The sequence below is a fragment of the Marinomonas spartinae genome (genome assembly GCF_016461715.1).
In the GTDB taxonomy this organism is placed as follows: domain Bacteria; phylum Pseudomonadota; class Gammaproteobacteria; order Pseudomonadales; family Marinomonadaceae; genus Marinomonas; species Marinomonas spartinae_A.
Window position 1 is genome coordinate 115,343 of the sequence record NZ_JAEMUI010000006.1, and the last position, 57,671, is coordinate 173,013.

Consider the following 57,671-nt stretch of genomic DNA (forward strand, 5'->3'; position numbering starts at 1 on the left):
TGAGTTCGCTAACCGCAAGCCGAACGGCTTGGACAGTATTGTTGGAGAGCGTGGTATGCAATTATCCGGTGGGCAACGACAAAGTATTGCTATTGCCAGAGCGTTACTCTTTGATCCACCTATTCTTATTTTGGACGAGCCGACGGCCTCAATGGATAACACGACGGAGGCTCGTATGAAACGTCGATTAGTGGATACCATGAAAGATAAGACGTTAATACTCATTACCCATAAAGCCTCTATGCTCGATATGGTAGATCGAATTATTGTTATGGATAATGGTCGTCTGATAGCAGATGGACCTAAAGCACAAGTGCATGAAGCGTTAAGACAAGGCAGGCTGAAGGTTAGCTAACTATATGAAAGACAGCAAAAAAAACATAGCGCAAAGAGACCTTGAGTTTTTAAGTGATCGTAACTCCGCTTTGATGCTTAAAAGCCCACGGGGTGGTCGTATCATTTTGTGGGTGATCTTCACTTTTCTCGTCATTGCGGCGTTTTGGGCGGACCATACTACGTTAACGGAGAGAACGGTTGGGGTTGGCACGGTGATTCCCTCGCAGCAAGTTCAGCAAATTCAAAACTTAGAGGGCGGTATATTAAAGTCGATTAACACCCAAGTAGGGGCTACTGTGAAAAAAGGTCAAATACTAATGACCATTGACAACTCTGCTGCCTTGTCTTCCCTTCGTGAACAGGAAGCAGAATCAACGAACTTATATGCCAGTTCTGTTCGTTTACAAGCTGAAGTAGATGGTAAGAAACCTGTTTTTAGTCAGTCTTTTGCTGAAAAGTATCCAGATTTAGTCGCTCGTGAAATGGATTTGTATAATACTCAAATAGAGTCATTGCAAGCAAACAAACAAGTCTTCCAACAACAGGTCGATCAAAAACAACAAGAGATCATTGAGCAGCAGTCTAAGTTAGAAAACCTTAAGAAAAGCTACAAGTTATCATCTGAAGAGCTTACTTTGACGCGGCCTGCCTATAAGCAAGGTGCCGTCTCTCGAGTAGAGCTTTTACAATTAGAACGGGATGTGAATAAGATACAAGGGGATCTCGATGCCACGGAGCTTGCCATACCTAGGGCTTACTCTGCGCTTAAGGAAGCACAAAATAAACTTGTGGAAAGCGATGCAAAGTTTATGTCTGATGCACAAGAGCAACTTAATAAGGTGCAAAGTAAGTTAGATCAATTGAAACAAGCGAATTTCTCATTGCAGGATAGGGTGTCTAGGACTCAAGTACGTTCTCCTGTGAATGGTATTGTTAAACAGATTCAAATCAATACTATTGGTGGCGTTGTCAAGCCAGGGATGGATCTAATCGATATCGTACCCATTGATGATACCCTATTGATTGAGGCTAAGATAAAACCCAAAGATATTGGGTTTATTAAGCCAGGTCTGCCAGCGATGGTGAAATTGACCGCCTATGATTTTTCTATTTATGGGGGATTAAAAGCCCATGTAGAAACTATTAGTGCCGATACTATTGTGGATAAATCCGATAGAGAAGGACGAAGCTATTATTTAGTTAGAGTGCGAACGAACCATAATTACCTTGGTACCAAAAAAGACCCACTACCAATAATTCCTGGTATGCAAGCAACGGTCGATATCATTACAGGCAAAAAAACACTTTTGCAATACTTGTTTAAACCTATTTTAAAAGCAAAAGAGAATGCGCTGCATGAACGTTAATTACAAATTTCTTTTAAAAATGGCCGTTGTGTAACAAAAGTTAACGATTTTAATGGGTTAGATTCCGTAAGATTTGTTGTCAGTATTGCATAAAGAACGAGGAATACTTTGAAAATATTGTGTTTGAGTACTGATGAGGCTGTTTGGAATCATTGGAATACAATCGTTGATTCTAGTGTCACGTTGTGTCGTGAGCATGGCTTTAGTGAAATCGATAACGCTTTGGCCTCAGAAGAAACGTATAAGTATTGTTTTATTTATTTGGCTCATAACGACTTTTCAGCCAATGTGGAGAGCGTTGTTTCTTTACAGCGCAAGTATCCTAAGCAAATTATAATAGTCTTTCCTAATCAAGCGAGCCAGGCCGCTGCGCTACGACTTTTTTCTGTTGGGGTATTAGGGCAATGTTCACCCTATATCGGAAGAGAACAGTTGAAATTAGTCTTGTCTGTAGTTGACTCTGGAGAGATTTGGGGAGGGAAGACGTTTATCAATAGTCTCATTACTCAGTCGGCTTCGTTAAAAGGAGCGAGTGATGATAAGGAAGATTTATTGCAAAGCCGTGAGGACGAGAAAGATGTGCTTGTGGAGTTATCGGATAGAGAGCGTAATGTGGCGACACTTGTCTCAAATGGCCTGTCTAATAAGCAAATAGCAAATGAAATGGACATTACTGAAAGAACCGTTAAAGCGCATTTAACGACAATTTTTAAAAAAACTCACACGAAAGATCGCCTGTCCTTGGCGCTATTGGTGCAAAACGCTCCTAAACTTGTTCATTAGAGATGTGGTGTACGTTCCTTTCTCAAACCACTCCATTGTGTCATCAGATGTGACTTTTATGACTGTGTCTTTTTATCATTATAATACTGAAGAAGTTTCCGCGCTGATTGTCGCTGGTGGCAAAGCTCAGCGAATGTCGGGTAAAGAGAAGGGGTTACAGTGCTTTCGAGGTGTTCCCATGGTGGTTTCTGTCGCGATGGCGTTAAGAGAAATCACATCAGATGTTGCTGTTAACGCAAATCGATATCAAGAAGACTACGAGGCGCTTGGTTTTGAAGTCATAACAGATTTAGCGGATTATCAAGATTTAGGTCCTTTATCTGGTGTTATGGCGGGTTTACATAACGCAACGAGTCAATTCCTACTGCTTTCGCCTTGCGACAGCCCCTGTGTTACTTCAACGATTTTCCACGCTTTGCTCGAGGCTATTAAACGCCAGCCGAATCAAATCCATTATATTGCGACAGCAGCAGAACGACATCCATTGCATGCGGCTCTTCCCGTATTGACTGCTCGGAATGCTTTATCGGCTTTTCTTGCTCAAGATGTGAAAAAAAGTGTCATGGCATTTTATGAATTTCATGGTTGCCAACCTCTAAATTGGTGTGAAGAGGCGTCGGAGTTGATCAATGTTAACTATTCTGAGCAATTAGAGCAGGGTGGTAAATAAACTAAAATTAGCCTTTTTTGAAAGATTCAATATCTAGGTCGTACGATTGACCATCTTCTTTATGAACAAGCTTTACTAAAAGGTAATCATACTTAGGGGCGAACCAAAATGAGGATTTTTTTCCACTATCGAGGTTATCCGTTCGGGTGACTTTAATGGCTTTAATGCGTCCTAGTTTGGTATTGATGGTTTCCTCCTTGTCTCGTTTAAAGGTCCAAGTCTTAATGTGTCCTCCATCAGCGATTTTATAGCTAAATCGTTTTTTTCCTAGTTTTACATCTTCTCTAACTTGCAATTGGACGCTCAATTTGTCGACAGTATCGGGCTCGATGGACATGTACCATGGTATATTTTTAACATTGTTGCGCACTTTCATTGAGTGCCAATCAAAGTCCAGCACAGCATTACGCTTTTTACCAAGTAGGCTACTTTGATACTGATAATGAAGAGGGCGTATTTGGTGGTTCTTTACCTCAAAATGCACTCTTTCATCTAGGGAAGCAATGAGGCTGTCTGCAGTGAAAATAAAGTCCCACTGATTGTTAGGGGCTTTTTTAAGTGTTTGTTTTCCTTCTATTTTTAGCTTAATGCCTTTTGACCAAATGGTGCTATAGACAGCGGAGTAAGGCGTTAAAAAAGAGTCGGGGGAAGAGCTGGCTGCTTGGACAGGGAGTAACGATATAATCATTAAGGTTGCCAAAGTAAAAAGTGACTTCTTTAGATATATCATACTCGTCTGTCCTCACATCATTATGGTTTTTCCTGGTAATCAATGCCGCTCAAAGGCAGTTTTTGACCATCCAAAAAAGCATATTTGTCTTGGTGTGTCAGGCGTTCTTCGCTAAACCACTTCACTGCTAAAGGGTATATAATATGCTCAAGCTTATGAACTCTTTCAGCCAGTGTGTCAGCGGTATCCGACGGCTCTATTGGGGTCCTCGCTTGTACAACGACTGCTCCTGCATCCAGCTCTGCGCTAACAAAGTGTACCGACACGCCGTGTTCTGTCTCTTTGGCATCAATCGCTCGTTGATGCGTATTTAATCCTTTAAACTTAGGCAATAAAGAAGGATGAATATTAAGCATTCTTCCTTCGTAATGCCGAGTAAAGTCTTCTGTTAAAATTCGCATAAAGCCAGCCAATACCACGAGTTTGGGGCGGTATTGATCAATCACGAATTGTAATGCTATATCAAACTCTTCGCGGCTATTATAGCTTTTATGATCCAGCACATGCGTTGGGATGCCCGCTTTTTTAGCTCTTTCGAGCCCATAAGCGTCGGTTTTATTGCTGATCACGGCGCTGATGGTTACGTTTAGAGTCCCTTGCAAGCTTTGATCAATCAAAGCTTGCAAGTTGCTACCGCTGCCAGAAATTAAGACAACGATGGGGAAGCTCATGCCTGTGCCTCTAGATCAGAGATAAGCACGTCTTTTCCATCCTTACGTTCACAAATGTCACCGATGATCCAAGCGTTTTCGCCTTCTGCTTTTAGAATGGCTAAGGCTTCATCCGCTTTATCAGCATCAATAGACAGTACCATACCAACGCCACAGTTAAGAACACGGTACATTTCTTCTTGTTCAACATTTCCTTGTTCTTGTAACCAATTAAACACAGCGGGGCGTTTCCAGCTAGAAGCGTCAATGCGTGCTGCAGTATTGTCAGGAAGAACGCGTGGAATATTTTCGAGCAAACCGCCACCGGTAATGTGTGCAAGGGCATTAACATCGACGCTTTCCATTAGTTTAAGAATGGATTTAACGTAAATGCGAGTGGGCTGCATTAGTGCCTCTTTCAGTGCAACACCGTCGATTTCTTGATTGAGGTCGGCTTTGCTGACGTCGAGAATTTTTCGTATCAAAGAGTAGCCATTAGAATGAGGACCGGAGGAGCCTAGAGCAATCAGTTTATCGCCTACGGTCACTTTGCTGCCATCAATGATCTTTTCTTCTTCGACAACGCCGACACAAAAGCCTGCCAAGTCATAATCGCCATCGTGGTACATGCCTGGCATCTCTGCTGTTTCGCCGCCAACGAGTGCGCAGCCTGCTTGTATACAGCCTTCACCGATGCCGGTGACGACACTTGCTGCCACGTCAACATCTAGTTTACCTGTCGCGTAGTAGTCTAAGAAGAAAAGGGGTTCTGCGCCTGCGACGACAAGGTCGTTGACACACATGGCGACTAAATCGATGCCAATTGTGTCGTGCTGGTTGAGATCCATTGCTAGACGAAGCTTAGTACCGACGCCGTCAGTGCCCGAAACAAGAATAGGGTTTTTGTATTTGGTTGGAAGGCGAGTTAATGCGCCGAATCCACCTAACCCCCCCATCACTTCCGGACGGCGAGTTTTTTTGCTAACGCCCTTGATGCGCTCAACAAGTTGATTTCCAGCGTTGATATCAACGCCAGCGTCTTTATAACTAATCGATGTTTTATCCGATTTGGTCATTGCCTATGCCTTATCATGTTCGGGGAAAAGAGGCATTTTAGCATAGTGGCGTATTAGGGCTATGGTTCTTTGGCATTAAGGCAGTAGAATAAGCAAATAAACGAAGGAAGGGGCTATGAAAATCCGTATTTTTTTATTTTTTATCAGTATTTTTTATGTGTCGATGGCGTCGGCTGTTCCGGTTAAAGATTTATATCGTGCCAGCATTAAATTACCGGCCACCGAGTCTGAAGATCAAATGTTGAGCGATGCATTCTCTCAAGCGGTTGAGCAAGTATTGGTTAGAGTGTCGGGTGATAAAGCGGCAATCACAGGTGACTTATTGCAAGAGGCGCAAAAAGCGGCCCCAACATGGGTGGCGCAACACTCTGTAACGTCACTAAAGGACTTGCTGCCACTAAATGGTGATTTAGTGGCAGGTAAGCAGGTCAATGTCTTTTTCTACCATGAGTCAATAGATCAATTTTTGACTCAGCACAACTTGCCGGTTTGGGGAAATAACCGTCCGTCGGTGTTGGTTTGGGCGGTGGATGATAATAATGGGGTGCGTACTTTATCTGGTGCAAACTCCCCTTCGGAGTTGTTGAATGACTTGGCAGTATCATCGACAAACTACGGCGTGCCCATTTATGCACCTTTGATGGATTCTGTGGATGCTGCGGCTATCTCGCCATCGGATGTGTGGGGTTTTTTTGAAGATACCATCAAAACTGCCAGTCAACGCTATCAGACCGATGCTATTGCTGCATTGCGTGTGTCACAATATTCGGGGTCCTTGACAGGAAGTTTGTTGATGATAATCGGCAATGACACTCAGCAATTTTCACTTACTGGCACGAACTTACAGGATCTGGCGGATCAAGCCAGTGCCGATATGGCAAAGGCATTGTCTGAGCGTTACGCAGCCGTTCGAAACAGCGCCTCGGAAAGTCGCCTTGATTTGTCTGTTTCGGGTGTTACGAATTACGCTGCCATGCAGAAAATTCAGCAATATTTAGAGAGTGTGGGGGTGGTGAGAGATGTATATGTGGTGAAAGCGACCAGTAACTCTGTCGTATTCTCTGTTGCTATCAATGGCGATAAGCAAAAATTGATGGACAGTATTCAGTTAAGTAGTTTGCTGCAGGCCGATGTGCCGCCGTCCGTGACGGAGCCTCCAGTAACACAGGCTTCAGCGACACAGACGAATAGTGGTGGAGCTGAAATACCTTCAGCAAATACTGTCGAGACGACTCAGCAGTCTAGCGCTACTTCACAAACACCAGATCCTGTATCCTCTACCGATTCGAGTGCTCCGAATGTGAGTAACAATATTGAATATTTCAAATACAGTGGAGCTCAATAGTGTCTGACCAGCAAGATAAAATAGTCAAGCGTGATTTTTATGCCAGAGATGAGGCCGAGCAAGCGGATTTTTTATCTCAAACTTGGTGTAATGAGTGCATGGAGATGGACTTAGGAATGAAAAATCCCGTGGAATACACTAAGGGGAATGACGTTTGGATTGAAGGAGAGTGTGTGAAATGCGCCTCCAAGATCATCACTGAAATCGTTGAAGAAGACGAATAGTAGAATTTAAATTATCGATATTTCGTGATAAAAGTTTAGTAAAGAAAACGCGCCGAAAGGCGCGTTTTTAGTTGTATTTATTAGCGAACAGCTAAAGATTATTTGGTTGGATAGTCGCGTTGTGTTTTGCCAACATATAATTGACGTGGGCGACCAATTTTATATGGGCCACTGATCATTTCATTCCAGTGAGAAATCCAGCCAATGGTGCGAGACATCGCAAAAATAACCGTAAACATACTCGTTGGGATACCAATCGCTTTCATGATGATGCCAGAGTAGAAGTCAACGTTTGGATACAATTTACGCTCTATGAAATAAGGGTCTTCAAGGGCAATTTGCTCTAGGCGTTTTGCAATTTTTAGCAACGGATCATCAGATTGGCCGAGTTCTGTTAATACCTGATCACAAGTTTCACGCATTACTTTAGCGCGCGGATCGAAGTTTTTATAGACACGGTGTCCAAAGCCCATTAAACGGAATGGGTCGTCTTTGTCTTTGGCCTTGGCAATGTATTTATCTATTTGGTCTTCGTCGCCAATTTCTTCCAACATAGTAAGAACGGCTTCGTTTGCGCCACCATGAGCTGGCCCCCAAAGTGTTGCAATGCCAGCAGCAATACAGGCAAATGGGTTCGCTCCTGAAGAGCCAGCAAGGCGGACGGTTGAAGTTGAAGCGTTCTGTTCATGATCGGCATGCAGAACAAAAATGGTGTCCATTGCTTTCGCAAAAACAGGGTTGACTTTATATTCTTCGCAAGGTGTTGCAAACATCATATAAAGAAAGTTCTCTGCATAGGACAGATCGTTACGAGGGTACATAACGGGCTGATCTTTCGAGTACTTGTAACAAGTTGCCGCCAGCGTTGGCATCTTAGAAATGAGGCGGAATGCGGCGATCTCACGATGTCGTGGATTAGTGATGTCCATGTGGTCTTGGTAAAAAGCGGACAGGGCGCCAACTAATCCACACATAATGGCCATCGGGTGGGCATCGTTTCTAAATCCTTCGATGAATTTATGCATAGACTGGTTAACCATTGTATGAGCGCTAACCGTATCGACAAATTCTTTTTTCTCTTCTGCCGTTGGAAGTTCTCCGTAAAGCAAAAGATAGCAGGTTTCTAAGTAGTCTGAGTGCTCAGCAAGCTGAGCAATGGGGTAACCTCGGTGTAGCAATATGCCAGCTTCACCATCAATGTATGTGATTGCAGACTCGCATGAGCCTGTGGACATAAAACCAGGGTCGTAAGTGAAAACACCGTTTGCACCTAAGCCACGTACGTCAATAACATCTGTGCCAAGGGTGCCTGAAATAACAGGAAGTTCGATGGTTTTATCGATCCCGTCTACGGTAAGTCGTGCTTTTTTATCGGCCATTTATGCTCTCCTTCGAATTCTGGTCCGGGGCTAAGAAGTCAAAAAAGACCCTCCTGACCCAGAAGGTGGGGAAAAAATACTGTCTCAGCACTATAAAAGTCAATCTTCTACACTTGCAAAGAGTTTACAATATTGTAATTTTGTTTGTAATTATCTGACAATAAAAGCCATTCTCATAAAGTTTTTTTATCCTTATTTCGTTTTAAGTCTTTGAAAAATAAACAATATTTCAGTCTAAAAACCAGTCTTTTGGCTGTAATTAAGCACCATTATTGTTATTGCTTATGGGTACATTCAGCTTGTGAATGGTGACCATTGAAAACCCTTGCTCTAGTCTATTTGTCTTCCCATTTTTCGCTAGTCTATAATTGCGTTCCCGATGATTTCATTGATTTGTCGGCGTATGCCATTCAAGAGTAGTTGCTTGAACAGAAAATGTCGTTTGCAAATCGATGCAATTTTCGATTAGGCCTATGGTGTGACAACGTAATGTAAGCATTGCGTTTGGTTCACAGATAGAAATTGGGTCGTGATGGACCATTCACTTATATAAGATGGTGTAAATAGTCGTGAATAAAAAAAGACCAGTCAACCTTGATATTTCAACAATATCAATGCCGGTAACAGCAATCGTATCTATTATTCATCGTGTGACGGGAATTATCCTCTTTATAGGTTTGATTTTCTTGTTATATGCGTTTGATGTTTCCTTAGAGTCTCAACAAGGATTTGATCAGGTTGTGAATATGCTTCAGACAAACTTCCTTGCTAAGTTCGTTATCTGGGGTGTTGTATCAGCGTTGATGTATCACTTCGTCGCAGGTATTAAACACCTGTTTATGGATTTGGGACACTTTGAAGAATTAGAAAGTGGACGTAATGCAGCTGTTGCAAACATTGTCATTGCAGTGGTTCTTATTGTGTTAGCTGGGGTGTGGATATGGTAACTCAAATTACAAGCTTTGGTCGCTCTGGTCTGTATGACTGGATGATGCAGCGTATTTCCGCTGTGGTATTAGCTCTCTATACCATTTTTATTATCGGTTATCTTTTATTACATCCTCATCTTACGTTTGAACAGTGGAGTGCGCTTTACAGTTCAACTTGGATGCGCGTTTTCAGTTTGATGACATTGTTGTCTATTGGTGTGCATTCTTGGATTGGTCTGTGGTCAATTTCTACAGATTATATTAAGCCAACTGGTATTCGTTTCTTCTTTCAAGCTCTATGCGGTTTATTGATGTTTGTTTACATCGTGTGGGGCATTCAGGTTCTTTGGGGGCTATAAGTAATGGCTAATATTCGTACGATTTCTTTTGATGCCATCGTTATTGGCGGTGGTGGCGCTGGTATGCGTGCCGCACTTCAGTTAACTGAATCTGGTTTGAACACTGCCTGTATAACAAAAGTATTTCCAACTCGTTCTCATACGGTATCTGCTCAAGGTGGTATTACCTGTGCGATCGCCAGTGAGGATCCAAATGACGATTGGCGTTGGCACATGTATGACACCGTAAAAGGGTCAGATTACATTGGCGATCAAGAGGCAGTCGAGTACATGTGTTCTGTTGGCCCGCAAGCTGTTTTTGAGCTTGAGCACATGGGGCTACCATTTTCTCGTAAAGAGAATGGCCGTATTTATCAGCGTCCTTTCGGTGGTCAATCTAAGGGCCCAAACGATACCACTCAAGCGGCTCGTACTTGTGCTGCAGCGGACCGTACAGGTCATGCGCTATTGCATACTTTATATCAGGGTAATCTTAAAGGCGGTACCACCTTCTTTAACGAATGGTATGCAATTGACTTGGTGAAAAATAAAGAAGATGCGGTGGTCGGTGTTGTTGCGATTTGTATCGAAACTGGCGAGACCGTCTATCTGAAAGCGAAAGCAACGGTAATTGCTACTGGTGGTGCTGGTCGTATTTTCCAATCGACTACAAATGCTCACATTAATACGGGTGATGGGGTTGCGATGGCACTACGTGCTGGTTTCCCTGCTCAAGATATGGAAATGTGGCAATTCCACCCAACTGGTATTTATGGTGCAGGTACACTCGTTACTGAAGGTTGTCGTGGTGAAGGTGGTTACCTAATTAATAAAGATGGCGAGCGTTTCATGGAGCGTTATGCGCCTAACGCGAAAGACCTTGCTGGTCGTGACGTTGTGGCGCGTGCAATGATTCTTGAAATTCTTGGTGGTCGTGGTTGCGGTCCAGATAAAGATCACGTTCTTCTAAAATTGGATCACTTGGGTGAAGAGACACTTAATAAGCGTCTACCAGGTATTCTTGAACTTTCTCGTACCTTTGCCCACGTTGACCCAGTGAAAGAGCCGATCCCTGTTATCCCAACTTGTCACTATATGATGGGTGGGATTCCAACGAATGTTAGCGGTCAGGCATTGAAACAAAATGAAGCGGGTGAAGACGTTATCATTCATGGTTTGTATGCATGTGGTGAAGCGGCTTGTGTGTCAGTACACGGTGCTAACCGCTTGGGTGGTAACTCTCTACTTGACCTTGTTGTGTTTGGTCGTGCTGTTGGTTTGCATGTTAAAAAATCTTTGGATGACGGGTTTGAGTCGCTCAATGCGGATGAAACAGACATCGAAAGAGCGATGGTTCGTCTAGAGCGGTTGAACAATACAAAAGGTGGCGAAAGTGTTGCTGCGGTTCGTGCTGAGCTGCAAAAAGTGATGCAATTATACTTTGGTGTATTCCGTGATGGCGAATCCATGCAAAAAGGCTTGAAAGAGCTTGAAGCAATTCGTAAGCGCGTTGAAAATCTAAATCTTGAAGATAAGAGTCAGGCATTCAATACCGCACGTATTGAGGCGCTGGAGCTTGAGAACCTGCTGGAAATTGCTGAAGCAACGGCAATCCCAGCGGAGTTCCGTAAAGAGAGTCGTGGTGCCCATGCTCGTAATGACTTTACTGAACGCGATGACGAGAATTGGCTCAAGCACTCATTGTTCCATCCTGGAAGCAAAACCGTTACCAAGCGTGATGTGAACTTTGCACCAAAAACAATGGAACCTTTCCCGCCTAAGATTCGCAAATACTAAGGAGTAACTCAGAATGTTAGTTAGTATTTATCGTTACAATCCTGAAGTGGACGACGCTCCATATATGAAGGATTACCAAATTGATTTGCCTGCGGGTAAAGATTTGATGGTGCTGGACGTATTGAACTTATTAAAAGCGCAAGACCCAAGCATCTCTTACCGTCGCTCTTGCCGTGAAGGTGTATGTGGTTCAGATGGCATGAATATCTCAGGTAAAAATGGCCTAGCATGTATTACACCTGTCTCCCAAGCGGTGAAAAATGGCAAGTTAGTGTTGCGACCACTGCCAGGATTGCCAGTTGTGCGTGACCTTGTTGTGGATATGGGGCAGTTTTATAAGCAGTATGAGAAAATTCGTCCTTATCTTCTCAATGATACGCCAGTGCCTGCTATTGAACGTCTGCAGAGCCCTGAAGAGCGTGAAAAGCTAGATGGCTTGTACGAGTGTATTCTGTGTGCATGTTGTTCAACCGCTTGTCCATCTTTCTGGTGGAATCCAGATAAATTTATTGGGCCTTCTGGTTTGTTGCAAGCATACCGTTTCTTAGCAGACAGTCGTGATACAGCAACCCAAGAGCGTCTAAGTGATTTAGATGATCCATTTAGCGTATTTCGTTGCCATGGCATCATGAATTGTGTGAATGTTTGTCCGAAAGGTTTGAATCCTACGAAAGCAATCGGTAACATTCGCACCATGCTTCTGCAAAGAGCAACCTGATCGATCTTAGCTTGCTCTTAACTAGTTCTAAGTGGCTAAGGGCAAGCTAAAGTCTAGGCGGCATGAGTGGTGTTGTTCAATGCCGCCTTTTTTGCATGTTTCAATATAGAGAATGCAATCAAAACGCTTTAGAATTTGTTGCGTGCTAGCATAACAGTGCTTTTAACATGGTGCTGATTAGGTTGCGCTTAATTGATTGGATGAGGAGAGGTTCTCTCTACATGAGTTTAACGCATAAGTGCACGAAGCAATTGTGGTGGCAAGTTAACAATAAATCGAGGCTTTATGGCCTTAACGGGCCTGTTGGAGTTATCGATTGCATGATAAATTCATACCGGGACCCCGGTAGCTGGCTCGAACATAAGGGTGATCGAGAATGCACGAAAGTTTAATGGAGTTGCTATGGAGCACTTCTCAATTTTCAGGTGGAAACTTGGAATATGTTGAGGGGTTGTTTGAAAGCTACCTAGTCGATCCGAACTCTGTGTCGGAAGAATGGCGGAAATGTTTTGATCAACTACCTCGCGTGAGTGAGGCTCAATCAACAGATCTACCGCACTCAGTAATTCAACAACAATTTTTAGAAATTGGCAAAAATAAATTTCGCACAATGCCTGTATCAACGGGTGTTGCTGCAAGTTCAGAACATGAACAAAAGCAAATCAATGTTTTGCAATTGATTAATGCTTACCGTGTTCGAGGTCATCAGCACGCATCGTTAGACCCACTTGGGCTTCAAAAGCGTGAAAAAGTCGCAGACCTTGATATTAGTTATCATCAGCTGACTGGTGCTGACTTTGATACTCAATTTAAAACGGGCTCTTTGTTTTTTAACAAGGAATCTATGAAGTTAAGCGAGATCATCGCCGAGCTTGAAAAAACCTATTGCAGTACCATTGGTTACGAGTTCATGCACATTGTTGATACTCAAGAAAAAGCTTGGCTACAACAGCGTGTGGAATCCGTTCGATCCCGTCCAGAATTTTCCCCAGAAACTCGCCAGAATTTGTTAGAGCGACTAACCGCCGCAGAAGGTCTTGAAAAATACTTAGCGAGTCGTTACCCAGGGGCGAAGCGTTTTGGTTTAGAGGGCGGTGAAAGCTTAATTCCAATGGTAAACGAGCTGATCCAGCGCTCTGGCTCATTAGGAGCAAAAGAAGTTGTGATTGGTATGGCCCACCGTGGTCGTCTAAACGTCTTGGTGAATACATTAGGGAAAAGCCCTAAAGATCTGTTTGACGAATTCGAAGGTAAAAAACTTGTTAATACCTCTGGTGATGTTAAATACCACCAAGGTTTTTCTTCTAATGTGATGACCTCAGGTGGTGAGGTGCACATTGCGTTGTCGTTTAACCCATCACACTTAGAGATTGTTTCTCCCGTAGTGGAAGGTTCTGTTCGCGCACGTCAGGATCGCCGTAAAGATACAATCGGTAAAACCGTTGTACCTATTTCGATTCATGGTGATGCTGCATTTGCGGGACAAGGCGTGGTGATGGAGACATTCCAGATGTCTCAAACACGCGGTTATCGCACTGGTGGTACAGTTCACGTTGTTATTAACAACCAAGTTGGTTTTACCACTAACCGTCAAGATGACTCCCGTTCAACTGAGTATGCAACCGATGTAGCTAAAATGATTCAGGCGCCTATTTTCCATGTGAATGGAGATGATCCTGAGGCTGTGTTGTTTGTTACTCAATTGGCATTAGATTACCGTTATGAGTTTGGCCGTGATGTTGTGATCGACATGGTATGTTACCGTCGTCGTGGGCACAATGAAACGGATGAGCCTTCAGGTACTCAACCATTGATGTACAGTGTTATCAACAAATTAAAAACAACTCGTACATTATATGCAGAGCGCTTGGTTGCTGAGAATGTACTGACTGAAGCGCAAGCCGAAGCAATGGTTGGCGAAAACCGCCAAGATTTAGATGATGGCCGCCATGTTGCTAAGAGTCTAGTGCTTGAGCCTAAATCCGATTTGTTTGTTGACTGGAAACCTTACATTGGCGTCGAATGGACGGATGCGGGTGACACAACTTATCCGCTTGCTAAATTGCAAGAAGTGGCGAAAAAATTAACGGCTATTCCTGATGGGGTGGTGGTTCAGCGTCAAGTTCAAAAGATTTATCAAGACCGCGATAAAATGACAGCGGGGGCATTGCCTCTTAACTGGGGGTATGCTGAGACATTAGCATTTGGCACTTTGTTAGAGCAAGGCTATCCTATTCGCATAACAGGTCAAGACTCTGGGCGTGGTACGTTCTCTCATCGCCATGCGGTGATTCATAGCCAAAAAGATGGCAGCACATACATTCCGCTAAAACATCTTTCTGATGATCAGCCGACTTTGGATCTTTACGATTCTTTCTTGTCTGAAGAAGCGGTATTGGCATTCGAATATGGCTACTCAACAACCTCGCCAAAAGGCTTGGTTATTTGGGAAGCGCAATTTGGTGACTTCGCAAACGGTGCCCAAGTGGTAATTGACCAGTTCATTACCAGTGGTGAGCACAAATGGGGCCGCTTGTGCGGTTTGACCATGTTGTTGCCACATGGTTACGAAGGTCAGGGTCCTGAGCACTCCTCAGCACGTCTTGAACGCTTCATGCAATTGTGTGCGGAGTACAACATCCAAGTATGTGTTCCAACAACGCCATCACAGATTTTCCATATCCTTCGCCGTCAAGCCATTCGTCCTATGCGTCGTCCGCTTGTCATTATGTCTCCTAAGAGTTTGCTTCGTCACAAGCAGGCAATCTCAACATTAGAAGAGTTGGCTGAGGGTAGCTTCAAAACGGTATTGCCAGAAACATCACAAACCATTGAAGCAGATAAGGTAAAACGTATCGTGTTGTGTAGTGGTAAAGTTTACTACGACTTGATTAATCGTCGTGATGAGCTTGAAAAAGATGATGTTGCCGTGATTCGTCTAGAGCAATTGTATCCGTTCCCATACGATGATCTTGAGTCGGTGTTGGGGCAATACAAAAATGTTGAGAGTTTGGTTTGGTGTCAAGAAGAGCCTAAAAACCAAGGGGCTTGGCATTCTAACCGTCACCGTATGAATCGAGTATTGGAAAAGCTGTATCCAAAACTGTCAATTCGTTTTGCTGGTCGCATGTCGTCCGCAGCGCCTGCCGCTGGTTATATGTCTGTCCATGTTGAAGAACAAGAAGCGCTAGTCAACGATGCCTTAGTTGGTTAGCACCATAGCCTGTCAGAGAGATAAGGGTATAAGATGAGTATTGAAATTAAAGCACCTGTTTTCCCAGAGTCCGTAGCAGACGGTACAGTCGCTACTTGGTACAAAAAGCCAGGCGAAGCCTGTGCCCGTGATGAGCACATTGTCGACATCGAAACGGACAAAGTAGTACTAGAAGTCGTTGCGCCAGCTGATGGTGTACTAAAAGAAGTCCATAAAAATGAAGGCGACACGGTTCTAAGTGCCGAAGTCCTTGCTACCTTTGAATCTGGTGCTGCGGCTTCTGCAGCGCCTGCTGAGAAGAAAGAAGCAGCACCTGCTGCCGCTTCTAGTTCTAACAATGCATCAGAAAGTGTGGATGTTAAAGCGCCAACTTTTCCAGAGTCTGTTGCTGAAGGCACCGTTGCGACTTGGCATAAAAAAGTAGGTGAGGCATGTTCTCGTGATGAACTTATTGTCGACATTGAAACAGACAAAGTGGTTCTTGAAGTAGTTGCTCCTGCTGACGGCGTTATTGGTGAAATACTTAAAGCAGAAGGTGAGACCGTACAAAGTGCAGAAGTGCTTGCTAAGTTCCAAGTTGGTGCTTCAGCTTCATCTTCTTCTGCTCAAGAAGCGGCAGCGCCTGCTGCGGCAGAAGCAGAAAGTGATGAAGACGGTGTAGCGGGCCCTGCTGCCCGTAAAGCATTAGCAGAAGCGGGTTTAACTGCGTCTCAGGTGAAAGGTACTGGTAAAGGTGGTCGCATCACAAAAGAAGATGTTGATGCAGCGGTGAAAGCAAAACCTGCTTCAGCGCCAGCGGCTGCACCAGCGGCGAAAGCAGCACCAGCGGCTATGCCTGCGTTGGGTGCGGATGGCCGTATTGAAAAACGCGTCCCAATGACACGTTTACGTGCCACAATCGCCAAGCGCCTTGTTGAAGCTCAACAAACAGCGGCGATGTTGACAACGTATAACGAAGTGGACATGGGTCCTGTTATGGAGATCCGTAAGAAGTACAAAGATTTGTTCATGAAGACTCACAACGGCACTAAGCTTGGTTTCATGTCCTTCTTTGTTAAAGCGGCGACAGAAGCGCTTAAACGCTTCCCTGCTGTGAACGCCTCTATCGACGGAAATGACATGGTCTACCATGGTTACCAAGACATCGGCGTGGCGGTATCGACTGACCGTGGTTTGATGGTTCCAGTGCTTCGTAACACGGAAGCGATGGGTCTTGCTGATATCGAATCTAGCATCATGGACTTCGCTGTTCGTGGTCGTGATGGTAAATTGGGTATGGACGACATGCAAGGCGGTACCTTTACTATCACTAACGGTGGTACGTTCGGTTCCTTGATGTCAACACCAATCATCAACCCACCACAAACGGCTATCTTGGGTATGCATAAAATTCAAGAGCGCCCAATGGCGGTAAATGGTCAGGTTGTCATTAAGCCAATGATGTACCTAGCGCTTTCTTATGACCACCGTATGATTGATGGTAAAGAAGCTGTACAGTTCTTGGTGACAATCAAAGAACTTCTAGAAGACCCAGCACGTCTTCTACTAGAAATCTAAGTATTCGTAGCAAAACTGATGTTATGAATTGACTTTGTTGTGGTCTTAAAAGGACCACAACAGTTCGACAAGATAAATGGAAACGCATATGTCTACTAAATTTGATGTTATTGTAATCGGTGGTGGCCCAGGTGGTTATGTCGCTGCCATTCGTGCAGCTCAATTGGGTCTTAAGACTGCTTGTATCGAAAAGTGGTTGGACAAAGAAAATAAGCCTCGCCTAGGTGGTACTTGTTTGAACGTGGGTTGTATCCCATCGAAAGCGCTTCTAGACTCCTCTCACAAATACCATGAAGCGAAAGAATCTTACGGCGTTCACGGTATTACTGTTGGCGAGATGGCTATGGATGTCAATGCCATGGTCGATCGCAAAGACAAAATCGTTAACCAATTGACCAGTGGTATTACGGGTCTTTTCAAAGCGAACGGTGTGACTAGCTTCGAAGGTTTTGGTAAGTTGCTGGCTAACAAGAAAGTGGAATTCACCGCGCACGATGGTTCTGTGCAAACGTTGGAAGCTGAAAACGTAATCTTGGCGACGGGTTCTGTGCCAGTAAATATTCCACCAGCACCACGTACTGGCGACATCATCGTTGATAACGAAGGTGCGTTGGAGTTCCGTTCTGTGCCTAAACGTCTTGGCGTAATCGGCGCTGGTGTAATTGGTCTTGAGTTGGGTTCTGTTTGGGCTCGCTTGGGTTCTGAAGTGGTGGTGCTTGAAGCACAAGATTCATTCCTAAGCCTATGTGACCAAGATCTTTCTAAAGAAGCGGCTAAAATCTTCAAGAAACAAGATCTAGACATCCGCACTGGTGCTCGTGTAACGGGTAGTCAAGTGAATGGTGAAGAAGTAGAAGTGACTTACCTTGATGCAAAAGGTGAAGAACAAAAAGAGACGTTTGACAAGTTGATCGTTGCGGTTGGCCGTAAGCCTTTCACAGATGGCTGTTTAGCGGGCGATGCTGGTGTTGATTTGGACGAGCGTGGCTTTGTATTTGTAGATGAGCAGTGCCGTACGTCTGTTCCTGGCGTTTTTGCTATTGGTGACATCGTACGTGGTCCAATGTTGGCTCACAAAGCGTCTGAAGAGGGCGTCATGGTGGCGGATATTATTGCTGGCCATAAGGCACAAATGAACTACGACTGCATCCCATCCGTTATTTACACTCATCCAGAACTTGCTTGGGTCGGTAAAAACGAGCAAGAGCTTAAAGCGGAAGGCGTTAAATACAAAGTAGGTAAATTCCCATTTGCGGCATCTGGTCGTGCGATGGCAGCAAACGATACTGACGGTTTTGTAAAAATCATCGCCGATGAAGAAACAGATCGTATCTTGGGTTGCCACATCATCGGTGGTCACGCTGCTGATTTGATTGCACAGGCAGTAATCGCAATGGAATTCGGCTCTACTGCAGAAGACATCGCATTAACTGTCTTTGCTCACCCAACAGTGAGTGAAGCAGTACATGAAGCTGCATTAGCCGTTGACGGTCATGCAATTCACATTGCTAACCGTAAAAAGCGTTAATACGTAATTCGATTTGCCGGCCTTGAGCCGGCAATTTCTGTCCTAACGGGCGGAGCTTATCTCAATCATTTATATGAGCGGAAGAATCAAATGAACCTACATGAATATCAGGCTAAACAGCTTTTTGCTGAATATGGCCTGCCAGTATCTACAGGGTACGCAGTAGACACGCCTGAAGAGGCCGTGGAAGCAGCGAAAAAAATTGGTGGTGACAAGTGGGTTGTAAAAGCTCAAGTTCACGCAGGTGGCCGTGGTAAAGCTGGTGGCGTAAAACTTGTTGATTCTTATGATGAAGTAAAAGCATTTGCAGCAAACTGGTTAGGTAAAAATCTTGTTACTTACCAAACTGACGAAAAAGGTCAGCCTGTTGCTAAGATCCTAGTTGAATCTTGCACTGACATCGCAAACGAATTGTACCTAGGGGCTGTTGTTGACCGTTCAACTCGTAGAGTGGTTTTCATGGCGTCTACCGAAGGTGGCGTTGAAATCGAGAAAGTGGCGGAAGAAACCCCAGAGCTAATCCACAAAGCGATCATCGATCCTCTAGTGGGTGCACAGCCTTACCAAGCACGCGAAATCGCGTTCAAAATGGGTCTAAATGCCGCTCAAATCAAGCAGTTCACTAAGATCTTCCTTGGTTTGTCACAAATGTTCCATGACTATGATTTCGCACTGCTAGAAATCAACCCTCTTGTTATTACTGACGAAGGTAACCTTCACTGTCTAGATGGTAAAATCAACATCGACAGCAACGCGGTATACCGTCAGAAAAAAATGCAAGAGTTCCACGATCCATCTCAAGAAGATGAGCGTGAAGCGCATGCGGCACAGTGGGAACTTAACTACGTTGCATTAGACGGAAACGTAGGTTGCATGGTAAACGGTGCTGGTCTAGCAATGGGTACTATGGACATTGTTAACTTACACGGCGGTAAACCTGCTAACTTCCTAGACGTAGGTGGCGGTGCAACGAAAGAGCGTGTTGCTGAAGCATTCAAAATCATCCTTTCTGACAGCAATGTTAAAGCGGTATTGGTTAACATCTTCGGTGGTATCGTACGTTGTGACATGATTGCTGAAGGTATCATCGGTGCAGTAGAACAAGTAGGTGTTAACGTGCCTGTTGTTGTACGTCTTGAAGGTACTAACGCAGAAAAAGGCCGTGAAGTTCTAGCGAACTCTGGTCTAGACATCATTGCTGCGAAAAGTCTTAAAGACGCAGCTGAACAAGTTGTTAAAGCTGCGGAGGGCAAATAATAATGTCTGTTCTAATTAACAAAGATACTAAAGTAATCTGTCAGGGTTTCACTGGCGGCCAAGGTACATTCCACTCTGAGCAAGCGATTGCTTACGGAACGAAAATGGTTGGTGGTGTTACTCCAGGTAAAGGTGGTCAAACTCACCTAGGTCTACCTGTATTCAACACAGTAAAAGAAGCGGTAGAAGAAACAGGCGCAGAAGCATCTGTTATCTATGTTCCAGCGCCTTTCTGTAAAGACTCTATCCTTGAAGCAGCAAATGCTGGTATCAAGTTGATCGTTTGTATCACTGAAGGTGTACCAACGCTTGATATGCTTGACTGCAAAGTGAAGTGTGACGAGCTTGGTGTTCGCCTAATCGGCCCTAACTGCCCAGGTGTTATCACACCAGGTGAATGTAAGATCGGTATCATGCCTGGCCACATCCACTTGCCAGGTAAAGTTGGTATCGTGTCTCGTTCTGGTACATTGACTTATGAAGCGGTTAAGCAAACAACAGATGCTGGCTTCGGTCAATCTACTTGTGTTGGTATCGGTGGCGATCCAATCCCTGGTTCTAACTTCATCGACATTCTAGAAATGTTCCAAAACGATCCTCAAACTGAAGCGATCGTTATGATCGGTGAGATCGGTGGTACAGCAGAAGAAGAAGCGGCAGCTTACATCAAAGCAAACGTAACAAAACCTGTTGTGTCTTACATTGCTGGTGTAACAGCACCTGCTGGTAAGCGTATGGGTCACGCTGGTGCGATCATTTCTGGCGGTAAAGGTACAGCTGATGAGAAATTCGCAGCTCTACAAGATGCAGGCGTTAAGACTGTTCGCTCTCTAGCAGACATCGGTGCTGCACTTAAAGAAATTACTGGCTGGTAAGTCGATAATTTCACTATAAATCTTTATAGTAAAATCCCTGCCTAGGCAGGGATTTTTTTTGCTTATTTTTCTCTAACGGTGATGTGATGGTTCAAGAAAAGAGTGAGGCAATATGCCCAATATGTGCTAGGGCGAATGCCTGCAACGCGCAGGATAATTGTTGGTGTTTTCATGATATTGTTCCCGATTCCTTGCTGGCTCTTTTAGCAACACATCATATTGACCGACGCTGTGTCTGTCAGACTTGTATTGATTGCTTTAAATCCGATCCTGAGCACTTTGAGCAAACCTATTTTACACGCTAAGCACGGCTATGAATAACCTCAAAACAGAGTAGTTTTGCTCACTTTCTTTTTTCCTGTGGCTCTATATGCTTAGCCAATATATCGGCCAAACTCAGAGGGTCTATAGCGGCTTTATCCGCTGATTGTGTAGAGTGTTTTAACTTGAGACCTTTGCACGATGTCACGAGCGACGCCAAAACGCGGCAAAAACAGACGAGAAAGCGGAGTTTATAGCTATAAATGAGCATTTTGAGCCTGTTTTTAACAAAGTATTGGCAAGCGCAGTAGTCGTGCAAAAGTCTCAACTTGTTATTTTGCTGTGTAAATAACGGCACTGACTGGAATGCGCTAGGCAGTGCCGGGTTTGCGTTATGCTTTTAGGTCTGGGTGAGTATGACTTACGTGATGTTTCGCTTGGACCGGCCTTACCATTAGATTGGCGAAAAATGCAATGACTAGTAAGCCAGCCATGACATACATGGTTGTGTTGTACAGGCTAGAGGTTGGGTCAATAGTACCAATCGGGGCTATTTCCATTAACTTGGCAACCGTGACCGTTTTGGCCGTCACTAACTCATTTAATTGACTGATAGGCGCGTTAAACTTGGTTTGAAACGCGGCGGGGTCGATCTTGCTGGCTAAATTTTTGATGGCATTTTCGACGGATAAGTTTCTTAAATACGTAATAACAAACGGCCCAAGAACGCCCGCAGTTGACCAAGCGGTTAATAAACGCCCATGTATACCGCCAACGTGAAGAGTGCCAAAAATATCGGCCAAATACGCAGGGATAGTCGCAAAGCCACCACCATACATTGTAAAAATAATCATGGTCGCCGCATAAAATAAAATGAGCCAAGTGACGGATGGATCGGCGCTGACGGCAGAGGCGGCATAAGGAATGGAAAGGTACAAAAGTGTACCGATGACAAAAAAGCAATGAAACGTGTTTTTGCGGCCAATAAAGTCGGAGGTCGATGCCCAGAAAAAGCGGCCGCACATATTAAACACTGAAATCATTAGAACATAAGTGCCAGCAAAGCTGGCGGTAGCAATCGTGGGTAAGGTTGTCCCAAAAATTTCTGTCATCATGGTTTTTGCGATACCAATGACACCAATTCCTGCGGTAACGTTAAAACATAATACAATCCATAAAAGCCAGAATTGAGGTGTTTTTAACGACTGATCAATATGGACGCTATTGGTCGTGATCATGTTGCTAATGGCATTGTCTTTAACGGGTGGAACCCATCCTTCCGGTTTCCAGTTTTTCGCAGGAATACGATACGCGAAAGAAGCCAGTATCATTATAATAAAATAAACAATGCCAAGGGTAAGAAACACACTAGAGGCGCCAGTATTTCCTGTGCCAACCACATACACACCGGCATCGCCAGGCATAGGAAGTTTAGCGGCTTCCGCAGCCGTTGCGACCACTACTTCTACCTTACCACTTGCCAATTCAGCAAAACGCTTACCGCCTTCTGTGATTAAATAAACGGCCGATTCAGTACCAAGATAGGTCGGTGCAGTGGCAAACTTTGCCAATAAATAAGTGATTAGTGGCGCGCCAATGATAGCACCACCACCAAACCCCATGATTGCCATACCAGTTGCCATACCTCTTTTATCAGGGAACCAGCGTAACAGGGTTGATACAGGAGATACGTAGCCAAGTCCTAAGCCGCAGCCGCCTAATACGCCATACCCCAAATAGAGAAGCCATAATTGATGGGTGGAAATGCCGATACTGCCAATAATAAAGCCACCGCCCCAAAGAAAGGCAGCAGTGACGCCAACACAACGAGGCCCAACCTCTTCAAGCCACTTTCCTGCGATGGCGGCAGCAAGCCCCAAAAACACAATAGCTACTGAAAAAATCCAAACGACACTGCTTAAACTCCAGTCTTCTGCAGCACTGGTCACAACGCCAAACTCTTTGGTTAGCGCTGGGTTGAAAATGCTCCAAGCGTAAACAGAACCAATGCATAAATGAATGGCAATAGAGGCGGGAGGGACAAGCCAACGATTAAAACCGGGGGAGGCAACAATTTTATCTTTCATTAAAAAAGAGAATAAATGCTGAGCAGAATTTGCTTGTTTCATTTTCATATCCCTTGTTGTTGTAATTTTTGTAAATTTATTGTTATTTTTTTGTCAGTTTTTATAGCTTTGAATTGCATCATAGCGGAAAAAAGAGATTTATCCATTAGATTTTTTTATTGATCTTTTTATTGGTTGGGGGTATTTAGTTCTTTGTTGGCTAAAGAAAGGGCTTTTTATTTTTCGTCTTTCACTATGTTTGTCATGAAGCTATTCTAGATCGAAAGCTTTGTGAAACTAAAACGGCATGGTTTGCCTGTTCATGCATTCAGGGATAGAGTATTTCTACTAACAGTAATACGAGGATAAGTAATGGTAAGCTCAAATAATAAAACGATTACTCGAACGATGACGCGTGGTGTCGTGGCGGCACTACTGGTGACTCAGCTAACGGCATGTGGAACGATTTTATACCCTGATCGTCGCGGTCAAGAGTCTGGAAGGATTGATGTGGGCGTGGCAGTATTGGATGCGCTTGGGTTACTGTTTTTCTTTGTACCTGGTGTGGTTGCTTTTGGTGTTGACTTTGCGACGGGGGCTATCTACTTACCGGGGGGTAAAGTTGCTTCGCTAACACCTGATGAACTCAACAAAATAAAAGAAGGGCAAGACAAAGTGAATGTAGGTGCTTTGCAAACTATTCTAGCTCAACGAGGTGATATTGACCTTCCTAAAGCGGCCTCTAAAGATCACTTAGGTGTCGTGGCAATGTCTTCTAAACAGGCTTTACTGAATGCGATCAATTCGCCTAGCCAAGCGGTTGCTATGGCATCTCACTCTGCTACTTCCGTCGCCTATCAATAGGCTATTTCACTTAATTACTTCGTATTCGACTCATCATCCTATTTGGAGGACGACAGTGTGCTACTGTTAATTTTCCAAATAGGGTGATGAGCCATGAGGTGCCTTCATCACCTGAGTTTGATTCGATATTAAATACGATTGTCTTATTGTATTTAATTAGGGATGGTTTTTAGTTGATCGATTTGCTCTTCGAGGGGTATATCAGAAGGAAAGTGTAATAGAGTCGCTTTACTCGTTTGAATTTCGTGAATGACCTCAGGTGCGAGTTTGGGCTTCTGACCGTCAATTTGAATAACCCATTTTACGCTATGTTTTTTAATCAGAGCGCATAAATCGCTTGGGTAATAAATGGTAATACCATGCATTTGAGTTTTATTAACCCATGGCTCCTCATCAATTAAGGCAACGATTTTTAAGTGAGTATGGGTATTTTGCAAGGCCTGCGCTAGGGCGTAGCTTGGATAGTCGATGCCAACTAAAATAATATTAGTAATCGGCCTTTTGACGCCAAGTAGGTGAGTAAACCAACGCTTCATTCGTCCCATTGCGCTGTTCTCCAAGATGAAATGTTACGGTCTGAACGAAGTATTCTATGCTTTTCGAGCAATGGGTCGCAGCAATCGATGAACTAGATGCCTCGTTACGCTAACGACCCGGTACCCATTAATTTGATGGGGTTTATCAAGATGTAGAGGTTTTTGTATAGCGCTGTTTAGGGCGACCACCCGTTTTATAGTCGAGTGTCATAGTCACTTGTCCGCATTCTTCTAAATATTCAAGGTAGCGTCGTGTAGTAATACGGCTCAAATTGATCGCATTGCCTACTTCTTCTGCGGTAAAGTCGTTTTCTCCTAATGTCTCTAAATGCTCGTTTAATACTTCGAGTGTTTTTTCATCAATACCTTTTGGGGTTTTTCGTCGATTCGCGAGTGATACGGGCTTACGAAACAGGGCATCGATACCTTCTTGATCAATTTTTCCGGATCTGGCTAATTGCTTTCTTAAATCAAGGTAGTCTGTTAAGGCTTGTAATACCCGAGACATGCGTAGGGGCTTTACCAGATAATCCATGACGCCTAATTGGATGGCTTTCTCTATGGTCGAGGTTTCACGCTCTGCGGTTGTCATGATGAAGGTGCCGTCAAAGTTATGACTTTTTAATTGACGAATTAAGTCAATGCCATCTCCATCGGGTAGCGTAATGTCCACCATAATCAATTCTGGGGAAAAGGCGTCTGCTTTTAAAAGGGCTTCCGCTACACTTTCGCATACCGCAACGACTTGAAACTCGTTATGCTGGTTTATGGTATTTTCGAGCACATAGCTGGCTCGGATATCGTCTTCGACGACCATGACAGGAATCATATTCATCTCGTTAGTGCCTGTTTATCTAAATACACGCTAAAGACGGTCGTGTGGGCTTCACTACGTTCCCAATCCAAGCTGCCTTGATATTGATCGACAATTTTTTTCACTAGGTATAAGCCAATACCATGTTGTTCTGAGCTGTGTTTACTGCTGATGCCAAAATCCAAAATACGATTTTCTAAATCGTCTGGAATGCCCGCACCGCTGTCTTCTAATTCAATCATAATATGTGCACTGCGGTCACTGATATAGAGACTAATTTCTGGAGGGGTCTGATCGCGATTGGACCAGGCAGCCAGTAGAGCATTATCAATTAAATTACCAAGTAATGTTACTAAATTCTCCGAGACCTGGGCAGGGTAGCCTCCTAAGTAACTGTCAGCATCGATATGAAACTCTACTTTAGAATCAAGCGCTTTGTTCTGCTTGGCAAGGATTAATCCAGCTACGGCACTGTTTTCAATGGAGTGAATCACTTGTCTGAGAATCTTCTGATACCCGTCGCTTTCTTGTTGCAAATATTCGACGGCATCGTGATAGCGCTCGCTTTGCAACATGCCTGACAAAACATTTAACCGATTAGAATACTCATGGGTTTTAGCACGCAATAAATCTGCGTAGTTTTTTGTGGTAATCAGCTCTTGCTCAAGGGATTTTTCTTCATAGTTAGGGAAAAACACAATCACGTAGCCATATTGGCCTTTTTTGTGATGCATAGGATAAAGGTTAGCGTAAAACGCCACTTTGCCAATATGGAAGTCACGTTTTGATAACTGGCCATTGGCTTCCAGTGCAAAATGTGACAAGGCCTGAGAGTGATTGCTAAGTTGATCCCCGATGACCTGATAGCGACTGGGGATATTTCTGTCGAGCCATTCAACGGCGGTATTATTGATTGTGGTGATCTTTTGGTGAGTGTCGATGGCGATAATGCCATCGCGAATACTATCGAGCAGTAACTCTTGTTCTTTAAACTTCTGGACAATTTCCTCTGGCTCAAGGCTTAAAAAAGTCCGTTTTAGTTTGAGGATAAAAAAACCGGCAATAACGATGCCTAGTAAATAGACAAAACCAACGAGAAGGGCCGCTTCTTGCAAGTGTCGATAGATTAGATCCCCTGTTGGCTTCGACAAATAACCAATGCTCACAGCCCCAATGATCTTGCCATCCACGCGAATAGGGGTGAAATTTCGAATGGCCATGCCTAAAGAGCCTCGGGAGACATCCGTATAATCACGCCCTTTATCCAGTGCTTCGTAAACATCATTACCTACGAATTTTTTACCAATGCGTGTGGGAATAGGGTGGCTCAAACGAATGGCGTGTTTATTTACTACAACAATAAAAGAGGCGTCTGTACTGGAACGTAAGGTCTCAATATAGTGTTCAAGTGAGGTCGGTATACCTGAATTGCTTTGCTGAACGGCTTTAATGACCTTTTCATCGTGGGCTACGACTCTAGCCAGCTCTATGCCACGCTGACTAATACCTTCTAGATAAGTTTGTTTTAAGGAGTAACCAAATACCACCCCCACAGCAACCACAATAATGGTAATGGTCGATAATGTGATTAGGGCAAGATAGGACTTTAAGGTCATTCGCGAATCAGGGTAAATAAAAGAAGAAACGCTAGTATACAACATGTACAAATAATGGGTAAGGAGGGAAGGGAGAAGTGAAGTAAAAGAGAGAAGCCGTTATGGGCTTCTCTCTAGAGATGGCTTATTTAATAAGACTTAAGAGAACATCTGGATCACGATCGAAGCCAGAATCAGCATAAATGCACCACCAATTCGTGATGAGATCTGAGCGAAAGGCATTAGGTTCATACGTTTACACGCAGCCAATACCGCAACATCGCCTGTTCCACCCATGTTTGCCATACAAAGACCACCAGTAATGGCAGACTCGATAGGGTAAAAGCCCATCAAACGACCCATTAGACCAGCACCAATCATCGCACCAACCACAGTGGCTAATACAAGAATGAAGTACATGGGTGTTAAGGCATCAAGGATCAGATTAATATTGGTATAAACCACACCGATTCCCACTAGGAGTGCAGGGGTTAAATTGCCAACAACAAATTTAAACCAAGATTGTGCCGCTTGTTCCAGTTCGACAGGCATTAGGTTCAATACTTTAATAATGGCAACAGAAATGATCATCAATGCATACAAAGGCATATCAATGAAACTGTGCAGTAAAGAGCCTAAGAAAAACATACTAATCGCTAATAGAGCGCCTGTTGCTAGCGTTTGGATGGTAGTAGGCGCTTCTTTTTCTGATGCTTCAGGTTCTAGATTGATTTCGCCACGAATTAACTCGCCATTACCAGTCCAGCTAGGGATGATAGCTCCCAGTTTATTTAGCAAACCACCCATAATAATGGCAATAGCATTACCGATCAGTAGAGCAGGCACCATAGTAGACATCAGTGTTGTAGAGTCGACCCCCGTTGTTGAGTGAAGAATCTGAACCAGTGGTACGGCACCCGCGCCCATACCGCCGCCCATAATAGGCAGACCAATGTACATGAATCCATGGTAGAAACCTTTACCAACCAGCATAGATAATGTGCCTGCTAGTAAACAAGCGACCGCTGCTGAGGCCAAAATAACCGGAATGTAACGCAGAGCAGCTTTTTTCAAGGTCTCTGTTTTCATGCCGAAAATGGAGCCAGTGACCAAACTTGCCACGTAAAATCCTAAGAAACCACCGCTCTTCATAAAAGTCGTCATGGTATCGATAGAGTTTTGTGGGAATAGGCCACTGTTGTGGAAAAGGTAAGAAGAACCAAAAATGACAACGATAGCTCCGCCACCGAAATATTGGTTGATAATGGGGGTCCTGTCCCCAATATAGTTTAGAATAAAGCCGACTACAGCCATAATGCCCATCGCACCAATGATACCGGAAGGCATTTTACCTAAGTAAGTGGTGATAAGGATAACGGCGCCGACTAGGGCAAACACGATTTTTTGCGCACGAATACTTGATTGTGCCGTCGTAGCATCGGTTAAGATCATGGAGGACTCTCTTTATTTTTCTGTTTGTTTTATTGTGCAGCGAAGTCTACCAATCTTCTGGCTCGGCGGAAGATCTGGGGCTTTTTATGAAAGTAAAAAGCGGTTTTGTAAGTTTAGTAATGGGTTTTATATGCATTTTTAGTCAATTTTGAGGAAGTATATAGAGTCAATCGTAATATTATTTATGGTCGATAAACGAATGGGGCGATTTGTTTTGTCCATTACTAAGACACTAAGGAAGCCCAAATGAAATGCCCATCTTGCAATACTGCTAGCAAAAACAAAGCCTTTAAAAATATTCAAAAAGGTGGAAAAAGAATTGAAGTGCAATGTCCACATTGCGATCAATGGTTGACAATTGACCCCGCAACAATGAAATTCAAATTTGCGGGTTATGCATTAATACTCATCCCAAGTCTCTTGAATTTTTTTATTGATGATGTGCATTACCGATTAATTTTGTCAGTGATTGCATTGCTGGGGGCTTGTCTTGCTGTATTTGGTGTTGTCCGTACCAAATTGATTCCTATTGAACCGAGTCATGACAGCAAATAAAGCGCCTTAACGACTGGGGGCGTAAATGAAAAAAAAGCTTGAGGTAAAGGTTACTATGGAAGCAAAACAAATTGTTCTAGCCTATTGGCAGGCCATGAGAAGCAACGATTTCTTTGCCGCTAGCCAATATTTAGCGGAAAATTTTCGTTGTGAATGGCCGCAGAGCAATGAGGTCATTTTAGGGCGAGAAAACTTTGCCAATATCAATAGCTACTATCCTGCTAACGGGATATGGACCTTTCAACTAAACAGCATCGTCGTTGAAGAGCGCCAAGTTGTTACCGACGTGACCGTCTCAGATGGTACTCGAACTGATAGAGTCATTACCTTCCATACTGTCGACATAGAAACTGGGCTTATTGCCAAACAAACCGAATTTTGGCCGGAAAACTATCCCGCACCAGATTGGCGAGCAAAGTGGGTGGAAAAACTAACCGACAGGGTATGATAATGACGACCCCGTGAATAAGGAATATGTTTTGTGTACAAGGTCTTTGTATTTGGAACCTTAAAAGAAGGGTTTCCGAACTTTAAAACAAATAAAGGCATTCGTTACCGAGGCGACTTTGCAACCAAAGAACGTTACCCGCTCTATTTAGTTGGTGAACGCTTTTCACCTTGGCTTGTTTTACAGCCTGGCGAAGGCTCCCCCATCAAAGGGCAAGTTTTTGAGGTGGCGGAAGAGGTCTTAACTGAAATGGATACGTTGGAAAGAATTACCTTTCCAGATGGGTATCGGAAAGTCTGTATTCCTGTGATTTGCCAAGAGTCAGGTGAGGAGATAAGCGTCTGGGCCTATGGCAAACTACCAGCAATGCTGCAAGGAGCTCAGATCATGGCAGAGTTATCTGGTGAGTATTGTCTTGAACATGCGGCGTTATATCGTAGTCGACAGGATGAATGATTTGATTAAGTGGTATTTCTAGGGGGAATTCAATGTGGCGGATGTTGCGTTAATCTATTTTTCTAAAACGGACATAACGGCAACGCTAATGTCAGCGGCGCAAAGAGCAATTGAATTGGCAGGGTTGAGTACATTCTCATACTGCATTCAGGGGACTGACATTATCGAAGGCCGATTTATTAAGGCGTCTGTTCTAGATGAGCTGTCTTTATGCCGCGCCGTTATCTTTGGTTCTCCAACCTATATGGGAAATGCATCCGCTCAATTCAAAGCCTTTGCTGATGCAACGAGTGTTTTTTGGACGAATCAGAGCTTATCCGGAAAACTGGCCGCAGGCATTACCTCTGGAACTGGGCTAAATGGTGATCAAACGAATACTTTGCAATATTTTTCTACGCTTTCTAGCCAGCACGGTATGCTTTGGGTCGGTTTAGATGCTTCTTATGGCGAAACAATGGATGTGAACCGACTTGGTTGCCAACTGGGCGTCGTTGCTCAATCCACAAATGGCACCGTCCACCCCCAAGATTTATTATCGGCAGAATTTCTTGCTCATAGAATGGCGAATCTAACAAAGCGTTTTGTCTAACGTGTAGTCCCTTCACTATCCAGCCAAAAGGAGCTCAGTATGATAAAAACAGAATTCCCATCTCTTGTCCCTTAAAAAGAGGGTGCCTCAAAAGGTAATGAGCATAGTAGTTTTGCGACAGCCTCTTAAAAAGGGGAAGGGACTTAGCTAATTTGATTAGATGAGGGAAGCTTAGAGTGATAATTATTCATACTTGAGTTTATTGATTTCGTTTTTTTTCAGGAATAATTAGTTGAGGACATTATGAATATAAGAAAGTCACTTGGGCATGAAGTTGAGATTTTAAAAGAAACCCTGTATGACACTTTTGCAAAAAATATCGAAAAGAATGAAGCTCTCACCCATATTGAAGCCAATGAAAAAGCTAAGAATCAATTGGATTCTCTATTCGAAAATGAAGCTGATAATGCTTTTTTTTCAGGGCTGTGTGGCGATGTATTGTGTGGTTATTTATGGTTGATAAAGAAAAATGAGACCTTATTTATTGCCTATATTTTTGTAGGTGAAAAATTTAGGCGTAAGGGATACGCCAGTAAATTATTAAAATGGTCGGAAGAATACGCAAAAGATAACGGCTTTAAAAAGATCGGGTTGCATGTGTTTGAAAATAACACAGCGGCATATAACTTATACAAGTCAAACGGATATAAAACGACCAATATAGCAATGCAAAAGCTGATTACATAGTCGCCTCTGAATAAGACGGTTTTAAAAGTGAAGCGCCATCACTTAGATAATAAGGGAGTTTGAGAGCTGGTCAAAAGTTTGCTAGCAACATATCTTTCAGTGTCCGTGGCTTATATTGGCTGATTCTCTTATCTAAACTAAGTATGTTGGTTATTGTTGAGATCTAAAATGAATTTAACTACGGTAAAACGCAAAGGCTAAGACACCTCAAAATCGTTGATTTTTCGTTTACCAAAATCACGAAACCCTTTTATTGTTAAGGGTGATAGGGTCAGTATCAGATAGATTACTCCGATAGCCATAAACGTGTTGGAAAGCCCACTGAAGCTGACTAATGTGCCGCCAAGTAATCCACCAAATGGTAACAGGGCAAAACAGGCGGCCTGAAAAATAGACATCACCCGACCTGTCATAGCTTTCGGGGTTCTCTCGAATAGCACGGCAAATAAGATCGGGTTGATAAAGCCCGCAGCCAATCCGGCGATTGATAACGTCATAAAAACCATTGGCAGCGGGGCACTAAGAGCAAATACCAAAAAACGGGGAAATCCCGTGAGTAAAAAAGCGATAACGTACACGGGTAACCTAGGCATACGACTCCCTATAAAGCTAGCGATAATGGAGCCCAGTACTGATGAGCCGGAAAAAGCAGCCAGTACTATTCCTAACATTTCAGTGCCGTAGGCGTTTGTTTTAGCCCACACTGGCATCATCACCACGAAAAAGGCTTGGTCCAGCAAGTTGGTAGCAGCCACCATGAGGACAATGCTGACCAGAACCACATCTTTACGCAAAAAATGCCAGCCTTCCAATAACTCTTTAACATAAGAAGTAATTTTTCCCTCTGTTTGAATGTGTTTGGCGGGAGAAATCAAAGGAATGCCAATGGCGATAATTAGGGCGCTAAAGGTGAAGCCAATGGCATTAATAGCAAGAGCCTGACTTGGTCCCATTAAGGCAATTAACGCTCCTGCTCCAGCGGTACCAATGGTTGATGCGAGTCGTTGAATGGCTCCCGCCATACCAGTAAGTCGTTCGAGAGGCATTTTTGTCAGTTCGGCAATATCTGGAACTAGCGAGCTTTTGGCTGCATCGGCTGGTCCGCGAAGCAATCCCATTAGAAACACCACAGGAAACAGTATTGGCATACTGAGCTTATCCATCCAATGGAGCAGGGGGATCAATGCTATGATCATGACAGAGAAAGTGTCGCAGAAAACGGCAATTTTTTTTGCCCCGATCCGGTCAATCAAAGGCCCCCCCAGCACTTTGGCAATGACATAAGGAATCATTTCCGTCATGGCGACTAGCCCCGTTAGCACCGGGCTGCCTGTGATGGTTAACACCAACCAAGGAATAGCCATCGACGAGAGCATGGTACCGGAAATTGAAAAAGCCTCGGCTATCAGCAGAGCATAGAAACTGATTTGTTTTCTCATAACGCCTCGTCCTCGTTGCGATAAGGAAGATGGCCGGGATAGGGGAAGGTATGCACCATCATGGAAAATGGCAGCCAATTTTTTGCCGCATCTTCATAAGGCTTTGGCGCATTTTCTAGCGCCTCCAGCAGGAGGCCATCGAGCTTTTTAATCAACTGTTCTGCCCTAGGCGTTCTGCCTGCAAAGAAGCGGCCGCCGGATCATTCATGCGTAGTATCCCTAAAATATTCAGCCGCACAGGATGGGCCAGAGCTTTAAGCGCGATGGTATCCGGTACAATCCGAAAGTGCGTTTTTCATTTGTTAATTCAGGTTTGATAGGCGGCATGGCTGTAGCCTGATTGAGCGACGCTTTGCAGGACTATAAGATTGCAAGCATTTGTTTGCAAATAAATGTGTGCAGATTTTTCGGTGTGATTTAATTTTTTATATAAAAGGTGGGGCGTTTTGAGGTAGATCAAAAACAGCTCGGCCCTTAGAGCGATGGGCTTACCCAAAGCCGCCATCCCCTCTGTCGTAAATCGTCATGGTGTGGACGTTTCCAAGCATAATTCTGTAAATCACAGCCCGTATCATCGTGGCTGTCATCAGTAGGTTTTTGTCTATATAGGGAACTGACCAAATGCAGCATTATTCAGGCTTTGCGTTGCTGAAGCATAGTTTCAGTCATCATGAAAATTGGCAACGAGTTTGGCGCAACCCAACCCCGAAAAAGAAATACGATGTGATCATCGTTGGCGGTGGCGGTCATGGTTTGGCGACGGCCTATTACCTTGCTAAACAGTTTGGTGTGACCAACGTCGCGGTGATCGAGAAGGGGTTCTTGGGGGGCGGTAATACGGCTCGTAATACCACCATTGTGCGTTCCAACTACTTGTGGGATGAGGCAGCACATTTATACGAGCACGCGATGAAGCTCTGGGAAGGCTTGTCTCAGGATTTGAACTACAACGTCATGTTTTCTCAACGTGGTTGTTTGAATCTGGGTCATACTTTGCAGGATATGCGTGATATTGAACGACGTGTGAACGCCAACCGCTTAAACGGTATCGATGGAGAGGTGTTGGATGCTAAACAGGTCAAAGAAATTGTCCCTGCACTAGATTGCTCTGAGAACGCTCGCTACCCAGTGCTTGGCGCGTCTTGGCAGCCACGAGCTGGGATTGCACGTCACGATGCTGTCGCATGGGGCTTTGCCCGTGGGGCCGATGCTCATGGTGTGGATTTGATCCAGCAAACCGAAGTGGAAGATTTGATCATTGAAGACGATACAGTCGTCGGGGTGAGAACCAAACGCTATGGCGATATTAAAGCCGATCGTGTGGGGTGTGTGGTCGCAGGGAATTCTAGTGTGTTAGCGAAGATGGCAGGCTTTGAATTGCCGTTGGAGTCGCATCCATTACAAGCCTTAGTGTCTGAGCCGATCAAACCAATTCTCGATACCGTGGTCATGTCTAACCAAGTACATGGTTACGCATCGCAATCCGATAAAGGGGATTTGGTAATTGGCGCGGGGATCGATGGTTATAACGGTTACGGCCAGCGAGGATCTTACAGCACCATTGAGCATACGATCCAAGCGATTGTCGAAATGTTCCCAATATTCAGCCGAGTGCGCATGAACCGTCAGTGGGGCGGTATCGTTGATACGACGCCGGATGCTTGTCCTATTATCAGTGAAACGCCCGTCAAAAATCTGTTTTTTAACTGTGGCTGGGGAACGGGTGGTTTTAAAGCCACGCCAGGGTCAGGCAATGTGTTTGCTGCGTCGTTGGCGAAGGGCGAAATGCACCCATTAGCGAAGCCGTTTTCTATGTTTCGTTTTCACGATGGGTCCTTGGTTGACGAACACGGCGCAGCTGGTGTGGCTCACTAGCGCTAGATTTTACGTTTTTATTCTAGTAGGACATTCTGGCAAAGAAAGGTTGGCTGGAAAGGAGAAAGTTCCATGTTGCATATTTATTGTCCTCATTGTGGCGAAAGTCGCGATGAAGAAGAATTTCACCCTGTAGGTCAAGCCCATATAGAACGGCCTAAAGACCCGGATGCGTGCTCAGACAAAGAATGGGGAGAGTTTTTGTATTTTCGTCGTAACCCACGAGGGCTGCACCATGAATTATGGGTGCATGCGGCAGGCTGTCGTAAGTTCTTTAATATGACGCGTAATACGCAAACCTACGAAATCAAAGAAGTCTACAAGCTTGGTGAACAACCAAGTGTTGTTGCTGAGTAGAGGATTTATTCATGGCTCAACAGACACATAAAGAGACGCGTCGACTTTCCACTGGCGGTCGTATTGATCGATCTAAACCGATCACCTTTACTTTTAACGACAAACAGTACAAAGGCTACGAAGGCGATACTTTGGCCTCCGCTTTGCTGGCCAATGGCGTGGACATTATCGGACGTAGTTTTAAATACAGCCGACCACGTGGCATTGTGGCCGCAGGGGCAGAGGAGCCCAACGCGATTATGCAATTGGGCGCCACTGAAGCCACACAAATTCCTAACGTGCGTGCGACTCAACAAGCCTTGTATGATGGTTTAGTGTGTAAAGTGACCAATGGTTGGCCCAACGTTGAGAATGATTTAATGAGTTGGGTGGGCAAACTTGGTGGAAAGATGATGCCGCCAGGGTTTTACTACAAAACCTTTATGTACCCAAAATCCATGTGGGAAACTTACGAATCCTATATTCGTAAGGCCGCGGGTCTAGGTCGTTCGCCAAAAGAAAACGACCCTGACCGATATGACAACATGAACCAACATTGCGATGTGTTGGTGGTTGGCGGTGGCCCTGCCGGGCTGATGGCGGCGTTGACGGCGGCTCGTGGCGGCGCACGAGTGATTTTAGCGGATGAGCAAAACGAATTTGGCGGCAGCTTATTAAGCAGTAAAGAAAGCATTGGCAATAAGCCCGCAACAGAATGGGTCGACGACGTCGTCAAAGAGTTAGCCCGCTTTGATAATGTGCAGCTGCTAACCCATGCGACGGTGAATGGTTATCACGATCACAACTTTTTGACCATTCATCAACACCTAACAGATCAGTCTTTTGACAAAGCGCCCAATGGACAAATTTGTCAGCGTTTGCATCGTGTACGTGCCAAGTGGGTTGTCTTAGCGACGGGTGCACATGAGCGTCCTTTAGTCTATGGCAATAATGATGTACCAGGCTGCATGGTTGCCAATGCCGTATCCACCTATATTCAGCGTTACGGCGTCGTACCAGGTAAGGACTTGGTTCTGATGACCACCAATGATAATGCCTATCGTGCGGCGTTAGATTGGCATGACGCAGGTCACAATGTGGTAGCGATTGTTGATACCCGTAAGAACCCCAAAGGCACTTTGGTCGAAGCCGCTCGTGAGCGTGGTATGACAGTGATGCTCGGCTCTGGTGTGGTGGATGTACAAGGCAGCAAACGTGTCACTGGCGTCTCTATTGCCAAGCTTAATGAGGCGGGCGACCAAGTAGAGGGGGCGGTGATTGAAGTAAAAGCCGATACCGTTGCCAGCTCTGGCGGCTGGAGCCCTGTTATTCATTTATCTTGCCATACTGGTTCAAGACCTGTATGGAATGATGAGGTGGTTGGCTTTTTGCCTGGACCAAGTCAGCAACAGCAATTAACAGCAGGCGCGATTAATGGTGCCTACTCAACGGCTGCCGCGCTTGAGCAAGGTATAAATGTTGGGCAATCAGCATTAGAAAAACTGGCAATGAAAATGGCCGATGTGAGTGTTCCTGAAACGGAAACCTTGACCGAGGCTGAACCGATGGCCTTGTTTCATATTCCGCATCCAAAACCGACTCACAAAGCGCCTAAGCAATTTGTCGATTTGCAAAATGATGTGACCGCTGCGGGTATTGAGCTGGCTTGTCGAGAAGGGTTTGAATCCATCGAGCACGTTAAGCGCTACACCGCGATGGGGTTTGGTACCGATCAAGGTAAGCTGGGCAATATCAACGGCATGGCGATTGCGGCGAAATACTTGAAGCAATCCATTCCGGAAACGGGGACAACAATCTTCCGTCCGAATTACACCCCGGTGACCTTTGGTGCCATTGCTGGACGTGATTGTGGTGAGTTGTTTGATCCAAAACGTTATACCGCCATGCATCAATGGCATATGGAGCATGGTGCGAAGTTTGAAGACGTTGGTCAGTGGAAACGCCCATGGTATTACCCAAAAGCAGGGGAAACCATGCAAGAAGCGCTGAATCGAGAGTGCTTAGCAACTCGTGAGTCGGTGGGTATCTTGGATGCGTCTACGTTGGGGAAAATTGACATTCAAGGTAAAGACGCTCGTGAGTTCTTAGGCCGTGTGTATACCAATGCTTGGGCGAAACTGGCGGTGGGCAAATGTCGTTACGGCTTGATGTGTGGCGAAGACGGTATGGTCTTTGACGACGGGGTAACCTCTTGCCTAGCGGAAAATCATTTCTTAATGACAACCACAACCGGTGGGGCGGCCCATGTGTTGTCGTGGCTAGAGCTTTATCATCAAACAGAATGGCCAGAGCTGGAGGTATATTTTACCAGTGTAACGGATCATTGGGCGACCATGACCATCTCTGGTCCGAACAGCCGTCGCTTATTAGAAACCCTGACGGATGGGGATGTGTCCAAAGAAAGCATGTCCTTTATGGATTGGAAAGCCATGACCGTTGCTGGTGTACCGGCTCGAGTGTTCCGTATCTCCTTCACTGGGGAGCTGTCTTTCGAGATCAACGTACAAGCTAATTACGGTATGCACGTTTGGAAGGCTTTATTTGAACAGGGTAAACAGTTCAACTTAACGCCTTACGGTACGGAAACCATGCACATCTTGCGTGCGGAGAAAGGCTTTATTATTGCCGGTCAAGATACCGATGGCTCAGTGCACCCATTTGATTTGGGGATGCCTTGGGCGGTGTCCATGCAAAAACCGTTTAGCTTTATCGGCAAACGTGGCATGCAGCGTGAAGACTGTGTCAGAAAAGATCGCAAGCAATTAGTGGGTTTAAAGACAACTGATCCAAGTGTGGTGCTACCAGAAGGTGCACAGGGGGTATTCGACCCGAAAGCGTCTATTCCTATGCCGATGGTAGGACATGTGTCATCCAGTTATTGGAGTGCCAATTTAGGTCGCTCTGTCGCTATGGGATTTGTGAAAGGCGGCCACGATAAAATGGGGCAAAAAGTCTATTACCCCTTGGTTGATGGTCGTGTTGTCGAAGCGGAAATATGCAGCCCAGTATTTTTAGATCCAAAGGGGGAGCGCCAAAATGTCTGATGCAATGCTTAATGAAAAAGTAGAGGCGACGAAAGGCAAAATGGTGATGAATCAAATCCCAGCCGATATCGTTGGAGAAAGTCCATTACACCATGCGGATTTAGAGACGCTGGCAAGTCGTGGGCAAGGCCAAGGCGGAGTGCATCTTAAAGAAAAGTCGCTGCAAGGTTTGTTGATCCTACGGGCCAAGCCTGATGAGGTTCAATTGGCAGAAATCGAAAGCGTACTGGGTGTAGCTTTACCAACGACACCACTGACCAGTGAGGAGAAAGCGGGTGAAAAAGGCGATATCAGTGTACGTTGGGTATCGCCTGATGAATGGTTTATCGTCGTACCTGCGACGGTGGCGTTTCAATTGGAAAGCGATTTTCAAACTTCTGTCTCAGGGCATTATTCCTTAGTGAATGTGAGTAGTGGTTACACTATCTTGCAACTCTCTGGCGACAATGTGGTTGATGTGCTGAAAAAATCAACGCCAATTGATGTTCACCCGAGTGTTTTCCCGATTGGCAAGGTGGTGTCCAGTGTGTTTGCCAAAAGTGGCGCAATGATGTTGCGCCGCACCGGTGACAACGCATTTGAACTCATTATAAGACGTAGCTTCGCGGACTATATCTGGTTGTGGCTTCAAGATGCCAGCATGGAATATGGCCTTGTGATCGAGGCCTGATGTCAAACTTTGGTCGTATTTAACACTTTTTATCTGAGAGACTCTTATGACAACAAAAATCGCCCCTTGGATTTTTACCGCGAGCTGCCCAAGTATTATTGGTACGGTTGACGTGGTTACCCGCTATATGGCGGAATCTGGTCATTATGTAGATGAAATTCACTCCTTTGATGATAGAGAATCAGGGCGATTTTTTATTCGTGTTGAGTTTTTGCCTAAAAAAGAAGGGTTTAGTGCCAGTGTGTTCGAGCAGGAGTTTTCGGCTCGTGCGCAAGAGTTCAACATGGAATGGGCGCTGACTGAGCCAAACCATCGTCCTCGAGTGGCGATTATGGTTTCAAAATACGACCATTGTTTGAACGATTTGCTCTACCGTTTTCGAACTGGGCAATTGAACATTGATGTGACGGTGATTATCTCAAATCACCCGGATTTAGAAGAACTCGCTAAATGGCATCGCATCCCGTATTACCATTTGCCCATCACAGCGGAAACCAAGCTAGAACAAGAAGCAAAAGTAAAGAGTTTGATCGAGCAATACGATACTGAGCTGGTGGTTCTTGCCCGCTATATGCAAGTATTGTCTCCTGACATGTGTGAATACTTGGATGGCCGGGCGATTAATATTCACCATTCTCTATTACCTGGTTTTAAGGGGGCTCGCCCCTATCACCAAGCGTGGGAAAAAGGGGTGAAGATGGTAGGGGCTACAGCTCATTACGTGAACAACGATTTAGATGAAGGACCGATCATCACCCAAGGTATCCAAGTCGTGAATCACGCTCACTACGTGGAAGATCTGGTGGCAAAAGGTCAAGATATCGAACGTGTTACTTTGTTTAATGCGGTGAAATGTCACATCGAAAAACGTGTGTTTTTGAATGGTAAGCGGACGGTTGTGTTTGGTGGGTAAACGTTTAGGGTTGAACTAACATTCTTTTTTATTGTTAAGATTCGCTTCAGAAAGGAATGTTAACGTCTATTAAGCTATTAATTTTATAGCTTAATAGACTGGAGGAGAAACAATGAATGTTAGTTCAAACATGAGCTCATCATCTATGAGTACAGTGAGTACCCCGAAAGCCCATTATTCTGCGCAAGAAGTTAACGAGTCAACCTTAGCCCCAGAGCGTGATGGTGACAGTGATGATCACAATGTTAGTAGGGTTCAAGCAAGCTCGCCTACTCGTAACTTGAGTGGGCAATCTATTGGGCAGCGTATCAATGTTGTTGCTTAGGCGCTTGCCTATTGGCTTTGATACGGCCTTTAAATGTATGAGTAAAAGGTCTGAGAACTGCGACATTAAGCATGTTATTAAGGTCTAGAAGGCTGCACTGAATCCTCATAGAAAATCCGATATCTTTGCTGATATCGGATTTTCTCATTTATTCAGTTAACAATTAGCGGCTTAATTGAGCAATTTTCCTTTGAGCAAATAAGGCTCAGTCATTTTTGTTAGCAATGAAAATGATGTTTTAACCTCGACTTAATCTGATTCCAAAACTCTCTATCAAATTATTTGTCTGGCGCTTTCTTCAATTTTATCCAGTAACTCCAGTAATTTTTTCCGATCAGACTCAGCGAGTGATTTTAGCAGTAGCGCTTCAGTCGACTCTGCAAGAAAAGTCACGCGCTCGTAATTTTCTCGGCCTACGTCGGTGAGGGAAAATTCTACCAAACGGCGATCTTGTTCGTTGACGATTTTTTTGACCCACCCCTTGTTACAAAGATTGCTTCCGGCACGTGAGGCGGCGACTCTGGCTAAGCCAATGGACTTTTCTAAATCTCTGACAGAAAGCTTATCATGGCGGCCTAGATGCGTCAGAACACGCCATTCAGGAATGCTTAAGCCAAGTTGTTTTCTGTATTTGCGCGCCAAGGCTTCAGAGGTCTGTTGGGCCGCCTGATTAAGGCGATATGGAATAAAGCTATTGAGATCAAACATGTCCTACCTTCTAACACGCAAACAGAGAGCCTAACGATAAAATATTGTTGTGCATTGTATAGGGTTTCTATGAACTTCTCCTTAAGAAGAGTAATGAAAAACTGCTTGACTCATTTCATTTGAAATGATTTTATGGTTTTTCATTCGCTATGTTGAGCTCAGTTATGTTCTATCTCAGCGGCTTTAGAAATCATCATTCGACTGAGGCACTGTCTGGTGTGTTGCCAATTGGGCAGAACAGTCCTCAGCGTTGTCCATTTGGTTTGTATGCGGAGCAGATTAGTGGTTCGTCTTTTACGGCAGGCCAAGGACATAATTTACGCAGTTGGTTGTATCGCATCCGACCAAGCGTTGCCCATCGCGCTGATGGAAAACGGGTGGAGGTCACTAACTGGGTATCCCAAGCCGATGAGAGTAATACACACATTGCGTTTGATCCCCTTAGATGGTGTCCATTAGCCGACGCTGCAGGGCATTGGGTACAATCGGTACGTACCTTGACCATTGCTGGGGGAGCGACATCTCAAACGGGCATGTCCGCGAGTATTGCTACGCTGCATCCAGATCCACAGCCTGTCTTTCAAAATCATGATGCTGAAATGCTTGTGATGCCGATCAGTGCGGCGATCACCTTGCGTACCGAATTTGGCGTATTAGAAGTTGAGGTTGGTCATCTCGCAGTTGTTCCGCGTTCTGCTTTTGTCGAGTTTATTTGTGAACAGACGACCCAACTGTATTTGTTAGAAAATTATGGAACCCCTTTTGAATTACCTAATCGTGGTGCTATCGGGGCCAATGGTCTAGCGAATGAACGAGACTTTGAATACCCCGTGGCGAACTATATTGAACAACCTATAAAGACATGGGTGATGGAAAAACGAGAAGGAGACTTTCGTGAGTTTACCCTTGATCATTCTCCATTCGATGTTTTAGGTTGGCATGGAAATCACGCGCCTTATCGCTATGATTTGAGGCGCTTTAACACGCTAGGCTCCATCAGCTATGATCATCCTGATCCTTCTATCTTTACCGTATTGAGTTCACCTGGCTTACGGGCGGGCGTGGCGAATATTGATGTGGTGGTATTTGGTAACCGCTGGTTAGTGGCGGACAATACCTTTAGGCCGCCTTGGTACCATCGTAATGTTATGTCCGAGTTTATGGGACTAATTTATGGGGTGTATGATGCGAAGCCGAATGGCTTTCTCCCAGGTGGCGCCAGTCTGCATAATGCGGGGGCCCCCCATGGGCCTGATCATGAGGCTTATACTAAGGCGTCCACATCGTCATTGGCACCAAACAAATTAGAGGGTACGCTTGCCTTTATGTTTGAAACGAGTGCCTCACAACGTATCACAACATTTGCTGCCAATACCCCAGAACGACAAAAAGACTATGTGGAATGTTGGGAATCTATTCAGCCTGCTAGTCTATTGGATAGCCATCATGATTAACCCTGCTGGTGGTCGCCTATCACTATCTATCGCGCTACACTGGTCACGAAGTGTTCGTGGCATGGCGATGCCGCCCCCTGTAAAGATCTGAACACACTATTTGCACTGCATGAAGCACCATAATTCAAATACTTAAATAGGAATGCAAAAATGACAGATCTGTTTGATAACCCAGTTGGTTTGAATGGTTTTGAGTTTGTTGAGTTTTCTGGCCCTAATCCAGACAAAATCGCAGAGGTGTTTTGTCTCTTAGGGTTTGAGTTAGTCGCAACGCATCGTTCGAAAGACGTGGCGCTTTACCGTCAAGGTGGCATCAACTTTATCTTAAATAAAGAAAAAGGCAGTGAAGCTTACTATTTTGGTCAGGAGCATGGTAATGCGGCATCAGGTATGGCGTTTCGGGTAAGAAACTCCCATGAAGCCTATCGTTATGTGCTCTCGAAAGGGGCTAAGCCAATGGATATTCCGACTGGCCCCATGGAACTTAGGTTGCCTGCTATTAAAGGTATTGGTGGCGCCCCTATCTATCTGATTGACCGCTACGAAGAGGGAACATCAATCTATGATATTGATTTCGAGTTCCTTCCAGGGGTGGATCGTTATCCTAAAGGTCACGGTTTTTATGAGATCGATCACCTAACTCATAATGTCTATAAAGGCCGTATGGCACATTGGAGTCATTTTTATGAGTCCTTGTTTAACTTTCGAGAAATTCGATACTTTGATATCAAAGGTGAATATACCGGTCTAACCTCACGGGCCATGACGGCGCCGGATGGCAAAATTCGTATTCCATTGAATGAAGAGGCGTCCAATGGTACGGGGCAAATTGAAGAGTTTCTTATGTCATTCAACGGGGAGGGAATTCAACATATCGCCCTGCGAACAGAGGATTTATTCGCCAGTGTCGACTCACTGCGTGCCAGTGGTATTGAGTTGATGACCGCCCCGCCAGATACTTATTACGAGATGCTTGAGGAGCGTTTACCCGGTCATGGTGAAGAGGTAAATGCGCTAAAGAGTCGTGGTATTTTACTCGACGGCACAACAGAAACGGCCCCTCGATTATTACTGCAAATATTCTCAACGAATCAGCTAGGCCCTGTCTTTTTTGAGTTTATCCAACGCAAAGGAGATGATGGCTTTGGCGAAGGTAACTTTAAGGCCTTGTTTGAGTCAATTGAACGGGATCAAGTGGCCCGTGGGGTTGTTGGGAACCAAGCATAATAATAAAGACCAAGGTTTGGAGCGGTTAAAAGGAGGTATTGAGAGAGCATGAAAAAACTGAAAAGTTGGTTGGCTAGTGCCAATATGCCAGGTTGTGAGTTTCCATTAGCGAACCTGCCTTATGCCGTCTTTTCCGCTAAGGAACAAGGCCATTCAATCGGTGTGGGGCTGGGTGATCAAGTAGTGAACCTTCGTATGCTTGAAGAAGCGGGATTATTTGATGACCTAAGCCCACCGTTACGAGAGTCGGTTAGGCAAAGTACACTCAATTCATTAATGGGATTAGGGAGTGATCAATGGGGCGCACTGCGGCAGCGATTAACCGCGTTATTCAGTCACATTGAATACAAAGAAGTGGTAGAGCCCTGCTTCATACCTCAGGCCGATGTGGTGTTTCATCTTCCCTGTCAGATTGGTGATTACTCGGATTTTTATACCTCTGTACACCATGCTTCGCGAGTAGGAGCCTTGTTTCGCCCCGATAATCCGTTGTTGCCAAACTATAAATGGGTGCCAGTTGCCTATCATGGGCGTGCGTCTTCCATTCGTATCGCAGGAGAGGCTTTTAAGCGGCCAGCAGGGCAGTTAAAGGTACCAGAATCTGACCGTCCTGCACTGGGCCTCTGTCAGCGTCTTGATTATGAGTTAGAACTGGGCATTTTCATTGGCACAGGCAATTCGCTAGGTGAGCCCATCGCCATTGATGAGGCGGAACAGCATGTGTTTGGCGTGTCCATGTTTAATGATTGGTCAGCGCGAGATATTCAAGCTTGGGAATACCAACCGTTAGGGCCTTTTTTATCGAAAAGCTTTTTTTCTAGCCTAAGCCCTTGGATTGTGCCCATGGCGGCACTGGCTCCTTATCGTTGCCATTGGACGCGAGAGGCGAACGATCCTCAACCGCTTGATTACCTTGATTCGGCAACCAACCGTACCCAGGGTGCGATTGATATTAAACTAGAGGTCTGGATCGAAACGGAAAAAATGCGTTTGAATAACCAGCCTGCAGAGCGTCTTTCAACCAGTAATTTTAAAGAGTCCTATTGGACTATCGCTCAAATGGTTGCTCACCATACCATTAATGGTTGTGATTTAACGCCGGGAGACCTGCTAGGCAGCGGCACACAATCGGGTTCAACTCGCGAAGAATCCGGTTCGCTTTTAGAACTAACCGCTGGTGGAAAAGAGCCCATAACATTGAGCAATGGTGAACAGCGCACCTTTGTAGAGGATGGTGACCGTATTATCTTAAAAGGATACTGCGGCGATGAGCAACATAGAATAGGGCTAGGGAAAGTAGAGAATATAGTAAAACCAGGGAACAGCCATTTATCCTAAAAATACGCACTTTTTGGTGATTTTCTGGCTTTCTTTATTTTACCTTCAAGGCTTTTTATCTGTTGGGTGTTTTTTACTCGTCGTTAAGTCGAGTATACTTGTTTCTTTCTCTCAATAGGTTGCGAACTTATTCTTATGACAGCACCCCGCAGTTCAGATCTGGCCGCTGAGTTAAAGGCCATCGTAGGAAATCAATACACTTTAACCGATGAAGACAAGACAAAACCCTATAGTCAAGGCTTTCGCCTTGGTGGCGGCAAGGCTTATGCCGTTGTTCGTCCCGGTAGTTTGGTTGAAATTTGGCGGTGTTTGCAAGCCTGTGTGAAGGCTGACGTAATCGTCATTATGCAAGCGGCCAATACAGGGCTAACGGGCGGTTCAACTCCTAACGGCACGGATTATGATCGTCCTATTGTTATTATCAGCACCATGCGCATTGATGACATTCAGCTTATCGATCAAGGTAAACAAATCATAGGGTTAGCCGGTAGTACATTATTTGGCTTGGAAGACACGCTTAGACCATACGGCCGGGAACCTCACTCAGTAATTGGTTCTTCTTGCATTGGCGCGTCTATTGTTGGCGGGGTGTGTAATAACTCAGGTGGCGCACTGGTTCAGCGTGGTCCCGCTTATACCGAAATGTCGTTGTTTGCTCAAGTGAACGGCGATGGCGAACTGCAATTGGTGAACAACTTAGGCATTGAGTTGGGAAGCGATCCAGAAGACATTCTCACAAATTTGCAAAACAAAACTTATCAAGAAAAAGACATTCAATTCCCAGACAAACGCGGTTCTGATAACGAATATCATGAGCGTATTCGGGACGTCGATGCCGAGACACCATCGCGTTTTAACAACGATCCGCGACGTTTGTACGAGGCTTCCGGTTGTGCTGGCAAACTGGCTGTCTTTGCCGTGCGCATCGATACCTTTCCTATTCCAGAAAAGTACCAAGTCTTTTACATTGGCACCAATGATCCAGCGGTGATGGAACAAATGCGCCGTGACATGCTGTCGACCTTTAAAAATCTACCTGTGTCTGGCGAATACATGCATAACAGCAGCTACGACATCAGTAAAAAATACGGCAAAGACAGCTACTTGGTGATCGACAAACTTGGCACCAAATACATTCCAAAAATGTTTGCTTTAAAGCGAACAGTCGATAGATGGGCAGGCAAATTTAAGTTCATGCCGACCAAATTTTCCGACATCATGATGCAGTATATGAGTCAGCTTTTTCCCAATCATCTGCCAAAGCGCATGGAAGATTTTCGTGAAAAATACGAACATCACTGGATTGTCGAAACCAGTAACGACGGTGTCGATGAAGCGCAAGCCTATTTAGACAACTTCTTTAAAGATAACGAAGGCGGTTACTTTGCGTGTACTAAGCGAGAAGCCGATCAAGCCATCCTTCATCGCTTTGTGACGGGGGGCGCATTGAGTCGTTATCATGTGATGAATGGCAAGGATCTTGGTTCCATCATGACCATAGACGTGGCATTCCCGCGTAATGAACGCGATTGGTTCGAAGAGCTGCCACAAGACATCGAAGACAAAGTCGCCGTAAAAATGTACTACGGTCACTTCTTTTGCCACGTTATGCATCAAAACTACATTATGAAAAAAGGCGTTGATGCGAAAGCGGTGAAGAAGCAGATTCTATCCAGTTACGATGCTCGTGGCGCGGAATACCCAGCTGAACATAACGTCGGCCACGAATACGTTGCGAAACCTGCGTTGCGTGAGTTTTATCAAAAAACCGACCCAACCAACAGCTTCAATGCTGGCATCGGCGGCACTAGCAAACTGAAAAACTGGCAAGCGCTGAGCGACGAACACACAGGCTGTGGCTGCCATAAATAAGCGTTTTCAGCTTATTAAGGGCAAAAATTTAATAGCAGAGCAATAGAAAAGCTAAAGACAAAAAGCCGAGACGTTTCTTGTAAAGAGGTCTCGGCTTTTACGTTTTTAATAAGAGCCTTAGGGTTTTTGGAAAGTCATCCAGTGTTCTATTTTGTCTCTCCTATTGTTATTTATTGGGTTAGTTAAACGATGTACCAATAGAGGTTAGCGAGGGAGTAGGGCATGCGCATAGTGCCAAAAATGACGCGGGGGATTCATTTTTAAATAGCTTAATAATTGTCTTTAATTTAATGCCTGTACTGCTTAAAGTGAGTGTTATTCAATGTGTTTTGACGAGGAGGCCATAGTAATGTCGGAGTATTTTGCAACGGTCGAATGGAAACGGGGCTCACAGTTATTTTCGGACAAAAAATACAGCCGTGCCCATGAATGGCAATTCGAAGGGGGAGTGGTTGTGCCAGCTTCGTCTTCACCACATATTGTTCCTTTGCCTATGTCTGTGGCGGAAAATGTTGATCCTGAAGAAGCCTTTGTAGCGTCTATATCCAGCTGTCACATGCTGTTCTTTTTAGACTTCGCCTCTCGTAAAAAACTTATTGTCGACCAGTATACCGATAAGGCCATGGGCGTCTTGGCTCGTGGTCCTAACGGTAAACAAATGATGACAGAAGTAGTATTACGACCAACCGTCACTTTTGTTGGTGAAAGGCCCAGCTCAGCGGTGTTAAAAGAGCTTCATCATCAAGCCCATGAAGCCTGTTTTATTGCCAACTCGGTGCTGACCGACGTTCGTGTGGATGACACTTTTTGTGTTTGATGAATGGTTGAATGATTAGATTGTTAGAGCTGATGGAAAAGCATAGCGCGAATTTAGGTCCGCCTCATACAGATTCTATGGGGAATGGATTGTTTGAGATTAGAGCAAAGGCTCAAGAAGGTATTGGGCGGAGTTTGTTTTGCTTCCTAAAAGGAAAGCATATTTATGTTTTACATGCTTTTGTTAAAAAGTCACAAAAAACGCCAAGAAATGAGTTGAAGCTTGCACGTCAACGCCAGAAGGAAGTTCAAAAAAGATGAGTTTACAAAAACTGAAACAACGCGCCTTCAAGAATTCTGATGTCAAAGCGGAATACGATAAGCTTGAAGCAGAGTTTAATTTAATTGATCAACTGCTTTCTATGCGAACAAAAGCTGGGTTAACACAAGAGCAAGTTGCCGAAAAGATGAATACTCAAAAAAGCAATATCAGTCGCTTAGAACGAGGCAATACGAACCCAAGTTGGGCGACGCTTCTTAAATATGCTCATGCTTGTGGCTATGAATTGTCACTGAAAACGCAAAAAAGGCATTAGAAAGTCATATGTTAAGCGCTCGATAGTTCTATTAAAGAGCGCTTAAGGTGTATCACCCTTGAGTAATGGGTATAAACCAATCTAAGGCTTCAATCTGTTTAATCCAGCGTTGAATATTCGGATACTCAGACAATTGATAAGCACCACCTTCCTCTGCCACATGGGTATAAGGGAACAAGCAAATATCCGCTAACGTCATCGCGTCTCCCACCAAGAACATGTGTTTTGCCAAGGTGTCATCCATCTGTTTCAATGCCGCGAGACCTTGTTGAATACGATCTGGCAGCATGCGTTTTTTTAGATCCGTCATGGCGTTATGGGTTAACCAAAAACGCGGTGAAGCAATGTTTGGCTCGTGGCTGTATTGCTCCCAAAATAACCATTGATAGACTTTGGCTTTAAGGATAGGGTCGGTTGGCAACAAAGCAGACTGATGCTGCTGAGTAAGGTGATTCTGTTCTGTAAGATAGAGCAGTATCGCGTTACTTTCGCTTAAACATTGCCCATTATCCAATTCAAGCACTGGTATTTTTCCATTCGGGTTTATGGCTAAAAAGGATTCTGTATGTGTTTCCCCTTTAGTAATATCATATTCTTTTAATGTCACGTTGAGGCCCAAGCTGGCGCATAATAAACGGATTTTATAACCGTTCCCTGAGGGCAAAAAATCATGCAGAATCATATGTCTTTCCTTCGTAAGTTGATGGTTTGATCTTGCAACAAGAAAGCAACAGAAAAAAGCCAATTAAACTGAAGGCTGGCATAACGCGTTTTGATGAATAAATTAGAAGGCGACTGAGTTAACGTAATTTAGCTAAAGTAACGAGGCTAGAGTCGCGAGGGGAAGGCAGTGGATACGGAACTATTAAGAACCTTAGTGGCGATTGTCGACCATGGCAGTTTTCAGCGAGCTGCCATGCAAACCTTTCGTACACCATCAGCCATTAGCATGCAGATGAAACGACTGGAAGAGCAGGTCGGTACGGAGCTGTTTTGCAAACAAGGACGAGATCAAGTACTCACCGAAGACGGCCAGCAGCTAGTGCATTACGCACGGCGAATACTGCAACTGCAAGAAAGTGCTTTGCAATCCATTAAAGGCCCACAACAAGGAGCTTTACTTAATTTTGGCTGTCCTAATGATTATGTTGCAAATTTACTCCTCGTTATTATGTCTGTAATGGAAGCCATGCAGCCGAATATTCGTTTTCGAGTGCGTACTGGCACATCGGCTGAATTAAGAGAACTGATGGATAAGGGGGAAGTGGATTTGGCTTTGGTGACGCGAACCCCCAACAGTGACGAAGGCTTAACCTTGTTTCAGGACAAGGGCATTTGGGTGGCGAAAAAAGGGTTCGACTGGCAGTCTTATAAGCCGTTGCCGTTGGCCCTATACGAATCAAGTTGTAAGTTCCATTCTAGCGCTATCGATGGTTTACAGAAGAAGGGCATAGATTACCGATTGTATTGCGTTACTGACAATCTCGCCCTTATTGAACGTCTTCTAGTGGCAGAAAAAGCCATCTCCGCTATTGCCAGCATTAGCATGAATGACGCATTAGAAATTATCGACAGCGAGCTTTTGCCTAGCCTTCCCGCCGTTGAGATTGCGTTTTCTCGGGCTGCGGCCGCACCAGATTGGCTTACTATAGCGTGGATTGAAAACGTCATTGAACAGGTTATGAAAGAAACAGGCGCTAGGGTAAGCATTTGATACAACGGAGGTTCAATCGTTGCTAAGCTAGCCTCAAATACAGCGACGCCAAAAGAAACCGACAGCGTCTATTTATTCGAATAGGAAAAAACAAATTATGTCTTATTACGACAAGTTAACAGCACACTACCAAACACTAAATCACTTTAATCATGCTCAATCTATACTCGGTTGGGATGCCGCAGCGAACATGCCATCGGGCGGCAGCGAAGCTCGCTCAAACGCCATGGCAGAGTTATCCGTTCATGTTCATCGTTTATCCACTCAACCACAGTTAGAAGACTGGTTTGGCAACGCGGAGCAAGAATCGTTAAGCGTTGAGCAACAAGCCAGCCTACGCGAGATGAAACGCCAATGGCAGCAAGCGACCATCGTTCCAGAAGATTTAGTACAAGCACAGTCCATCGCGGGTTCTACATGCGAACATGCATGGCGTACGCAGCGTCAAGAAAATGATTGGCAAGGCTTTGAGAAAAATTGGAAGGAAGTTGTCGCTCTGTCCCGCGAAGAAGCCAATATTCGTGGTGCAGCGCTCGGTCTTACACCATACGATGCCATGCTCTACAAATACGAGCCAGGCACCACAACGGCGTCGCTGAATACTTTATTTACTGACGTGAAAACCTGGTTGCCAGACTTAATCGAAACCGTGTTAGAAAAGCAGAAGTCAGAATCCATCCTTTTGCCATCTGGCACTTTTTCCACTGAGACACAAAAAGCCCTTGGCTTAGAAGTGATGAAGCTGCTGCAATTCGACTTTAACCGTGGCCGACTAGACGAAAGTGTTCACCCATTTTGCGGTGGCGTACCAACGGACGTGCGCATTACCACCCGTTATGATGAAAAAGACTTCGTGCAAGCCTTGATGGGGATCGTTCACGAAACAGGCCACGCCCGCTACGAACAAGGCTTGCCAAAAGCCTTTGCTGGATTGCCCGTGGGCGAAGCGCGCTCTATGGGCGTTCATGAATCTCAATCACTCTTCTTCGAAATGCAGATTGGTCGTAGTAAACCCTTTATTCACCACTTATCGCGTTTGTCTAAACAGGCGTTTAATGCACAGCAAGATCCTGTATTCGACGAAGAAAATCTTTATAAAATCTACACCCAAGTAGAAAAAGGCTTTATTCGCATTGATGCGGACGAACTCACCTACCCAGCACATGTGATCATGCGTTACGAGATCGAACGCGACTTGATCAATGGCGTGATAGAGCACACAGACGTGCCAGCATTGTGGGATGAGAAGATGAAAGCGTCCCTTGGCATCTCCACCAAAGACAACTACAAAAACGGCTGCATGCAAGACATCCATTGGACAGACGGCTCATTCGGTTACTTCCCGTCTTATACACTAGGCGCTATGTATGCTGCGCAATACAAAGCCACTATGATACAAAACGTCGACTTTGACGCCGTTATCCAAAGCGGTGACTTAAGCCCAATTTTCCAATGGTTAAGCGACAATATGTGGTCACAAGCTTCGCTTCATACCACGGATGAACTAGTTAAACGCGCCACAGGGGAAGTATTAAATGCAGCGCATTTTAGAAAACATCTAGAAGGACGGTATTTGCAAAAGAGGTAAAATCATTTAGATGAGTGGGTCAAGGCTAGACAGACCACTGTCTAGCCTTTTAATCATAATGGCTTGAACTTATCTTTTTGGATAGCCGTGTTTTAGCAATATTATCCTGATACAGTTTATTTAGATTAGAGTGAATATATCAGTTTTTATCTGCTGAATAAGCTAGGCTTTTTTGTTTTTCAAGTTCAGCCAAACGAGATGTTAAAGCACGGTGGATGTTGTCAAAGGCGATACTTCCTAGCGCTACGCGAAATGGCGCTTTAGGCATATCAATCACTTTAAGCATTGCCTTAACCGTATTATCAGCGTCTCCCTTAATTGGGAAATCACCATTAAACAATGCATGTCGCATTTTTTCTGCAGCGCTATTTTGATAGCTATCTAGGGAGTCAGCTAGGTCCAATCCCTTTGCAAAATTAGTTTCTGTTGGGCCGGGTTCTATGATGACACAATCAATACCATATTCATTCACCTCTTGAGATACCGATTCAATAAAGCCTTCAATCCCCCATTTACTAGCATGATATAGGCTGAAATTCGGATAGGCGACTTGTCCTCCTTCAGAAGAAATTTGAACAATACGGCCTGTATTTTGTTTGCGTAAATGAGGGAGTGCTGCTCGTATAAGCTGAATAGATCCAGTTAGGTTCGTGGCAATCTGACGGTCAATTTGCTGGTCTGTCAAAGCCTCAGCCACACCAAATAAGCCGTAACCTGCATTACTCACTACAAAGTCTATTTGGCATGCCAAGAATGCAGTATCAACGGCATTACGTACTGAATTTAGTTCGGTGAGATCTAATTGCAGCACTTGCAAGCTTTCAGGGAAACTTACTTTTAGCTCATCCAATGTTGACATTTTCCGAACGGTTGCGAAAACCTTATCACCGCGCAAAAGCGCCCGCTTTGTGAGCTTTAAACCTAAGCCTGAAGAGGCTCCAGTGATAAACCATGTTTTGTTGACCATAATACTTATTCCTTCTGATTGATGAGGACTCACTATAGAAGATTGTTATTAGTAGTTTAATGATCAATAATTCGAATGACTTGTTTAGGATTATTCAACAATGAAAAAACCATCACTCAATGATTTGGAGGCTTTTCGAGAGGTTGCACATCAGCGTAGTTTTAGCAAAGCGGCAGATCATCTTGGGGTAAGTCGTTCAGCTTTGAGCCATGTTATAAAAGGATTAGAGGCATATCTAGGCTCTCAATTGCTGAGACGTACTACTCGCAGTGTTTCCCTGACGTCAGCCGGCGAATATTTATTCTCAGGCTTATCGCCAATACTTAGTGATTTGGATCAATTGCTGTTTGATACTGGTCACGATAAAGAGCACTTGTTCGGAGAAGTTCGAATTAATGGTAGTGAGTCGGCGATAGCTTATTTATTGGAACAAATTGTCCCTACATTTCGAGAACATTACCCCAGCATCAAGCTGGATCTCGTTTGTGATGGTGAGTTAAGTGATATTACTCAAGACGGATTTGATGCCGGTATCCGGCTTGGAGAGTCTCTTCTTAAGGATATGATTGCTATTCCTCTTGGTCCTAAAGTCAGGTTCATTACCGTTGCCTCTCCTCAGTATTTAAAGCGATATCCTATCCCAATAACACCTAGTGAGCTTAATCATCACCATTGTATTCGCCAACGGTTACCGAGTGGCAAACGTTATCATTGGGAGTTTTTTAAAAGTGGGCAGTCTGTAACCGTTGATGTGCCGGGTGATATTTCATTAGACAATAACAATTTGATGGTCAGTGCGGCTACACAGGGAATGGGAATCGCATTTGTCCCTGAAAATTATGCTAAGGAACAAATAACCTCAGGCAACTTAATCAAAGTTTTAGAAGACTGGTGTCCTGAATATCTTGGATTTCATATCTATTTTCCTCGCTACCGTCACATGTCTAAAAGTCTCAGGGCATTTGTTGATGTGATAAAAGAACATAATTATTAAAAGAGGCGTTACTTTATCGTCCGTTACATAACAAAAAGTAGAGCAACAATATAACCATGTTGCTAAGGGATTCATTCTCCCTTTTTTACTCACTTTGGGGTTAGGTTGCCTCGACCGAAATGCTTTACAAACATCTAGCGCTATTACATTAACCATGTAGGTTACTTTTAGCATTAAACAGACGGCGCTTTAGGCTATTTCCCAAGCTACACATTAGGCGCCATGTACGCCGCCCAATACAAAGCCACCATGATACAAAACGTCGACTTCGACGCCGCTATCCAAAGTGGCGACCTAAACCCAATCTTCCAATGGCTCAGCGACAACATCTGGTCACAAGCCTCGCTTCACACCACAGATGAACTCGTCAAACGCGCCACAGGGGAAGTATTAAATGCAGCGCATTTTAGAAAACACTTAGAAGGGCGGTATTTGTAACGAAGCGGCCCTCAAGAGGTGAACCTTCCTCTCTAGTTGCTAACATGTGTTTCCAATTATATCGTCAATGAATCAGGCCAAAGCTGCTGACCATACTATAAAGCCGTGATCATTATTCACTGATCACGGCGACTAATGGCTAATAGATAATTATGCCAATTTTTCTATTAACCAATTTTTAGTATTTTTAGTTTCAATGCCTTTTTTAAAATTGTAAGTTTTATCGATGTTCCACCACATACCATCACCGAGTGCAAAAGCAGTGCGGTACCGTAGCATTTGATCGTCAGGGTTTTTAGCAAGCTCACTTTGCAACCAGTCTAAATTGAACACATGTCGCTTAATGCGCTTATTAGTGGTGTTATCAACGATCTCTGCTAATTCGCCATAACTCAGGGTATCTCCGGCAACAAATACCACTTCATTAATGATTCGTGGCGACTCTAACAATATTTCTGTGGTTAACTGACCAATGTCTTCGGGGGCGGTGACCGTTATCTTATTCTCCCAACTGCCCAGCGCATTGATATAGCCTTGTTCGAGGTTCACCACATCCAAAGCGGGTTCAAACAGAAAACTGGTAAACATGCCAGTTGAGACAATTACCCACTCAGTGTTCTTTTGTTGTCGCAGCATCCCTCTTACTTCATATTGCTCATCGAAAACTGGTTGACCACTTCCTATACCTACTACGTCATAATCTACACCAAATTGCCACGGAAAATAGCGTGCAACATTAGCCTCAAGAACAGCCTGTGTAATTTTCTTTTGAGTACCAAGGCCGGCAACAAAGCCAGTACAATTGATAATTGTGTTAAAATCGGCAAAAAAGGCAACTAACGCTTGATGATTAATATTCGCTAAATCAAAACTCTTAAACTTCACACCCTGATCAGAGAACCTTTTTAATGACTCATCGGTTGGGGTCGTACCATGCTCAAGTGAATCTGGTGAAACTAAAACCGTTACGTCTCCACCTAGTGCAGATACTCGTGGTTGTAAGGCATTAAGAACGGCTAGACCTAGTTGACCCGCACCTATAATAAGTATGTCTTTTACATTTATATTGTGATTCATAAAATCTTTACTCTCTGCTTATTATCTCAGATTGAGAGTGTAATTTAGATTATTATAAGTGATAATAGCTAAATTTTGGTTAAACTGTTCTTGAATTTGGAATAATAGAGGGTTTATGGATCGCTTAGAGGGCATGAAAGTATTTGTCCAAGTAGTCGAAGCTAGTCATTTTGGGAAGGCGGCTGAGGCTCTTAGTATGCCTAAGTCGACTGTTTCAAGGATAGTAAAAGAGATGGAAGACTATTTAGGTGTAAGGCTGTTGCAACGCACCACACGTAAGTTAAGTGTGACACCCGATGGGGAGAACTATGCGGTGCAATGCCGACATATACTAGCAGAAATTGCAGCGATCGAATCAAACTTCCCAAATAAAGCAGGAAAGCCGAAAGGCAGGCTCAAAGTAAGCATCCCCACGTCATTAGCTCACCATTCTATACTCCCCGTGATTAGCCAGTTCATTCATCAATATCCAGATATTGAACTGTTACTTTGCACCAGCGACCAAAATGTCGACTTATTTCATGATGGCTATGATTGTGTCATTCGATCTGGTGAAATTGAAGACTCAACATCACTTGTTGCGCGACCACTCACCGTTTCATCCTGGGTGGTTGTTGCAGCGCCCACCTATATAAAACGTTTTGGAAAACCAAAGGATTTAGATGATTTAACTAACCATTACTCAATAGGCTATCTAAGCCAAAACACGGGCCGTGCGATTAATTGGCATTTTCTTGATAATGAAGAGAACGTTAAAATTCAAATACGGGAAGCGCTGACGGTCAATGATACTGATACCTATATCAACTGCGGCTTGCAGGGCTTAGGTTTAATTCGTATCGCAAGCTATTTGGCACAACCCTACATCGACAACGGTACATTGATAAGAGTCCTTGAACAGTATCAATCTCCGGTTATGTCTTTATCTCTCGTTTATCCTCAAAATAAGCATTTAAAACCGTCATTTCTAGTGTTTGCAGATTGGGTTAAATCTGTTTTAGCTAAAGAATAGCACTTAGACGATCAATTTTTAGTCAGTCAAAGTTGATAAAAATGGATTTTCCAGATTTTAATAGACAGTAATAGGGCACAAATACATTACAAACACCTAGCGCGATTACATTAACGGTATAGGTTATTTTTAGTGCAAGACCGACGGCGTATTTTAGAAAGCACTTGGAAGGGCGATACTTGTAATGGATTTGTTCCTTCCCCTTTTTTAAGGGGTAAGGTTAGGATGGGGTTGTTCTTTGGGTCTTCCGGTGTATTTGTTTCCACTCAATTACTTTGAGCTGCTCGTTTATTCCGCTTTTTAATTCAGGAACGGCTGAGCGGGTAACTTTTGTCTAGCGACACAAAAGTAACCAAAAGGTCGCTTTTAAGAGCAGCGCCTCGTTTCCTCATGGAGACATCATGTTGTCAATGCAGAGCCTTATCAAGGCATAGAGTAGTTTTGAGGATAGGGGACAGAGCATTTTTAACTGACTCTGAAACGCCATAGGGTCGCGCAACTTTGTTGCGTCGAAGACGATTTGTAGGTTGGACTTCAGTCCAACAATAGTTACCTGATTGGATTAGGAGTCGAACACCTTTTCGACCTGATCCAAGCTAACTATTCTGATGTGCTTTCATGAAAAGGGCTTTGACCCCGCTGGTCAAACACAGAAGGTGAGGGTGACTAATCACCAAGTCCCTTCCCCTTTTTTAAGGGGAAGGCTAGGATGGGGTTATTTGGTGTTGCCGATTTGATGGTATTCCTCTGATTAGCTTGGTTTTGGCGAGTTCAGTTCCGCTCTGCTGAGCGGGTAACTTTTGTCTAGCGACACAAAAGTAACCAAAAGGTCGCTTTTAAGAGCAGCGCCTCGTTTCCTCATAAAGATATGATGTTGTCAATGCAGAGCCTCATCAAGGCATAGATTGGTTTTGAGGATAGGGGACAGGGCATTTTTAACTGACTCTGAAAATCCATAGGGTCGCGCAACTTCGTTGCGTCGAATCCGCTTCTACGGCTTGATTACCGTCATCCAAGCTAACTATTCTGATGTGCTTTCACGAAAAAGGCTTTGGCCCCGCTGGTCAAGCACAGGAGGTGAGGGTGACTAATCACCAAGTCCCTTCCCCCTTTTTTAAGGGGAAGGTTAGGATGGGGTTATTTGGTGTTGCCGATTTGATGATATTCCTCTGATTAGCTTGGTTTTGGCGAGTTCAGTTCCGCTCTTCTGAGCGGGTAACTTTTGTCTAGCGACACAAAAGTAACCAAAAGGTCGCTTTTTTAACGAGAAGCGTGTGATCGACGTTTTATACAACTTACTTTCTCGGTACGCTTTAGGCTGTAAGGCATAGATTGGTTTTGAGGATAGGGGACAGGGCATTTTAAACTGACTCTGAAAATCCATAGGGTCGCGCAACTTCGTTGCGTCGAAGCCGCTTCTACGGCTTGATTACCGTCATCCAAACTAACTATTCTGATGAGCTTTCATGAAAAGGGCTTTGACCCCGCTGGTCTCTTATTTGAAAATAGATTAGAGTGTAAGGATTGCGTATAGGAAGACGAAAGTCACATATTTCTCCCCCTCCTGATGCACGGTTATTAGGCAAAACAAGCGTGCTTGTTTTGGTCGAAGTCTGAACGCTTATCATTATGAATAACTTTATATAAATCATGGTGTTAGTTAGATTTATATAAATGGCTAAGGCTAGAATAACACGCACACCGATTTATGGGATAAATGCGCATGCGCACTATAGAATAACTATACAAGTGGATATTGTCGCCCAGATTTTGGATACGGAAAAATATGCCATCACCAGAAAACTACAATCAAATGCTCTCAAAGTTGGGAAAGTGGACGTTTCTTTGCACTCTAGTTTTTCTCATCGCATTGCGTTTCTTCGAACTGGTTCCAAAAGTTGAAATTGACAGATCACTAGCACCTCCGATCAAAGATTATAAGGAGTTGATAGAATGGTTATTTTCGTTTGGCGCTATACCTTTGATTGGTGCTGTCATAGCATGGTTATGTAGCAGTATTTTTGAAGTACATAACAAGCTATCCAAAATAATTCTATTACGATATTTATGGGATAGACTTTTTATAGTTGCTCCTATGTTAAAAAGGACTGGATTATCACAGAAGCTTAATCGGGCGCGAGTGAAGGAAATAATGAACGGCCTTTACTATCCAGAAGTAAAAAATATCGATCAACATTACGTCCATATTTT

General features: G+C 44.3%; 55 protein-coding genes and 1 pseudogene (2 of these 56 running past the window's edge). 41 read left to right on the forward strand and 15 right to left on the reverse strand.

Annotation, left to right across the window (positions count from 1 at the left end):
• From JHD45_RS08120 to mobA, 4 genes are all read left to right on the forward strand, one after another.
• Positions 1–355, forward strand: the end of a protein-coding gene (locus tag JHD45_RS08120) for a type I secretion system permease/ATPase (protein ID WP_233407706.1). Its footprint begins 1,985 nt before the window's first position; the window shows 355 of its 2,340 coding nt (coding positions 1,986–2,340); its start codon lies beyond the left edge, outside the window; its stop codon occupies positions 353–355.
• A gap of 4 nt (positions 356–359) precedes the next feature.
• Positions 360–1,703, forward strand: a complete 1,344-nt coding sequence (locus tag JHD45_RS08125) for an HlyD family type I secretion periplasmic adaptor subunit (protein ID WP_199476016.1) — start codon at positions 360–362, stop codon at positions 1,701–1,703.
• A 108-nt stretch (positions 1,704–1,811) separates the two neighbouring features.
• Positions 1,812–2,486 (forward strand): helix-turn-helix transcriptional regulator, encoded by a 675-nt coding sequence (locus tag JHD45_RS08130; RefSeq protein ID WP_199476017.1) that lies wholly within the window; start codon positions 1,812–1,814, stop codon positions 2,484–2,486.
• Between the two features lie 58 nt (positions 2,487–2,544).
• Complete coding sequence (mobA, locus tag JHD45_RS08135) at positions 2,545–3,156, forward strand: molybdenum cofactor guanylyltransferase (protein ID WP_199476018.1); 612 nt, start codon at positions 2,545–2,547, stop codon at positions 3,154–3,156.
• A 7-nt stretch (positions 3,157–3,163) separates the two neighbouring features.
• Here the strand turns inward: mobA and JHD45_RS08140 are convergent, their stop codons facing one another.
• From JHD45_RS08140 to purM, 3 genes are read right to left on the reverse strand one after another with little or no spacing between them, the layout of a single operon-like run.
• The gene (locus JHD45_RS08140) at positions 3,164–3,886 is read right to left on the reverse strand and encodes a DUF3108 domain-containing protein (protein WP_199476019.1); all 723 of its coding nucleotides are present in this window, start codon (positions 3,884–3,886) and stop codon (positions 3,164–3,166) included.
• A gap of 20 nt (positions 3,887–3,906) precedes the next feature.
• Positions 3,907–4,557 carry a phosphoribosylglycinamide formyltransferase gene (gene purN / locus JHD45_RS08145; protein WP_199476020.1) on the reverse strand — a complete coding sequence of 217 codons (651 nt, stop codon included), beginning with the start codon at positions 4,555–4,557 and terminating at the stop codon, positions 3,907–3,909.
• Positions 4,554–5,612 carry a phosphoribosylformylglycinamidine cyclo-ligase gene (purM, locus tag JHD45_RS08150; RefSeq protein ID WP_199476021.1) on the reverse strand — a complete coding sequence of 353 codons (1,059 nt, stop codon included), beginning with the start codon at positions 5,610–5,612 and terminating at the stop codon, positions 4,554–4,556. Before purM ends, purN begins: the two co-directional genes overlap by 4 nt.
• A 115-nt stretch (positions 5,613–5,727) precedes the next feature.
• Between purM and JHD45_RS08155 the strand changes: the two genes are divergently transcribed.
• Together JHD45_RS08155 and JHD45_RS08160 are read left to right on the forward strand one after the other, a co-directional pair.
• A complete protein-coding gene (locus JHD45_RS08155) occupies positions 5,728–6,957 on the forward strand; it encodes a DUF2066 domain-containing protein (protein WP_199476022.1) in 1,230 nt (409 codons plus the stop codon).
• Entirely contained in the window at positions 6,957–7,181 is a 225-nt protein-coding gene (locus JHD45_RS08160) for a hypothetical protein (RefSeq protein WP_199476023.1), read from the forward strand. The genes JHD45_RS08155 and JHD45_RS08160 overlap by 1 nt, the downstream gene beginning before the upstream one ends.
• A 98-nt stretch (positions 7,182–7,279) precedes the next feature.
• Here JHD45_RS08160 and gltA read toward each other — a convergent pair whose 3' ends face one another.
• Positions 7,280–8,560 carry a citrate synthase gene (gene gltA / locus JHD45_RS08165; RefSeq protein WP_199476024.1) on the reverse strand — a complete coding sequence of 427 codons (1,281 nt, stop codon included), beginning with the start codon at positions 8,558–8,560 and terminating at the stop codon, positions 7,280–7,282.
• Between the two features lie 569 nt (positions 8,561–9,129).
• Between gltA and sdhC the strand changes: the two genes are divergently transcribed.
• The 10 genes from sdhC to JHD45_RS22580 all read left to right on the forward strand — a co-directional run bounded on the left by sdhC (position 9,130) and on the right by JHD45_RS22580 (position 21,078).
• Positions 9,130–9,507 carry a succinate dehydrogenase, cytochrome b556 subunit gene (gene sdhC / locus JHD45_RS08170; RefSeq protein WP_199476025.1) on the forward strand — a complete coding sequence of 126 codons (378 nt, stop codon included), beginning with the start codon at positions 9,130–9,132 and terminating at the stop codon, positions 9,505–9,507.
• Entirely contained in the window at positions 9,501–9,848 is a 348-nt protein-coding gene (gene sdhD, locus JHD45_RS08175; RefSeq protein ID WP_199476026.1) for a succinate dehydrogenase, hydrophobic membrane anchor protein, read from the forward strand. The genes sdhC and sdhD overlap by 7 nt, the downstream gene beginning before the upstream one ends.
• A 3-nt stretch (positions 9,849–9,851) precedes the next feature.
• Positions 9,852–11,624, forward strand: coding sequence for a succinate dehydrogenase flavoprotein subunit (gene sdhA, locus JHD45_RS08180; protein WP_199476027.1), 1,773 nt, complete (start codon positions 9,852–9,854; stop codon positions 11,622–11,624).
• Positions 11,625–11,637: 13 nt separating this feature from the next.
• Positions 11,638–12,342, forward strand: coding sequence for a succinate dehydrogenase iron-sulfur subunit (locus tag JHD45_RS08185; RefSeq protein ID WP_199476028.1), 705 nt, complete (start codon positions 11,638–11,640; stop codon positions 12,340–12,342).
• A gap of 376 nt (positions 12,343–12,718) precedes the next feature.
• Positions 12,719–15,556, forward strand: coding sequence for a 2-oxoglutarate dehydrogenase E1 component (locus JHD45_RS08190; RefSeq protein WP_199476029.1), 2,838 nt, complete (start codon positions 12,719–12,721; stop codon positions 15,554–15,556).
• 33 nt (positions 15,557–15,589) lie between these two features.
• Positions 15,590–17,113 carry a 2-oxoglutarate dehydrogenase complex dihydrolipoyllysine-residue succinyltransferase gene (odhB, locus tag JHD45_RS08195; RefSeq protein WP_199476030.1) on the forward strand — a complete coding sequence of 508 codons (1,524 nt, stop codon included), beginning with the start codon at positions 15,590–15,592 and terminating at the stop codon, positions 17,111–17,113.
• Positions 17,114–17,201: 88 nt separating this feature from the next.
• Entirely contained in the window at positions 17,202–18,641 is a 1,440-nt protein-coding gene (gene lpdA, locus JHD45_RS08200) for a dihydrolipoyl dehydrogenase (protein ID WP_199476031.1), read from the forward strand.
• A gap of 90 nt (positions 18,642–18,731) precedes the next feature.
• On the forward strand, positions 18,732–19,898 hold the full coding sequence (gene sucC / locus JHD45_RS08205) for an ADP-forming succinate--CoA ligase subunit beta (RefSeq protein ID WP_199476032.1): 1,167 nt from the start codon (positions 18,732–18,734) through the stop codon (positions 19,896–19,898).
• 2 nt (positions 19,899–19,900) lie between these two features.
• Positions 19,901–20,773, forward strand: a complete 873-nt coding sequence (sucD, locus tag JHD45_RS08210; protein WP_199476033.1) for a succinate--CoA ligase subunit alpha — start codon at positions 19,901–19,903, stop codon at positions 20,771–20,773.
• Positions 20,774–20,859: 86 nt separating this feature from the next.
• Positions 20,860–21,078 (forward strand): cysteine-rich CWC family protein, encoded by a 219-nt coding sequence (locus tag JHD45_RS22580; protein ID WP_199476034.1) that lies wholly within the window; start codon positions 20,860–20,862, stop codon positions 21,076–21,078.
• Between the two features lie 348 nt (positions 21,079–21,426).
• Here the strand turns inward: JHD45_RS22580 and JHD45_RS08220 are convergent, their stop codons facing one another.
• Positions 21,427–23,163, reverse strand: a complete 1,737-nt coding sequence (locus tag JHD45_RS08220; RefSeq protein ID WP_199476035.1) for an OFA family MFS transporter — start codon at positions 23,161–23,163, stop codon at positions 21,427–21,429.
• A gap of 309 nt (positions 23,164–23,472) precedes the next feature.
• On the opposite strand from JHD45_RS08220, the gene JHD45_RS08225 reads away from it, so the two are divergent.
• Entirely contained in the window at positions 23,473–23,964 is a 492-nt protein-coding gene (locus JHD45_RS08225; protein WP_199476036.1) for a hypothetical protein, read from the forward strand.
• 152 nt (positions 23,965–24,116) lie between these two features.
• Here JHD45_RS08225 and JHD45_RS08230 read toward each other — a convergent pair whose 3' ends face one another.
• The 4 genes from JHD45_RS08230 to JHD45_RS08245 form a co-directional block, all read right to left on the reverse strand.
• Positions 24,117–24,509, reverse strand: coding sequence for a nucleoside-diphosphate sugar epimerase/dehydratase (locus JHD45_RS08230; RefSeq protein ID WP_199476037.1), 393 nt, complete (start codon positions 24,507–24,509; stop codon positions 24,117–24,119).
• A 136-nt stretch (positions 24,510–24,645) separates the two neighbouring features.
• The gene (locus JHD45_RS08235; RefSeq protein ID WP_199476038.1) at positions 24,646–25,335 is read right to left on the reverse strand and encodes a response regulator; all 690 of its coding nucleotides are present in this window, start codon (positions 25,333–25,335) and stop codon (positions 24,646–24,648) included.
• Positions 25,332–26,930: an ATP-binding protein gene (locus tag JHD45_RS08240; protein ID WP_233407707.1), complete on the reverse strand. Its 1,599-nt coding sequence runs from the start codon at positions 26,928–26,930 to the stop codon at positions 25,332–25,334. The genes JHD45_RS08235 and JHD45_RS08240 overlap by 4 nt, the downstream gene beginning before the upstream one ends.
• A gap of 138 nt (positions 26,931–27,068) precedes the next feature.
• Positions 27,069–28,361, reverse strand: a complete 1,293-nt coding sequence (locus JHD45_RS08245) for a 2-hydroxycarboxylate transporter family protein (RefSeq protein WP_199476040.1) — start codon at positions 28,359–28,361, stop codon at positions 27,069–27,071.
• 246 nt (positions 28,362–28,607) lie between these two features.
• Between JHD45_RS08245 and JHD45_RS08250 the strand changes: the two genes are divergently transcribed.
• The 5 genes from JHD45_RS08250 (at position 28,608) to JHD45_RS08270 (ending at position 31,096) form a co-directional block, all read left to right on the forward strand.
• Positions 28,608–28,916, forward strand: a complete 309-nt coding sequence (locus JHD45_RS08250) for a hypothetical protein (RefSeq protein ID WP_199476041.1) — start codon at positions 28,608–28,610, stop codon at positions 28,914–28,916.
• Between the two features lie 25 nt (positions 28,917–28,941).
• A complete protein-coding gene (locus JHD45_RS08255) occupies positions 28,942–29,364 on the forward strand; it encodes a nuclear transport factor 2 family protein (protein ID WP_233407708.1) in 423 nt (140 codons plus the stop codon).
• Between the two features lie 33 nt (positions 29,365–29,397).
• Positions 29,398–29,820: a gamma-glutamylcyclotransferase family protein gene (locus JHD45_RS08260; RefSeq protein ID WP_067016306.1), complete on the forward strand. Its 423-nt coding sequence runs from the start codon at positions 29,398–29,400 to the stop codon at positions 29,818–29,820.
• A gap of 34 nt (positions 29,821–29,854) precedes the next feature.
• Positions 29,855–30,409, forward strand: a complete 555-nt coding sequence (locus JHD45_RS22230) for a flavodoxin family protein (protein ID WP_199476042.1) — start codon at positions 29,855–29,857, stop codon at positions 30,407–30,409.
• Between the two features lie 243 nt (positions 30,410–30,652).
• Positions 30,653–31,096, forward strand: a complete 444-nt coding sequence (locus tag JHD45_RS08270) for a GNAT family N-acetyltransferase (RefSeq protein WP_199476043.1) — start codon at positions 30,653–30,655, stop codon at positions 31,094–31,096.
• A gap of 197 nt (positions 31,097–31,293) precedes the next feature.
• Here JHD45_RS08270 and JHD45_RS08275 read toward each other — a convergent pair whose 3' ends face one another.
• Both JHD45_RS08275 and JHD45_RS08280 read right to left on the reverse strand, forming a co-directional pair.
• A complete protein-coding gene (locus tag JHD45_RS08275) occupies positions 31,294–32,535 on the reverse strand; it encodes an MFS transporter (protein WP_199476044.1) in 1,242 nt (413 codons plus the stop codon).
• A complete protein-coding gene (locus JHD45_RS08280; RefSeq protein WP_199476045.1) occupies positions 32,532–32,690 on the reverse strand; it encodes a hypothetical protein in 159 nt (52 codons plus the stop codon). The genes JHD45_RS08275 and JHD45_RS08280 overlap by 4 nt, the downstream gene beginning before the upstream one ends.
• Before the next feature lie 466 nt (positions 32,691–33,156).
• On the opposite strand from JHD45_RS08280, the gene JHD45_RS08285 reads away from it, so the two are divergent.
• From JHD45_RS08285 to JHD45_RS08310, 6 genes are all read left to right on the forward strand, one after another.
• Entirely contained in the window at positions 33,157–34,410 is a 1,254-nt protein-coding gene (locus tag JHD45_RS08285; RefSeq protein ID WP_199476046.1) for a sarcosine oxidase subunit beta family protein, read from the forward strand.
• 72 nt (positions 34,411–34,482) lie between these two features.
• Positions 34,483–34,767, forward strand: coding sequence for a sarcosine oxidase subunit delta (locus JHD45_RS08290; RefSeq protein ID WP_199476047.1), 285 nt, complete (start codon positions 34,483–34,485; stop codon positions 34,765–34,767).
• 11 nt (positions 34,768–34,778) lie between these two features.
• Entirely contained in the window at positions 34,779–37,811 is a 3,033-nt protein-coding gene (locus tag JHD45_RS08295; RefSeq protein ID WP_199476048.1) for a sarcosine oxidase subunit alpha, read from the forward strand.
• The gene (locus JHD45_RS08300) at positions 37,804–38,481 is read left to right on the forward strand and encodes a sarcosine oxidase subunit gamma (protein WP_199476049.1); all 678 of its coding nucleotides are present in this window, start codon (positions 37,804–37,806) and stop codon (positions 38,479–38,481) included. The genes JHD45_RS08295 and JHD45_RS08300 overlap by 8 nt, the downstream gene beginning before the upstream one ends.
• Positions 38,482–38,527: 46 nt before the next feature.
• Positions 38,528–39,394 (forward strand): formyltetrahydrofolate deformylase, encoded by an 867-nt coding sequence (gene purU / locus JHD45_RS08305; protein ID WP_199476050.1) that lies wholly within the window; start codon positions 38,528–38,530, stop codon positions 39,392–39,394.
• Between the two features lie 112 nt (positions 39,395–39,506).
• Complete coding sequence (locus JHD45_RS08310; RefSeq protein ID WP_199476051.1) at positions 39,507–39,719, forward strand: hypothetical protein; 213 nt, start codon at positions 39,507–39,509, stop codon at positions 39,717–39,719.
• 273 nt (positions 39,720–39,992) lie between these two features.
• On the opposite strand, the gene JHD45_RS08315 is transcribed toward JHD45_RS08310, so the two are convergent.
• The gene (locus JHD45_RS08315) at positions 39,993–40,427 is read right to left on the reverse strand and encodes a MarR family winged helix-turn-helix transcriptional regulator (RefSeq protein WP_199476052.1); all 435 of its coding nucleotides are present in this window, start codon (positions 40,425–40,427) and stop codon (positions 39,993–39,995) included.
• A gap of 149 nt (positions 40,428–40,576) precedes the next feature.
• On the opposite strand from JHD45_RS08315, the gene hmgA reads away from it, so the two are divergent.
• The 7 genes from hmgA to JHD45_RS08350 all read left to right on the forward strand — a co-directional run bounded on the left by hmgA (position 40,577) and on the right by JHD45_RS08350 (position 47,670).
• On the forward strand, positions 40,577–41,881 hold the full coding sequence (gene hmgA, locus JHD45_RS08320) for a homogentisate 1,2-dioxygenase (protein ID WP_233407709.1): 1,305 nt from the start codon (positions 40,577–40,579) through the stop codon (positions 41,879–41,881).
• 150 nt (positions 41,882–42,031) lie between these two features.
• Positions 42,032–43,108: a 4-hydroxyphenylpyruvate dioxygenase gene (hppD, locus tag JHD45_RS08325; RefSeq protein WP_199476053.1), complete on the forward strand. Its 1,077-nt coding sequence runs from the start codon at positions 42,032–42,034 to the stop codon at positions 43,106–43,108.
• Between the two features lie 48 nt (positions 43,109–43,156).
• The gene (gene fahA, locus JHD45_RS08330) at positions 43,157–44,446 is read left to right on the forward strand and encodes a fumarylacetoacetase (RefSeq protein WP_199476054.1); all 1,290 of its coding nucleotides are present in this window, start codon (positions 43,157–43,159) and stop codon (positions 44,444–44,446) included.
• Between the two features lie 135 nt (positions 44,447–44,581).
• Positions 44,582–46,318 (forward strand): D-lactate dehydrogenase, encoded by a 1,737-nt coding sequence (dld, locus tag JHD45_RS08335; protein WP_199476055.1) that lies wholly within the window; start codon positions 44,582–44,584, stop codon positions 46,316–46,318.
• A gap of 349 nt (positions 46,319–46,667) precedes the next feature.
• Positions 46,668–47,135, forward strand: a complete 468-nt coding sequence (locus JHD45_RS08340) for an OsmC family protein (protein WP_199476056.1) — start codon at positions 46,668–46,670, stop codon at positions 47,133–47,135.
• An 11-nt stretch (positions 47,136–47,146) separates the two neighbouring features.
• Complete coding sequence (locus tag JHD45_RS08345; protein WP_199476057.1) at positions 47,147–47,395, forward strand: type II toxin-antitoxin system RelE/ParE family toxin; 249 nt, start codon at positions 47,147–47,149, stop codon at positions 47,393–47,395.
• On the forward strand, positions 47,392–47,670 hold the full coding sequence (locus JHD45_RS08350; protein WP_067016331.1) for a helix-turn-helix domain-containing protein: 279 nt from the start codon (positions 47,392–47,394) through the stop codon (positions 47,668–47,670). The genes JHD45_RS08345 and JHD45_RS08350 overlap by 4 nt, the downstream gene beginning before the upstream one ends.
• 52 nt (positions 47,671–47,722) lie before the next feature.
• On the opposite strand, the gene JHD45_RS08355 is transcribed toward JHD45_RS08350, so the two are convergent.
• Complete coding sequence (locus JHD45_RS08355; protein ID WP_199476058.1) at positions 47,723–48,352, reverse strand: glutathione S-transferase family protein; 630 nt, start codon at positions 48,350–48,352, stop codon at positions 47,723–47,725.
• A gap of 168 nt (positions 48,353–48,520) precedes the next feature.
• On the opposite strand from JHD45_RS08355, the gene JHD45_RS08360 reads away from it, so the two are divergent.
• Together JHD45_RS08360 and JHD45_RS08365 are read left to right on the forward strand one after the other, a co-directional pair.
• Entirely contained in the window at positions 48,521–49,384 is an 864-nt protein-coding gene (locus JHD45_RS08360) for a LysR family transcriptional regulator (protein ID WP_199476059.1), read from the forward strand.
• Between the two features lie 97 nt (positions 49,385–49,481).
• Positions 49,482–50,972 carry a carboxypeptidase M32 gene (locus JHD45_RS08365; RefSeq protein WP_199476060.1) on the forward strand — a complete coding sequence of 497 codons (1,491 nt, stop codon included), beginning with the start codon at positions 49,482–49,484 and terminating at the stop codon, positions 50,970–50,972.
• Positions 50,973–51,111: 139 nt separating this feature from the next.
• Here the strand turns inward: JHD45_RS08365 and JHD45_RS08370 are convergent, their stop codons facing one another.
• Entirely contained in the window at positions 51,112–51,939 is an 828-nt protein-coding gene (locus JHD45_RS08370) for an SDR family oxidoreductase (protein WP_199476061.1), read from the reverse strand.
• Positions 51,940–52,039: 100 nt separating this feature from the next.
• On the opposite strand from JHD45_RS08370, the gene JHD45_RS08375 reads away from it, so the two are divergent.
• Complete coding sequence (locus JHD45_RS08375; protein WP_199476062.1) at positions 52,040–52,933, forward strand: LysR family transcriptional regulator; 894 nt, start codon at positions 52,040–52,042, stop codon at positions 52,931–52,933.
• A 192-nt stretch (positions 52,934–53,125) separates the two neighbouring features.
• Positions 53,126–53,371: pseudogene (locus JHD45_RS08380) on the forward strand (carboxypeptidase M32); the annotation flags it as partial.
• A gap of 150 nt (positions 53,372–53,521) precedes the next feature.
• On the opposite strand, the gene JHD45_RS08385 reads toward JHD45_RS08380, so the two are convergent.
• Positions 53,522–54,448, reverse strand: coding sequence for an aromatic alcohol reductase (locus tag JHD45_RS08385; RefSeq protein ID WP_199476063.1), 927 nt, complete (start codon positions 54,446–54,448; stop codon positions 53,522–53,524).
• Between the two features lie 115 nt (positions 54,449–54,563).
• On the opposite strand from JHD45_RS08385, the gene JHD45_RS08390 reads away from it, so the two are divergent.
• Positions 54,564–55,460 (forward strand): LysR family transcriptional regulator, encoded by an 897-nt coding sequence (locus tag JHD45_RS08390; protein ID WP_199476064.1) that lies wholly within the window; start codon positions 54,564–54,566, stop codon positions 55,458–55,460.
• 1,786 nt (positions 55,461–57,246) lie between these two features.
• On the forward strand, positions 57,247–57,671 hold the 5' portion of the coding sequence (locus JHD45_RS08395) for a hypothetical protein (protein WP_067016341.1). It continues 235 nt past the right edge of the window; the window shows 425 of its 660 coding nt (coding positions 1–425); it begins with the start codon at positions 57,247–57,249; its stop codon lies off the right edge, out of view.

Bases quoted from the DNA above. Each gene is read 5' to 3' on its own strand.
- JHD45_RS08385 (WP_199476063.1), bottom strand. From the start codon at position 54,448: ATGAATCACAATATAAATGTAAAAGACATACTTATTATAGGTGCGGGT.
- JHD45_RS08155 (WP_199476022.1), top strand. From the start codon at position 5,728: ATGAAAATCCGTATTTTTTTATTTTTTATCAGTATTTTTTATGTGTCG.
- JHD45_RS08255 (WP_233407708.1), top strand. From the start codon at position 28,942: ATGAAAAAAAAGCTTGAGGTAAAGGTTACTATGGAAGCAAAACAAATT.
- JHD45_RS08370 (WP_199476061.1), bottom strand. From the start codon at position 51,939: ATGGTCAACAAAACATGGTTTATCACTGGAGCCTCTTCAGGCTTAGGT.
- purN (WP_199476020.1), bottom strand. From the start codon at position 4,557: ATGAGCTTCCCCATCGTTGTCTTAATTTCTGGCAGCGGTAGCAACTTG.
- JHD45_RS08270 (WP_199476043.1), top strand. From the start codon at position 30,653: ATGAATATAAGAAAGTCACTTGGGCATGAAGTTGAGATTTTAAAAGAA.
- JHD45_RS08300 (WP_199476049.1), top strand. From the start codon at position 37,804: ATGTCTGATGCAATGCTTAATGAAAAAGTAGAGGCGACGAAAGGCAAA.
- JHD45_RS08285 (WP_199476046.1), top strand. From the start codon at position 33,157: ATGCAGCATTATTCAGGCTTTGCGTTGCTGAAGCATAGTTTCAGTCAT.
- JHD45_RS08375 (WP_199476062.1), top strand. From the start codon at position 52,040: ATGAAAAAACCATCACTCAATGATTTGGAGGCTTTTCGAGAGGTTGCA.
- JHD45_RS08340 (WP_199476056.1), top strand. From the start codon at position 46,668: ATGTCGGAGTATTTTGCAACGGTCGAATGGAAACGGGGCTCACAGTTA.
- JHD45_RS08235 (WP_199476038.1), bottom strand. From the start codon at position 25,335: ATGAATATGATTCCTGTCATGGTCGTCGAAGACGATATCCGAGCCAGC.
- JHD45_RS08345 (WP_199476057.1), top strand. From the start codon at position 47,147: ATGATTAGATTGTTAGAGCTGATGGAAAAGCATAGCGCGAATTTAGGT.
- JHD45_RS08315 (WP_199476052.1), bottom strand. From the start codon at position 40,427: ATGTTTGATCTCAATAGCTTTATTCCATATCGCCTTAATCAGGCGGCC.
- odhB (WP_199476030.1), top strand. From the start codon at position 15,590: ATGAGTATTGAAATTAAAGCACCTGTTTTCCCAGAGTCCGTAGCAGAC.
- JHD45_RS08240 (WP_233407707.1), bottom strand. From the start codon at position 26,930: ATGACCTTAAAGTCCTATCTTGCCCTAATCACATTATCGACCATTACC.
- hmgA (WP_233407709.1), top strand. From the start codon at position 40,577: ATGTTGAGCTCAGTTATGTTCTATCTCAGCGGCTTTAGAAATCATCAT.
- sucC (WP_199476032.1), top strand. From the start codon at position 18,732: ATGAACCTACATGAATATCAGGCTAAACAGCTTTTTGCTGAATATGGC.
- JHD45_RS08230 (WP_199476037.1), bottom strand. From the start codon at position 24,509: ATGGGACGAATGAAGCGTTGGTTTACTCACCTACTTGGCGTCAAAAGG.
- JHD45_RS08220 (WP_199476035.1), bottom strand. From the start codon at position 23,163: ATGAAACAAGCAAATTCTGCTCAGCATTTATTCTCTTTTTTAATGAAA.
- dld (WP_199476055.1), top strand. From the start codon at position 44,582: ATGACAGCACCCCGCAGTTCAGATCTGGCCGCTGAGTTAAAGGCCATC.
- JHD45_RS08250 (WP_199476041.1), top strand. From the start codon at position 28,608: ATGAAATGCCCATCTTGCAATACTGCTAGCAAAAACAAAGCCTTTAAA.
- JHD45_RS08355 (WP_199476058.1), bottom strand. From the start codon at position 48,352: ATGATTCTGCATGATTTTTTGCCCTCAGGGAACGGTTATAAAATCCGT.
- lpdA (WP_199476031.1), top strand. From the start codon at position 17,202: ATGTCTACTAAATTTGATGTTATTGTAATCGGTGGTGGCCCAGGTGGT.
- JHD45_RS08245 (WP_199476040.1), bottom strand. From the start codon at position 28,361: ATGATCTTAACCGATGCTACGACGGCACAATCAAGTATTCGTGCGCAA.
- JHD45_RS08310 (WP_199476051.1), top strand. From the start codon at position 39,507: ATGAATGTTAGTTCAAACATGAGCTCATCATCTATGAGTACAGTGAGT.
- fahA (WP_199476054.1), top strand. From the start codon at position 43,157: ATGAAAAAACTGAAAAGTTGGTTGGCTAGTGCCAATATGCCAGGTTGT.
- JHD45_RS08290 (WP_199476047.1), top strand. From the start codon at position 34,483: ATGTTGCATATTTATTGTCCTCATTGTGGCGAAAGTCGCGATGAAGAA.
- JHD45_RS08365 (WP_199476060.1), top strand. From the start codon at position 49,482: ATGTCTTATTACGACAAGTTAACAGCACACTACCAAACACTAAATCAC.
- JHD45_RS08125 (WP_199476016.1), top strand. From the start codon at position 360: ATGAAAGACAGCAAAAAAAACATAGCGCAAAGAGACCTTGAGTTTTTA.
- JHD45_RS22580 (WP_199476034.1), top strand. From the start codon at position 20,860: ATGGTTCAAGAAAAGAGTGAGGCAATATGCCCAATATGTGCTAGGGCG.
- sdhA (WP_199476027.1), top strand. From the start codon at position 9,852: ATGGCTAATATTCGTACGATTTCTTTTGATGCCATCGTTATTGGCGGT.
- JHD45_RS08295 (WP_199476048.1), top strand. From the start codon at position 34,779: ATGGCTCAACAGACACATAAAGAGACGCGTCGACTTTCCACTGGCGGT.
- JHD45_RS08350 (WP_067016331.1), top strand. From the start codon at position 47,392: ATGAGTTTACAAAAACTGAAACAACGCGCCTTCAAGAATTCTGATGTC.
- purM (WP_199476021.1), bottom strand. From the start codon at position 5,612: ATGACCAAATCGGATAAAACATCGATTAGTTATAAAGACGCTGGCGTT.
- JHD45_RS08185 (WP_199476028.1), top strand. From the start codon at position 11,638: ATGTTAGTTAGTATTTATCGTTACAATCCTGAAGTGGACGACGCTCCA.
- hppD (WP_199476053.1), top strand. From the start codon at position 42,032: ATGACAGATCTGTTTGATAACCCAGTTGGTTTGAATGGTTTTGAGTTT.
- gltA (WP_199476024.1), bottom strand. From the start codon at position 8,560: ATGGCCGATAAAAAAGCACGACTTACCGTAGACGGGATCGATAAAACC.
- JHD45_RS08275 (WP_199476044.1), bottom strand. From the start codon at position 32,535: ATGAGAAAACAAATCAGTTTCTATGCTCTGCTGATAGCCGAGGCTTTT.
- mobA (WP_199476018.1), top strand. From the start codon at position 2,545: ATGACTGTGTCTTTTTATCATTATAATACTGAAGAAGTTTCCGCGCTG.
- JHD45_RS08225 (WP_199476036.1), top strand. From the start codon at position 23,473: ATGGTAAGCTCAAATAATAAAACGATTACTCGAACGATGACGCGTGGT.
- purU (WP_199476050.1), top strand. From the start codon at position 38,528: ATGACAACAAAAATCGCCCCTTGGATTTTTACCGCGAGCTGCCCAAGT.
- sdhD (WP_199476026.1), top strand. From the start codon at position 9,501: ATGGTAACTCAAATTACAAGCTTTGGTCGCTCTGGTCTGTATGACTGG.
- JHD45_RS08190 (WP_199476029.1), top strand. From the start codon at position 12,719: ATGCACGAAAGTTTAATGGAGTTGCTATGGAGCACTTCTCAATTTTCA.
- sucD (WP_199476033.1), top strand. From the start codon at position 19,901: ATGTCTGTTCTAATTAACAAAGATACTAAAGTAATCTGTCAGGGTTTC.
- JHD45_RS08140 (WP_199476019.1), bottom strand. From the start codon at position 3,886: ATGATATATCTAAAGAAGTCACTTTTTACTTTGGCAACCTTAATGATT.
- JHD45_RS08390 (WP_199476064.1), top strand. From the start codon at position 54,564: ATGGATCGCTTAGAGGGCATGAAAGTATTTGTCCAAGTAGTCGAAGCT.